We start from the raw sequence: 55492 nt of genomic DNA, 5'->3' as shown, positions 1-55492 counted from the left end.
GTTCGCTGACCGAACGATTGCTTCGACTTAATCTCAATCCCGAAATCGCCGCGATGCTGCGCGCCAAGGCCGACTGGTTCAACGGCCGTCAGGCGACCCAGATGCAGGCGGTGGCGCCCGTCACCCGCACCCCGTATTTCTGCTCGGGCTGCCCGCACAACACTTCGACCAAGGTGCCGGAAGGCAGCCGCGCCTTTGCCGGGATCGGCTGTCACTTCATGGCGCTGTGGATGGACCGCAACACCGAGACCTACACCCACATGGGAGGCGAGGGCGTGCCGTGGGTCGGTGTCGCACCCTTCACCAAGGAAGAGCATGTGTTCGCCAATCTCGGCGACGGCACCTACTTCCATTCGGGCAGCCTCGCGATCCGCCAGGCGATCGCCTCGGGCGCCAACATCACCTACAAGATCCTCTATAACGACGCGACCGCGATGACCGGCGGCCAGCATGTCGACGGCGAATTGTCGCCGCAGCAGATCACCTTCCAGCTTCATTCGGAAGGTATCCGCAACATCTATCTCGTCTCGGAAAACCCCGACGCTTATCCGGCCTCCGAGATCGCGGCCGGCGTCAAGACGGCGCATCGCGACGAGCTTCAGGACGTCATGAAGACCTGCCGCACGCTCAAGGGCACTTCGGCGATCGTGTTCGTGCAGACCTGCGCCGCCGAAAAGCGCCGTCGCCGCAAGCGCGGCCTGATGGAAGACCCGGCGCGCCGCGTCATCATCAATCCGGCGGTGTGCGAAGGCTGCGGCGATTGCTCGGTGCAGTCGAACTGCATTTCGGTCGAGCCGCTGGAAACCGAGATGGGCCGCAAGCGCATCATCAACCAGTCGACTTGCAACAAGGATTATTCCTGCCTCAAGGGCTTTTGCCCGTCCTTCGTCACCATCGACGGCGGCAAGCCGCGCCGCCGTGCCCCTGCAAGCCTTGGCGACATCGGCGATTTGCCGGAGCCGGCTTCATTCCCCTCGTTGGAGCGGCCCTACAACATCGCCGTCGGCGGCGTCGGCGGTACCGGCGTCTTGACCATCGGTGCGCTGCTCGGCATGGCCGCCCACATCGAAGGCAAGGCCAGCATGATCCTTGACATGTCCGGCCTGGCGCAGAAGGGCGGCGCGGTGCTCAGCCACGTTCGTCTTTCGGAACATACCGCCGACGTCACCTGTTCGCGCATCGTCACCGGCACCGCCGATCTGGTGATGGCCGCCGACGAGGTGGTGGCCGCCGCCAAGGACACCATTTCGCTCTGCGAAGCGAGCCGAACCGTCGGCGTCATCAATACCCACGTGATCCCGACCGCCGACTTCATCCTCAACCGCGACTTCAATTTCCAGAGCCGCAAGGTCAACCACGTGCTGGAGACCGAGCTGCGCAAGGATTCTTCGTTCTACGATTTTACCAAGCCGGCCGAAGCGCTGCTCGGCGATTCCATTGCCACCAACATCATGATGCTGGGCTATGCTTACCAGAAGGGCCTACTGCCGCTGTCGGCGAAGGCGATCGAGCAGGCCATCGAGGTCAACGGCGTCGCGATCAAGATGAACACGCAGGCCTTCCAGCTCGGCCGTCTCGCCGCGGCTGATCCGGCGCGGCTCGACGCCATGATGAAGGGCCAGGACGAGCCGGTGGTCGCGAAGACGCTGGACACGATGTCGCTCGACGAGATCATCGCCCACCGCAGCGCATTCCTGAGCGATTATCAAAATGCCGGGCTCGCCGAGCGCTATCGGAGCCTCGTGAAGCGCGTGCGCGATGCGGCGATCGATGGCGGTTATGGCGACACGCTGCCGCGGGCGGTCGCGGTTAATTACGCAAAACTGCTGGCCTACAAGGACGAGTACGAAGTCGCACGGCTGTTCACCGATGGCCGCTTCGAAAAGCAGCTCCGCGACCAGTTCGAAGGCGAGTTCAAGTTCAACTTCAATCTCGCGCCGCCGATCCTCGGCGGCGGCCTCGATGCGCTCGGCCGCCCGAAGAAGCGCGCGTTCGGCGCCTGGATGATGCCGGTGTTCCGGACATTGGCGAGCTTGCGATTCCTGCGCGGTACGCCTTTCGACATTTTCGGCTACAGCGCCGACCGCAAGCTCGAGCGCGAGCTGATTGCAGCTTACGAGAAGGATGTCGCCACCATACTCAGTGTGCTATCGCCGATCACGCACGACACCGCCGTCGAGCTCCTGTCCTTGCCGGACCGCATCCGCGGCTTCGGCCCGATCAAGGAAAAGGCGGTCGCAGACGCGAAAGCCCGCCACGCCCAACTCACCGCCGACCTCGCGAACCCGCCGCCCGCGCCAAGGCAACTCGCGGCGGAGTAAATCTCGTGTCCCGGACGCGGCGCAGCGCATCGCGGTGCGCCGCAGAGCCGGAACCCATCTCACCACATCGGCCCCGGCTCGCCAGCGCAGCACTGTCGCGCCGCGCTGCGTCCGGAGCATGCTGGCCGCGCAGGGTGGGGCAAAGGCGCAAGACGCCCTGCCCATCATCCATCAACATGGATAGTGCTTAACGGTGCGCACGCTTCGCTTAGCTTAGCCCACCTGCGCGCTTCGCTTTGCCTGCTCATGGTCCATTTGGCTGGTCGGAACTCATCAAATTCGCGATGATCAAATGCCCGTCTCGGTGCACACCATGGATTAAACCCACAGATTGCACGAGGTTGGCATGGCGCCAACGACCGCCGCTCGGGCTCTTTCGAGGGCATGGAAAGAGGGCTACACTTTCAGCCGGTGAGCTCCAACCCGACGTGCCGAAATCCTGCGAAGGGGGCGACGTCCGTGCCTGGCAGCAATCATTTCGCATTCATTCGAGACTAATTGCAGGCGCGCTTTGCCGCGCCTGGCCCGACACGCATGGCCGCAGTGCGCGCCTTGCGGGCACGGACGCAACAAACAGACACTGGAGAAATGAGGAGGGACGGGGAGGCATCTGATTTGGAGCCGCTTTGGATGATCACTCGTAGGGCTTAGAGGAGACTCACGATGAACGTGAAATCGGGACGAACCTTGTTTGCCGCCGGCCTGATTAGCGCAGCGCTCGCAAGCAGCGCGATCGGACAGCAAGACGAAAAGCTCGGTAAGGTAACTTTCCCTACCTCCTGTGATCCTAATGTGCAGGCCGAGTTCGACCGCGGCGTCGCCATGCTTCATTCGTACTGGTTTTTGATTGCCCGTCGAAAGTTCGAAGGGATTTTGCAGCAGGATCCCACTTGCGCCATGGCGCATTGGGGGGTGGCGATGGACTTCCTCGGCAACACCCTTGCAACCACACCGACGCGAACCGAGGCGCAGGCGGGTTCGGAAGCCATCGAAAAAGCGAGGGCTGCCGGGCCGAAGACTCAGCGTGAGCGCGACTGGATCGAGGCGCTGGGCACCTATTTCCGCGACCATGATAAGGTGCCTGTGAATACCCGGCTGACAGCCTACAGTGCTGCAATGGAGAGGATGGCTCAAAACTATCCTGACGACTACGAGGTGCAGGTCTTTTACGCGCTGGCGCTTCAATCGTCGGCACCGAAAGGCGACCTCACCTACGCCAATCAGATCAAGTCGGCGGCGCTTCTCGAAAAACTCTACGAGCAGAACCCGCAGCACCCAGGCGTGACGCATTACCTCATTCACGCCTATGATTTTGCGCCGCTTGCCGAAAAGGGAATCGCGTCAGCGCGACGCTACGCCGGCATCGCGCCGGCCGTGCCGCACGCGCGGCACATGCCATCGCACATCTATTCGATGGTTGGGCTTTGGGAAGAATCCATTGCCTCGAACGCGTCGGCGCTTGAGATTCAGCCGGACTACTATCATGCGTCCGATTTCACAGTCTACGCACATCTGCAGCTTGCGCAGGATGCCAAAGCGGAGGCGATGATCAAGAAGTCGCTCGCCACCGCCGACCGCGGCGATCGTCCGATCACCTTCGGCAATTTCACCGCCAAGGCTGCGATGCCGGCGCGTTACGTCGTGGAGCGCGCGGATTGGGCCGGCGCTGCCGCTTTGCCGGTGATCACGACCCAATATCCCATGGCGGACTCTTTGATCCGCTTCACGCGCGGACTGGGCATGGCCCGTACCGGCGACCTTGCCGGAGCGAAGCAGGAGATCGAAGCGATGAAGGCGTTGCGAGCGACACTGCAGCGCGCCGACCAATCTTACTGGGCGGACCGGACCGAGGAGCAGATGCTTGCCATTTCGGCGTGGATTGCACTGAAGGAAGGTGCGACCGATCAGGCGCTGCGATTTATGCGAGCCGCGGCTGATGGCGAAGACGGCAGCGTCAAGCATGTGGCGATGGAGAATCGTCTCTATCCGTTCCGCGAATTGCTGGCCGAATTACTCCTTGAGACGGAACAGCCCGCTGCTGCGCTGAACGAGTTCGAGACCGCACTCAAGCAGACGCCTAACCGCTTCCGTGCGCTCTGGGGAGCCGCCCGTGCTGCCGACGGCGCGGGTAACCGCCAAAAAGCATCCGAGTACTTCGGCAAGCTGGTGGACTTGGCCAGGAACGCCGATACGGAGCGGCCGGAAATCCGTGCGGCCAAAGCATATTCACAAGACACGATAGGTAGCGCACGAAATTGACTCTCGGCTGCGTGGGCCCAGCGCTTCGCAGCCATCAGGTCGAGAAGATGACGATGATCCGCGCAGTCGCATTGGCAATAATGCTCGGCGTGCTGGTGAGCGGCGTCGCCGCCCATATCGTCAGCTGGCCGGGCTGGCGGACCGCGACTGTACCGCCGTTCGGCGCGGCGGTAACGCCGGCTGAGCCGACCGCCACCACTGACGCCTGGCCGATTTGCACCACCATGGCATCCGTTGCATCGGACGCCGACTGGGCACAACTCGATCCCGATTTCAAGGCCGGCAAGAGGGCTCTAGGCTCAGGGAATTGGAACGGCGCAATCGCAGCGTTCGAGCTCGCTGCGCTGCGCGACCCGACGAATGCCGATATCCAGAACTACATCGGCTATGCCTATCGGCGGCTGCGTCAGATGGGTCCGGCGATTGGCCATTATCAGAAAGCATTGCTGCTAAATTCCCGCCACCGCAGCGCGCACGAACATCTGGGTGAGGCTTATCTGGTGCTGGGCGAGCCGGCAAAAGCACAGCAGCTGCTGGCGGCGCTGGAAAATCTCTGTCTGATTCCCTGCGAGGAGTACGACGACCTCAAGCGTGCCATTACCGCGTACAAGACACTAGCTGGGCATTGAGATCAATTTATCCGCCGCCCGCGCCGCATCAGGTCGTGGCCGAGTAAAGGGCTGAGTAGGGGTAGCGGATCCTCACACATCCTTTTTCCATGAGTCATGGGCAGAGTAGGGTGGGCAAAGGCGCGCTTGCGCGTGCCCACCATCTAGCACGATGGTGGGTACGCGGAGCCTGTCATCGGGCGCGCATTCGTGCGACCCGATGGCTTCGCCCACCCTATGCGCAATAGCGTTCGCGCGATCGCGTTTCCTTCAGCTCAGATCGGTTGGGAAGTCGCAGCTTGCCAGCGGACGTCATCAATCCTCAACCACGCCGTATTAACGACGAGACCATTTGCTCGCTCAAGCAACGTGAGCAACGACTAGCCTCTAGCTAGCAGTCGATGTATAATCGTTGCTATGGGTTGGGATGCGAAAGACGTAGCACTGCTCAAAAAACTCTGGGGCGATGGCCACAGTGCCGGCCAGATCGCAAGTCGATTGGGCTATAGCCGCAATGCCGTGAGCGCCAAGTTGAAGCGCATGGGGCAGAAGCGCGGTCGTAAGCCGCCAACCGCGAACCCCAGGATCGTGTCGGTGCCGAAGCGAAAGGCGGCGCTGTTGGCGGCCTGTGCCCGCCCGGCGGACAAGGTCGTGTCGCCGCGCAAACCGGCAGCAACGCAGCCCAAGGAATTCACCAAGCGCCAGCTTTACGCGATGCTGGTTGATGCGGTCAGGAATACGGGCTGACGCTTGCTGTTTTGCCCGTCGGCAAATCAGCGGGCGCCGATCGTGCAGTGCGCTCCAAAATCGCATAAACCCGCTGCGCCAAAACACGAATTTCACCAATCGATTCAACGTGATTTGGGTCGTCCCGATTGCGCGGCAAAAATATTCCGCTTCTCATTTTGCGCAAATCAGCTTCCTTTACGCGCCATCCCGCCTCATGAAGAGGGGCGTACGCGTCGTCACGATACGTGGAGTGCGGAGAGCGGTGGACGCGAGGGCGCTCGCGCGCGCGAGGCATTGCAGGGCGGCCTTGGGGCCGTGAGCGATCGATTGTCGCGCAGGACGAGCGGCGCATTTCGCGTACGGCAAAACCGTGTGGTCCTGGCACCCGTGGCTGGTGTCAAGCTGGCGGAGGTTGTTCGAATCCAACCGGGTTCGATCAGCCGCTAATCCGGCAGCGACGGAGGCAAAAGGAATTCGTCTCCGGGGAGAGCGCGGCATAAGCCGTCAAACCATTGCGCAGGGAAGGCCGGTTGTTTCGGCTGATACCTGTATGCTCGTGTGCGTATCTTTGCGGATCCTTGCACACGAGACCGCGGGTGCCAGCCAGCATCCGGCCTTCCCTGCCGCCCTCTCGACAAGGAGGGGCAAGCGATCAGGTACAGCTCGGGCGCGTCGCGCTGCGAGAACGCATGGGTGTGAAACGTGAAGCCCAACGGCGGAACGCACGCTCCGGCCCGATAAGATTTCCGCGGATAATCATCCCGACTTGAGTCCAGTCGCTACCCTCTCGCCCGGCGGAATATTTCCGCGCTTGCCAAGGGGGCGGCGACAGGCCAGAAAAACTTTCGGAAAGAAGAAACGCCAACGGAGAACGATTTGACCATCAAAGGCAAAGCCTACATTGCCGGGATCTACGAGCATCCCACCCGGCACGCACCTGATAAATCAACGGCACAGCTGCATGCCGAGGTCGCCAAGGGCGCGATCGAGGATGCGGGCCTCACCAAGGCCGATATCGATGGCTATTTCTGCGCCGGCGACGCTCCCGGCGGCGCTTGGCCGATGGTCGATTACCTCGGATTGAAGGTGCGCCACGTCGATTCCACCGAAACCGGCGGCTGTTCCTATTTGATTCATCTCGGGCACGCGGCGGAGGCCATCGCGGCGGGCAAATGCTCGATCGCGCTGGTCACGCTCGCCGGCAAGCCGCGCACCGGCCCGATGCCGCCGCGCGCCGCCGGAGCCGAGGCCGATTTCGAGGCAGCCTATGGCGCCACCACCCACAATGCCTACGGCATGTGTGCCATGCGCCATATGCACGACTACGGCACCACGAGCGAGCAGCTCGCCTGGATCAAGGTCGCGGCCTCGCATCATGCGCAGTACAACCCGCACGCGATGCTGAAGGAGGTCGTCACCGTCGAGGACGTCATCAACTCGCCGATGATCTCGGACCCGCTGCACCGGATGGACTGCTGCGTCGTCACCGACGGCGGCGGCGCGATGATCGTGACCACACCGGAAATCGCCAAAAGCCTGAAGAAGCCGCTGGTGCGCTTGATCGGCCATGGCGAGGCGATGAAAGGCCCGCGCGGTGGCAAGGATCTCGATCTCACTTATTCCGCCGGCATCTGGTCCGGCCCGCGCGCGTTCGAGGAAGCGGGCGTGACGCCGAAGGATATCAAATACGCCTCGATCTATGACAGCTTCACCATCACGGTGCTGATGCAGCTCGAAGACCTCGGCTTCTGCAAGAAGGGCGAGGGCGGCAAGTTCGTCGCCGACGGCAATCTGATCTCCGGTGTCGGCAAGCTGCCGTTCAACACCGATGGCGGCGGTCTCTGCAGCAATCACCCGGTGAATCGCGGCGGCATGACCAAAATCCTCGAAGCGGTCCGCCAATTGCGCGGCGAAGCGCATCCGAAGGTGCAGGTGCAAAATTGCGACCTCGCGATCGCCCATGGCACCGGCGGACTTCTCGGCGTGCGTCACGCCGCCTCAACCTGCATTCTGGAGCGCGTGTAATGGCTGAAGCAAAGAAATATCCGGCTCCTGTGACCAATCCGGAGACCGCACAATTCTGGGAAGCGGCCAAGGCCGGCAAGTTCATGATCAAGCGCTGCACGGCTTGCGGCGACCGGCATTACTTCCCGCGATCGATCTGCCCGTTCTGTTTCTCGGACAAGACGGTGTGGGAGGAAGCTTCCGGAGAGGCGACGATCTACACCTATAGCCTGATGCGCAAATCGCCGACCGGTCCCTATGCGATCGCCTATGTCACGTTGAAGGAAGGTCCCTCGCTGCAGACCAATATCGTCGATTGCGATCTGGAGAAATTGAAGATCGGCCAGAAGGTGAAGCTGGTATGGAAGCCGACCGACGGCGCCCCGCTGCCGTTCTTCACGGCGGCTTAGCCTACAAAGTACCTTCCCCCCTTGCGGGGAAGGTGGCAGCGAAGCTGCCGGAAGAGGGGTGTCTCTCCGCGCAAGAGATGAATCTGCGGAGGCAACCCTCTCCCAAGGGAGTCTGCGGCTGGTGCCGTCGCGGCCCTCTCCCACAAGGGCGAGGGCGCATCAATTGGCAGCGCCAAGGAACAAGAATTGAGGACGACGGCAATGCCGATTAACTACGAACAGCTCATGGCCCTCAAAAACCTCGGCCAGAAATACGCCTATACCGACCGCGAGGTGATGCTCTACGCCTATGGCATCGGCATGGGCGCCGATCCGATGGATGAGAACGAACTTGCTTTCGTCAATGAAGGCACCTTCACCCCGCGTCCCCTCAAGGTCGTGCCGACCTTCGCCTCGGTGGCGGCCTGGGGCTCAAGTCCAGGCGAGATGAACCTCAACCGCGTCATGGTGGTCGACGGCGAGCGTGACATCACCTTCTACAAGCCGCTGCCGAGCGCGGCGAAAATCACGGCCGACTCGACCGTGCTCGACGTCTTCGACAAGGGCAAGGACAAGGGCGCGGTGATCCGGCACCAGACCGTGCTGAAGGACGAGAACGGCGACAAGTTGGCGACGCTGGTGGCGTCGCGATTCGCGCGCGGCGACGGCGGCTTTGGCGGGCCTTCCGAAGGCCAGCCCGAACCGCACAAGGTGCCGAGCCGCGCGCCCGACAAGATCGTCGATATCACGACGCGGCCGGACCAGGCACTGGTCTACCGCCTGTGCGGCGACCGCAATCCGCTGCACAGCGATCCCGAGTTTGCGAGGAAGGCCGGCTTTCCGCGGCCGATCCTGCACGGCATGTGCACCTATGGCATCACCTGCCGCGGCGTGCTGCAGACCTACGCCGACTACGATCCGTCCGCCTTCAAGCAGCACGTCGCGCGGTTCTCCTCGCCGGTCTACCCTGGCGAGACCGTGACGATGGAATTGTGGAAGGACGGCAACATCATCTCGTTCGAGGCCAAGGTGAAGGCAAGGGGCGTCACCGTGATCAAGAGCGGCAAGACGGTGCTGGGTTAGCACCGCCGTCATTCCGGGATGGTCCGAAGGACCAGACCCGGAATCTCGAGATTCCGGGTTCGCTTCGCGCCCCGGAATGACGGCAAATAACAGGGAGAAAACACCATGGGATTACTCGACGGCAAAGTTGCCATCATCACCGGTGCAGGCGGCGGGCTCGGTGAGGCCTACGCCAAACTGTTCGCGCGCGAGGGCGCGGCGGTCGTGGTCAACGACCTCGGTGGTCCCCGCGATGGTTCCGGCGCCGACGTGTCGATGGCGCAGAAGGTGGTCAACGCCATCAAAGAAGAGGGCGGCCGTGCCGTCGCCAACGGCGCCGACATCTCGACCATGGCGGGCGGGCAATCGGTGTTCGAAGACGCCATCAAGAATTTCGGCCGCGCCGATATCCTGGTCAACAATGCCGGCATCCTGCTCGACGAGACTTTTGCCAAGGCCAAGGAGGCCAATTGGGACAAGGTGATCAAGGTGCACCTTAAAGGCACCTTCTGCTGCACCCAGCCGGTGTTCAAATGGATGCGCGAGAACGGCGGCGGCGTCATCGTCAACACCTCCTCGACCTCGGGCCTGATCGGCAATTTCGGCCAGACCAACTATGGCGCCGCCAAGGGCGGTATCTGGGGACTGTCAAACGTGCTCGCCATTGAAGGCCGCAAGTACAACATCCGGATCTGGACGCTGGCGCCGGGCGCGCTAACCCGCATGACCGCAGACCTGCCGCGCTATAAGGAGAACCCCGGCGCGGCGCTCGGTCCTGATGGCATCGCGCCGGCCGTGCTATACATGGTCAGCGATCTGTCGGGCGACCAGACCGGCAAGGTGCTCGGCGTCTCCGGCCCGCGTGGGGTTCGGGAGATGCGGATGATGGAAATGGAAGGCTGGAAGCCGCCGTTCACGGGGTGGAAGGCCGAGGATATCGTGACCCATGCCAAGGAGATCTTCTTCTCCGAGGAGCAGATCAAGATGGGCGCACGAAGGTTTTAGTGGTTGTCATTCCGGGGCGATGCGAAGCATCGAACCCGGAATCTGGAGATTCCGGGGTCTGGTGCTGGCGCACCATCCCGGAATGACGAAAGAGGATGGATGTACAAATGACAAAGCTCACCGCCCAGGCCGCCGGCACCTTTGCGATTGCGCCGACGCCCTTTCACGACGACGGACGCATCGACGAGAAGTCCATCGACCGGCTGACCGACTTCTACGCCGAAGTCGGCTGCGACGGCGTCACCGTCCTCGGTATCTTGGGCGAAGCGCCGAAGCTCGACGCGGCCGAGGCGGAGCAGGTGGCGGTTCGCTTCGTCAAGCGCGCCAAGAACATGCAGATCATCGTCGGCGTCTCGGCGCCGGGCTTTGCCTCGATGCGCTCGCTGGCCAAGGCATCGATGGATGCCGGCGCCGCCGGCGTGATGATCGCGCCGCCGCCGCATTTGCGCACCGACGACCAGATCACGGTCTATTTCAAGCAGGCGCAGGAAGCGATCGGCAACGATATTCCCTGGGTGCTGCAGGATTATCCGCTGACGCTCAACGTCATCTTCACGCCGGCCGTGATCCGCAAAATCGTGATGGATTCGCCATCCTGCGTGATGCTCAAGCACGAGGACTGGCCGGGTTTGGAGAAGATCTCGACGCTGCGAAACTTCCAGAAGGATGGCTCGCTGCGGCCGCTCTCCATTCTGGTCGGTAATGGTGGCCTGTTCCTCGATTTCGAGATGGAGCGCGGCGCCGACGGCGCCATGACCGGCTACGCTTTCCCGGAACTCTTGATCGACGTCGTCAAACTGTCGAAAGCCGGCAAGCGCGACGCTGCGCACGATCTGTTCGATGCGCATTTGCCGCTGATCCGCTACGAGCAGCAGCCCGGCGCGGGCCTAGCGGTGCGCAAATACGTGCTGCAGAAGCGCGGCATCATTTCCTTCAGCGCGCAGCGCAAGCCGGGTGCGACGATCACGGCCACTGCGAAGGCCGAAGTCGATTATCTGCTGTCGCGCGTTGCGCGCGTCGATCGCCGCGCCAACCTGCAACCGCAATCAAGTGCTGCGGGGTGAGAATCCCTCATGGTGAGGAGGCGCGAAGCGCCGTCTCGAACCATGAGGCCCCGATCGTGCCAAACATCCTTCGAGACGCCGCCCAAAGGGCCGCTCCTCAGGGATGAGGTCTTGAGGAGTTGAAGTGTTATGGCCGAAGTCGTCGCCCCGCGTCCCGCATCCACCATCCTGCTGCTGCGCGACAGCGCTGACACAAAGGAAATCGAAGTATTCATGATGGTTCGCCATTATGAGATCGACTTCAATTCCGGCGCGCTGGTGTTTCCCGGCGGCAGCGTCGACAAGGGCGACAAGGAGATCATCGCGCGCCCCGAACTCTATTCGGGCGGAGAGGGGCTCGACGAAGCGACGCTGAGTTTCCGGATCGCTGCGATCCGCGAAACCTTTGAGGAAAGCGGTATCCTGCTGGCGCGGCCCAAGGGTTCAAAGAGGCTGGTCGATGCCAAGCGCGCCAGTGGAATCGAGGCGGCACATCGCGCCGACCTGTGCGACAGCAAGATCAGCTTCCTCCAGGTTCTGACCGATAACGGCATGGTGCTGGCGCTCGACGAACTCGTCCCCTATGCGCACTGGATTACGCCGGAGGGCATGCCCAAGCGGTTTGACACCTGGTTCTTCCTCGCCGCCGCGCCACCCGAACAGGTCGGCGCCCATGACGGCAGGGAATCCACTGACTCGATCTGGGTCTCGCCGCGCGAAGCGCTGGAGGGCGGCGAGACCGGGCGCTTCAAGCTGCCGTTCCCGACCACGCGCAACCTGATCAAGCTCGGCAAGCAGGCCAGTGTGCAGGCGGCGCTCGACGACAGCCGCGGCAAGTCCATCGTCACCGTGACGCCGGTCATGACCAGGAATAATGGCGGTCGCCAGCTCCGCATTCCCCTGGAAGCCGGCTATGACGGTGACGTGTTCGAGGTCGGTTCGGTCGGCTGATGCGTCCGACGCTTGTCGGGCATCATGGAAGCGGCATTCACACTTCGGCGTATGCCGAAGTATCGCTGGGCTCTCGGCCTGTAATGTCCGTCTCGGAATTCATCGAGCCGGGAATCACGGACATGGGCGAGAGCCATCCTCAGCGTGTCAGCATCGCGATCGAACTGGCCCTATTGCTCGCGCTCGCGACGCTCTGGGGAGCGTCCTACACCTTCATCCGGATCGGCGTCGCGACCATCCCGCCGATTACCCTGATCGCGGGCCGCACGCTGATTGCCGGGCTGCTCCTGCTCATCATCATGCGTTGGCGCGGCGTGCGAATGCCAGCGGATGCCGTCACCTGGCGGCGATTCTTGTTTCAGGCTTGCCTCAACAGCGTCATTCCGTGGACGATGGTCGCCTGGGGCGAGCGGGCGCTGGATGCAGGCCTCGCAACCATCCTCAACTCCACCGCGCCGATATTCACATTTTTCCTGACAATCGCAATCACGCGCCATGAGGCCGTGACGTCGCGGAAATTGCTCGGCGTCATCGCCGGGATGGCCGGTATCTGCCTGATCGTCGGGGTGCAGGCCCTCTCAGGCTTCGGCGAGGAGCTGACGGCCCAGATCGTGATGGTGCTTGCGGCCATCGCTTACGCGGGTGCGGCCATCTTCGGCCGGAGCTTCAGGGATCTCGATCCGATGGTGCCCGCGGCGGGGTCGTTGTTGTCTGGCGCGGCCCTCCTGATCCCGATGAGCCTGATCGCAGAGCGGCCGTGGACGCTGCAGCCATCAGCCAGTTCGGTGCTGGCGCTGTTCGCGCTCGCGCTGTTTTCCACGGCGCTCGCCTTCGTGATCTATTTTCGCCTGATTCAGACCGTGGGATCGGTCGGCACCACCGCCCAAGCTTATCTACGGGTGCCGATCGGCGTCGCGCTGGGCGTTATCTTCCTTGGCGAGCAATTGAGCGCAACGGCATGGATCGGGCTTGCCTGTGTCGTCGTCGGCGTCGCCGCGATGACCATCCCAGCGCGGAAGTCGTCTGGCCCGGCCGCGTGAACACGCGCCGAGGCGGGGAGGCGGCGTTTGCCGGGGCCTACCGGAATAATAGATAGCGGCGGCAGCCGGCGCGCCGATACGATGCCGGGACCGGATTTGGACGGACTTTACCATCGTTCCCGGCATGTTCCCAACGGCCCGAAATCCATCGTATATACTAGGCTGACTGGAGCACGGCCCCGACCCACATGACCGCTGAAACGCCGCCGAATTCGCCGCCGCCGCGATCGTTCTCGCTTTCGATCGGCCAACTGACATTCGGCAGTTTCATGCTGGTGCTGGCGGTGATCATCATCACCTCGACCGCCAGCGTCATCGCCATCCGTCACATCGATTCGACCTTTGCCGAGCTGCAGCGGCTGCAGAGCGTCGGCGATCTGGCCGAGGACATCGACCGCCGCATGAACGAGTTGCGGCTGGCGGCGCGGGATTTCGTCACCGATCCCGGCAGCCAGTCGCTCCAGGTCGGCGAAGCCGCCAGCGCACTCGGCGAGGTCCTGAAGAAGACGCGGCTGGAGCTCGCGCCCGAGCAGCAGGACATGATCGACGGTGTCACCGAGCGCCTGTCGACCTATCGAAGCGGCATCGAGCGGATTTCCGCGCTGATCAACCGCCGTGCCGAAATGATCGTCGCATTGCCGCCGTTGCGCGAAAAATTCGACGCGGCGGTCGCTGAGGCGTCGGATCCCCAGATCACGTCGACCTTGTCGCAGACCCAGAGCCGGATCGCCTCGGCATTGCTGGCGCACAATCCGTCGGCTGCCGAGCAGGCCGCGCAAAGCATGCGCTCGATGACGATCGAGGATCCAAAACTGCGTGCTGCCGTCAATGCCTATGCAGAGGCTATCATCGGCATCTCGATCCGCGAACGGCAGATCTCCGACATCGACAAGGAAGTGCTCGGTGCGGAGGGCCGCCTCATTCAGCGCGTCACCGAATTGTTGCGCGACGTCAGTGAGCGGCGGGGGCGCGTCCTCTCACGCGATTTTGCCAGAACCCTGACGGAAGCGAAATGGCAGAGCATCGTTCTCGGCAGTGCCGGCGTCCTGATCGGGCTGTTCGCCTCGCTGCTGGTGGTTCGCCGCACCGTCCGTCCGCTTGCCGCGATCGCAGCCTCCATCCGCGCGGTGGCCGGCGGCGAGAAGAGCACCTCGATCCCGGCGACCGACGTCGATAACGAGATAGGCGACATTGCCCGCGCCGCCGAAGTATTCCGGCAGACGTTGGTCGATGCCGACGCCGCACGCGAGGCGGCGGTGCGTGCGCTCGCCGAACAGCGGCTTGCGGAGGAAAGTTACCGCAAGCTGTTCGAGTCCTCGGTCGACGGAATTTACGTCACGACGCCTGGCGGCGCGCTGCTCAATGCCAACCCGGCGCTGGCGCGGATGATGGGCTACGCGACGCCGCAGGATCTGATCAACGGTATCGGCGATATTGCGGATACGGTATACATTCACCCCGAGGCGCGGGCGGAATATGAGCGGCTGATGCAGCGCGACGGCATGGTGCGTGAATACGAATACCAGGTTCGCACGCGTAACGGTTCGGTGCTGTGGCTCTCCGACAGCGCGAGCGCCGTGCACAACGAGGCCGGCATTGTCGTCCGCTACGAAGGAACGGTGCGCGATATCACAGACCAGAAGCGGGCCGAGGATGCGATCGCCGAAGGCCGCCGCCTGCTGCAGATGGTGATCGACACCGTGCCCGCGGTCATCAACGTCAAGGACAAGCAGCTCCGCTACGTCCTGATGAACCGCTATATGGCCGGCATTTTCGGGGTCGAGCCGGGAGATGCGATCGGCCGCACCACGGCCGAACTGATGTCGCGCTACGGCGCGGGAAAGACCGACGAGCCCGACAAGCGGGTGCTGGCGGCCGGCAAGGAGCTCGGCTTTTACGAGGAAGAATACAGGGATGCGTCCGGCCATATGCGGCAATGGCTGGTCAATAAGCTGCCGATCCTGGATGCGGCCGGCGAAATCGAGAACATCGTGACGGTTGCGCTCGATATCGGCGAGCGCAAGCGCGTCGAATCCGAGATGCGCAAGGCCAAGGACGCGGCGGAGGGAGCGTTACGGAACCTGCGTGAGACGCAGAATTCGCTGATCGAGGCGGAAAAGCTTGCCGCGTTGGGGCGGCTGGTGGCCGGCGTAGCCCACGAGGTCAACAATCCCGTCGGCATCAGCCTGACGGTCGCGTCCGCACTGGAGCGCAAAACGTCGAACTTTGCAGCGGAAGTCGCCCGCGGCGAGTTGCGGCGCTCCAGCCTCAACGATTTTCTCGAAACCAGTCGCACGGCGTCGTCGCAGCTCGTCGCCAACCTCAACCGTGCTGCCGAGCTGATCCAGTCGTTCAAGCAGGTTGCCGCCGACCGCAATTATTCGGACCAGCGCACCTTCGATCTCGGCGATCTCACCGAGCAAGTGGTGATGTCCTTGCGGCCTGGCTTGCGCAAGCACAATCTGACGCTCAACGTCGAGTGTCAGCCCAACCTGATGATGAACAGCTATCCCGGGCCGTACGGACAGGTGCTTACCAACCTGTTCCTCAATTCGGTGGCGCATGCGTTCCCGGACGGCAAGCCGGGCACGGTCGACATCAAGGTGCGGGAGTCCGGCAAGAACAATGTCGAGATCATCTTTTCCGATAACGGCATCGGCATGAGCCTCGACGTCCGCCGCCGCGCCTTCGATCCGTTCTTCACCACGCGGCGCGATCAGGGCGGCACCGGGCTCGGCCTGCACATCGTCTACAGCATCGTCACCACCCGCCTCGGCGGGCGGCTGGACCTCGATTCGGAGCCGGGCGGCGGGACGCGTATCCAGATCATCCTGCCGCGCACAGCACCGCTGGAGCAGGCAGCGGAATAGGCGGACGTTCGGAATCGGCTAGTTGATGTCGGCGAGCTTATGCAGGGTCGCGCCGAAGATTTGGCTCGCTTTGCCGACGAGCGCGGTTCCATTCATGGTCCCACGGGTATCGGTGAAGGTTCCGGATACGCCGATGCCGACGGGGTTAGGCCCACCAAACAGTGGATTGTCGTTGTCGCGCGGGGTAGTGTGACGCTGGACCAGGACCTCGCCCTTGAAGGTGTCGCCCTTGACGGTGTAGCTGCCGGTATAAAACAGATAGGCGTCGCCGCCGAGAATCTGGCCGTCCCGGAACAGAATAACGCCGCTGCCCTTGCCGATGCGCCCATCCAGCAGGGTGACGTGGATCGAATACAGCCCGTTCTTCATGACGTCCCAATGCCGGCCGCCGCGCCCACGGAGGCCGGTCAAGGAGTTATGCCAAAGCGTAGCCCGCAGCGTCAACGCGTCAGGTTGCCTGCGAATTCTCGTTAAGGAAGCAAGTTTCGATGATGCGACTACAACGTGATATAACGATGACACCTGTCAGAGGCCCGAATCAAGTTGGCCCGTGAAATGCATAGCTCGGTTTGGCACCGGCCGGCGGGTGCTGGAGCAAGAGAAACAGGTGACCAACTGGATGAGTTCAGGCGGCCACGTGCCGCACCGATACGCAGAGAATAGCAATCGTGAAAAGACCACCGGCCGCCATCGTGCGGGCCGCTGGAAAGAGCCGCTGATCATCGGCAGCATGTTGCTGATATTGCCGCTGGCCTCCGCTCCCGGCGAGGCCCGCGATCCTGACGGCCGTTATGCCAACTCACCGCTGAAGCAATGGTTCGACAGTCTGAGAAGCGGAAAGGGACCATGCTGTTCCGACGCTGACGGCAGCGCCGTCAGTGACGTCGATTGGGAATCGAAAGGCGGGCACTACCGCGTTCGCATCGACGGCGAGTGGTATGACGTGCCGGAAGACGCCGTGATCACCGAGCCGAACCGGGCAGGGCGAACCATGGTCTGGCCGGTCCGCGGCTATCAGGGATTGAGCATTCGCTGCTTCATGCCAGGATCGATGACGTAACACGCGAGCGCTGGCCTGACCCACGACTGTCATACTCCGCGAAGGCGGAGTATCCAGTAGGCTGCGGCCCCTCGGTTTTGTCTGATGCCCTGGAATACTGGATCCGCCTTCGCTCGTTGAGCTACGGCGGACAAGTCACCCGCTTTCGCGGGTGACGACAATTCAGAACGAGATACTCACCGGCGCGTCACGTGTATTTCTTGTCGCGCTCGAGCAACTCGATCGAGATGCCCTGCGGCCCACGGATGAAGCAGATTCGAACGCCGGGCCGGATGGTGGTCGGCTCCTTCGTGAACTCGACGCCCTTGGCCTTGATTTCGCCGGCGACCGCGTCGATGTCTTTCACCGTCAGCCCAAAATGGTCGAGCCCCTGATAGGGCGTCACTGGCGGCGCTTTGACGCCGTCGCCGGCGGTAACCGGTGCGATGAACACATTGGCGCCGCCGAGTTTGACGTCGATCCGTCCCGGGGCACGGACGATCTCGCCGCCCAGAATGTCTTCCAGCCAGGCTGCAGTCGCTTCGGGATCGGGGCTGCGCAAGTGCACATGGTCCCAGGTAACGGTCGGCATCTCGATCGGTCTCCCCATTATTGTTGTTATGGCGTTTTGTTATGGCGATTGTTGTTATGGCACTGAAGGCCGGTTGCGGCGCTGCGGCCAATGTAGCCGCCAGCCATCCACAACTCCATCCTGCGAGCCTTATCCTGCAAGCCTTGCACCGCCGCCGCAATATTGTCGAGGTGGCATGAAACCATTTCTGCTCTGGATGATTGTTGACGGGCGGCGGGATCCGTGCAGCGGCGGTCGTGACAAAAGCCGTACGGGAAAACGCCCGTATGGCTTTATTCATGCGCGGCTCGGCAAGCGCCGACGCTGCCGGGTGAGGGCGAGGCTATGAGGATCGCCGGGTGGTCGTTCGGAAAATCTGAAGCGCGCCTTGTCGTGCTGCCGGCCATCGCTATCGCTGGATGCGCCATATGGTTGATGCTCCCGCAAGTGAGCGATGCCGAAAGCCATTCAGCGGCGACGCCGTCTGAAGCCACCGGCATTACGCAGGATATATCCCGCACGGATGATACGTCCGCGACTCAGGCGACGCTATCGAGCCCAGGGGCGTCAGCAGTTTCTACCGACCTCAATCCGGCGGTTGGCGCCGCGGTACCTCCGGACATCGCGCCGGCAGAGACGGTTGCCCCTGCCAAGTCGCCGCTCGACGGCCTGAAAATCGTCTCGCAGTCATGGCGAAGGGGCGGGTTGGGCTCGAAAGCGCTGGTGACCTTCACGCTTCGCAATACCAATGACTACGCCGTGAGGGATTTCGAGATCGCCTGCAGCTTCATCCGCCGGGACGGCAGCCATCTGACCGACCGCCGGCGGGTCATTTCCGATACCGTGAACATGAAGAGCCGGAAGCGCTACGCCGGCGTGCTGGTCGGGTTTGTCAACGTCAATGCAAATAAGGCGAAATGTTCACTGGTGACGGCCAGCCGCATTTAACCCTGTGCGGCCGAACTCACATCGCTTGCCCGAAAATGTGAGCTGCGTCTTTGAACCTTGCGGGTTGACCAGGAACTAATCGCTATATCGCCCGTTGTGCGATTGAACCGCGCGTTACTGGCGCGGGGGAGCGAATTCAATGCCCGTGGCGCGTTATTTCCTGTTTGTCGGCGGAGTGCTGCTCGCGCTGTTGCTGGCGATTGATGCGTTCGTCCCACAACAGGCGGTCGTGGCTACCCAGGCCGCCCCCTCGGTCGACAAGACCGTGGTGCGCATTCGTTCCGACCAGAAGCTGCCGGAGCGGGTGGTCTACGACACCAGCCTTCCGACCATTGTTCCGCCGCCGGCCATGACCGCCCAAGCCGTTGCGCCACCCGTGCCTGCCGTGGCCCCTGCCTCGGCCGACGCCGCCCAGGCCCGTGCGCGGGAGACGTATGCCCAGTTCGTTCCGGGCGAGGCGAGGAAGCCCGAGCCGCAGGTTCAGCGCAAGCGCAAGGTGGCAAAAGGCCGTCCGGCGCCGCCGATGCAGTTCGCGCAGCCGCCGCAAATGCGGGTCGCGCAGCAGTCACACTTCGGCTTCTTCGGCGGCCCGAGCTGGAACACCTGGTAAGGCACGCCCGCTGGTTTAGCGCGGTAGCTTCGGAAGCTTATCCGCAAAACCGTTGAAGCAGGTCAGCCTTTCGTCTTCCTCCTTGACATAGCGGCAGTCACTAACGCTTTTCGCCGCGGGCGCCTTCGGTTTGGGCTGTGGCGCATAAATGGCGTCGTAACAATTCAGGCGCTCCTTGGTCGCATCGTCGATGTCCTGGCAGGCCTGCAACTTCTGGGCGGCCGACAGGGGTTTTGCCGGCGCTTCCTTCTTGCCCGTAGCAGACTTCTTGGATCCGACTTGAACCAAGGGCTTGCCGCCGACCGTCGGAGGAGCGGCGGAGGGGTCTGGCGCGGTCGTTGTTTGCGCAAAGGCTGCGGCCGGATACAGCACCGCCAGCGCGAGGATGATCTTTTTCATATCAAATTTCCGAATAGCCGTGAGCGACGTGCGCGCGCCTCGGAGAGACCAGAGCTCCCGACCTTCGGAATCGAAATCCCGCTGCGCGCCAGCGATCTCTATCACCATCCCAGAGCGTCTGTCTAACCCCTTGATTTAATGGCTATTCGAATAAGCCGGCGAAGGACGGGAGCGTGTCGACGGGGTATTGCGTGACCTTCGGCGGTACAAGCGTGGCGGCCGGAGGAGTTAATCCGCCGACGTCAAACCTGTGCTCTACTGAGTGCAGCTTGGCGCTCTCTTGCAGTCGCGCCTAAGGAAACAGCGTTCCGGACCCGACGCTCGCGAGCAAGGATCTGCCCACCGTCAAATTCGCGCTGGAGAAGCGGGACGGCAAGGTCATCGGCAACAGCTACGGCAAGGAGGCAACCGCAACTGCCGATCGCCGGCGTCTCGACGTGGCTTGAGTCTGGCTCAATGCGGCGAGCTACACTGGCACCCCACGGCGGCCGAGCGGGCATTCGTCATTGAAGCGTGGGTCCGCACCACCATCGTTGATCATGGCGGCTTTGCCGAAGCCAATGATTTCGACCGGTGCGCCCTGATCCGATTTAATGCGGGCATACTGAGACGATCGACCTATCGCAAAGCATCGCGGCAAATCCGAAGGGACGTGCCCACGACGAATTTCGGCCAGCCGGCAGAAACTTTCACAAAATTTAGGGATCGCGACGTGTTGATCGCCGGCAACGATGGGGCTCGTTTAGGAGAGGGCCGCCGGCCGCACACTAAAATATCGACTGATCTCGGGGTGCATCAGCTGCGCCGATCTAGCGCAGGCGATAGGCGTCAAATGCGTGGGCCAGGAATATGCCGATGCTGACGAAGACGAGGAGTGCCGTCACGACCTCGGTCATAGCCTTGCTCCCTGTATTGCCATGCCGGAAAGGGCACGCTTGAGAAATTCGCGGTAGATGAGGTTGAGGACCGATACCAACATGATCTTACCCCGTTTGTTCCGATTGGCGGGACTGTAGCGGCTCTCTGTTTCCGGAGCGCTTCGCGGCGGAGTAGAATGGTTTCGTCGCGCCTGCTCGCGATCACAGAAACGCGACGGAACCGGAACGATCCAAAACAAGCTGTGTCAGCGATCGGCCCGCCCTTTTCTCGCCATCCTAATTCAGGAGACGTGCGGGGCCGGTGCTACAGGGCATGTTCCCAAAGGTCCTACGTGATCGTCCGACATTTGCAGCAAAACGAGACGTTTAGGTCGCGCCGCGCGTTCCTGCGCGGAATTGTGTCTTCGGCCAGCGCGCTTGCGCTCGGCGGATGCGCCAGCCTGGGCGCGACGGGCGCGCGTTACGATGCTTCGTCGCTCTCGGTCGATCCGACATTGCTCGTGGCAACCACGCGCAAGCCGGTGAGCGGCGGCCGGGCCAAACCCTGGTTCGGGCCGGAGCGGGCTTCGAAGATGACCGTTGCACGTGCGAAGCTGGTGCCGCCCGACGAGAGCCGCTTCTCTCTCGCGGCAGCCGGACTTGGCGATTGGCGTCTCGATACGGTCGAGCCGGTGTCGGGAGAGGTCGGTGACCTTCTCGGACAAGCCAGCGGCGGGTCAGACGTGCTGATCTACGTGCACGGCTTCAAGCAAACGTTCGAGACGGCGGCGCTCGATGCCGCGCACCTCGCCGATGGCATCAGATTCCGCGGCCAGACGATGGTATTCTCCTGGCCGTCCAAGGCGGGACTGTTCGACTATGCCTATGATCGCGACAGTGCGATGTACTCCCGCGATGCCTTCGAGCGCGTGCTGTATTCCCTCGCCACCGCCCCGAGCGTTGGCCGCGTTCACATCGTCGCGCACAGCATGGGCACCATGCTGACGCTCGAAAGCCTGCGTCAGCTCTATGCGCGATATGGCGACAGCGTTGCCGGCAAGGTCGGGGCCGTGGTGTTCGCCTCACCGGACATCGATATGGATGTGTTCTCTTCGGCGACCCAGAATATCGGACCACTCACCCGCAAGATCACCGTCGTCACCGCGACGAATGATCGCGCGCTTGCGTTGTCGGGACGATTAGCCGGCGGGATGACGCGGGTCGGCGCCGCCGAGAAGGCTGCCCTCGAGCAGCTCGGGGTACGCGTGATCGATGCGTCCGAGGCCGGCTGGGGCGTTATCAACCACGACCTATTCCTGTCTAACGCAGAGGTACGGAAGGTGATCCGCCGCTCGATTGATACCTCGACCGCGTGAGCTCGCCTTCGCAACGGCATCGCACGGCAACATGATGGCGCCCGTCCATCGCCGGCAAGCGGCCATCACAACGTCACCGTGTCGTCACCCATAATCTCGCCAAATTGACGGAACAATTATTCGTGGCCGGCACGGTGGTGCCCGGTCTCGCCTCGAACTGCTCAACGCTTGAATTGCTCAACGTCCGCAACGCCGACCGGTTGTCGGCGCGCGACGCTTTGCGCTTCAATTGGGCGGACGTAGTGAGCAGGCGTTTGTCGGCGATCTAAATTATTCAGTTGATACAGAGGAATGAGAGTCATGCGTCAAGCAACATCGAAGGCCAAGGCAGGTTCGAGCACGAACCGCCGACAGGTGCTATCACTCGCGGCGGGCGTCGCCTTGCTCGCGGGCGTCACCGCGGCTCACGCGCAAAGCACAGGAATCGCCTCCTGCGACGACTTCCTGACTAAATATGACGCCTGCGTCGTCTCCAAGGTCCCCGAGGCGCAGCGCGCGATGTACAAGACGCAGATCGACCAGACGCGCAAGGCGTGGGTCGACATGGCCAAGAATCCGTCGGCGAAAGCGACCATGGAAGCGACTTGCAAGCAGACGTTGGACGCGACGAAGGCCTCGCTCACAGCCTACGGCTGCTCGTTCTGACCGGCGCCTGCGTTGCTGAAAAGGAATGGCGCCGCTCAGGTGCCATTCCTTGACGGCGGCCAGGCAGGGCGGGTGCGGCCGACCATGTCGGCGACGCGCTCTTCCGGAACTTTGGCCGAAACGACGTGCGTAGCGCTGGCACGCGATCCACGATCAGGCGGCGCGCCTTCAAGGCGCGGTCCGCAAACTTCTCCTTATCTCGATTAACCTGTTGTTAACCATAACGCCCCAGCATTGCCTCTCCAAAGAGAGTCGCCACGGACGGTAGTCCGAAGGCGCGATTGATCGTTCATCTTGGGGGCGAGCAGAGGCTCGCGGGGCTCCAAGGAGAAACGTCATGTCGTCATCTGGCGTACGCCTGCTGTCCGAATTCGTCCCGGCGATTTTCGGCGCACTTGGTTTGGGCATCCCGATTGCGGTCGCGATTATCTGGATTTGCTCCTGATCGCGGTATGCCGCTTGCCTTCGAGGCTGGGCTATGCGCGAGCGTGCCCCGGGTCCGGCTTGAATGCCGCGGTCGGTGAAGGTGGGCACTATTGCTTCGCTGCGGCGCCAGGACGCCGCGGCCCGCCACGCGCGCCAACCGGCAGATCTCGGAGTGCCTGCGATGTTGCGCTACGCTTGCAAATAGTCTTCGGCTGGCCACATCAAGGGGAACGCAGGTTTACCAGCCGCCATGGCCCACACGGCAGATACCGCCGACGTCATTGTCCGGCCGCCGATCGCGTGGGCGCTCGCGGTGCTTGCCGGGCTCGCGCTCGACTGGCTCATGCCCTTGCCGTTGTTGCCTGGCGCGGTATCTGCAGGCTGGCTCGGCGCGACAGTGTTTGCCCTTGCGCTGGCGCTGTTCGCGTGGGCGATCTCTACCATGATTAGGGCCGGCTCAAGCGTTCCCACCAACCAGCCGACCACGACCATCGTGGAGACTGGGCCCTACCGCTTCACGCGCAACCCGATCTATCTCGGCATGGTGCTGGGGCTCATCGGCTTGGCTATTGTCTTCAACAGTCTCTGGCTGTTGATCACGCTGGTGCCCTTCGCGCTTGTCATCCACTACGGTGTGATCACCCGCGAGGAAGCCTATCTCGAGCGCAAGTTCGGGGACGTCTATCGCCGCTACCGCGCGCGGGTACGGCGCTGGTTATAGGGCTCGTCGGCCGAGATGGGGTCGGGGAACCCGTGCCCCGCCATTCCGGCGATGCGAAACGGCATAGGCGCGGGTCGCCGGAAGGCGTATAATCGTGTGGTCCTTCGCGCAAATGATCAAGCTCACGTGGAGGTGGCCATGAAATATGTGCTGCTTGGTAATCTGAGCCCGGAGTGGGCTAGCAAGCAATCGGAGCGGATCGGCAAGGCCAAGGCAAAGCTCGACAAGCTGGGCATCAAGGTCGAGTCGATCCACTACACGCAGGGCTACTACGATTTCGTCGACATCGTCGATGCTCCGAATGAGGGGGCGATGCTCGCGTTCTCCGTCTGGTACGCGACCCAGGGTCTGGGGCGGGTCCAAAGTATGCCGGCCTTCGACACAAAGAGTTTCGAAGCCGCGACCAAGGACGCAGCCGACTAGCGCGGCGGTGTTATTGCGGTGACAGTGCACTCAACTTGACGGATTCAATCGAAGAACGGCCGATTTTGGCTGCGATAGCGGATTCCGAAATGGCGCGCTCGGAGAGATTCGAACTCCCGACCCTCGGAATCGAAATCCGATGCTCTATCCAGCTGAGCTACGAGCGCTTGCGCTGGCTCGTATCAGACTTGGCCTGATAGAGCCAGCTGCAGAAGCTAGTAGCAGGGATGCCGCCGGCGGTCCTGGCCGATATAGGCAGCGGCGCCCTGGCGGCAGAGCACGGTGGAGGGGCCGTCGTAATAGGCGAAGGTGCCTGGTTGCAGGCCGGGTCCGTAATTGTGCAGGAAACTGATCGGGTAGGGCAGGCCCCAATTGTGCAGGTGGTGCCGATTATGGCGGGCGTCTGCCAGATTTGGGGCCAAGGCCGCGGTAGAGACGAGGGCGGCAGCAACTAAAAACTTCGCTTTGGTCATTTCGATTCTCCGAAGGTCTCACTGAAACGGTAGCGATTCGAGCTGAGCGGACAGACGTTCGTGCGAAGAAAGCGCATCAAAACAACAGGATAGAAGCTTAAGCTGTGATTCGACTGAAGCCGTACCTCCTGACATTTTGGCCGATCCGATTCCCTATTCTAGGAGAAGTGGGCAGAAAAGCTGCGGAAAAGCACCGTAACGCGCCCATTTTTGGCCTCAAGGGATGCTTAACGAATTCCCAACACAGTCCGGCCAGAGTTCTGTCCGGTCCGGACTTAAAGGGCCGACCTATTCCCGTCTGACAAGGGCTAGCCGATTCCCGATCGACCCATGCGCATCACGTCTCTTGCCTTGCTGTCCCTCTTGGTGCTGGTCGCGAGCCCGGCACGCGCCGACCTGCATATCACGCGCGATCACGGCGGGTATGTCGAGGAGTACAAGGCCAAGTACAAGCGCATCCGTGACCGCAAGGAGCGCGTCATTATCGACGGCATCTGCAACTCGGCCTGCACGCTGGTGTTCGGCATCGTGCCGATGAACAAGGTCTGCGTCACGCCGAAGGCAAGCCTCGGCTTCCACCAGGCCTATTACGACAAGGCCTTTACCTTCGGCATCAAGGTCACAAGTGCGGAGGGGACGTCGGATCTGATGTCCTATTATCCTGATACGGTGAAGGACTGGATCCGCAGAAATGGCGGGCTCACCACCGAGATGAAGAAGATCAGGAACGGCCGCGAGCTCTGGAAGATCGTCGATCCCTGCCCGGAAGAGTGGTAAGACCAAGCGGGTTCTGTCTTCCGTCAATCTTTCCGGTTGGATTCTCCGTCCGCGACCGGCAACACCGACACCTTGGATCTGCCGAGGACCGCGGCACGATGATGCCAAAGTTCAGTGCTCTCCCTGGATCCGGTCGACACCCAATACTGCGGGGTCGGCTCCGCTCGTCTCGATTTCCTGAAGGATAGCTTCTTCAGGGGCCGCATTTGCACGCAAGCTTGTGCTCACATCCACATCATAACGGCTGGCTGCCGCCGCGGCTTCCTTCAAGATGCTTTCCTCGTTGGCGAGAGACATGCTGGCGCGCTTGCGTCGCGCGCCTTTCTCGCGGGTTGTAGAAACGTAAACGACCTTCAGTGGATGGCTGCTTAGGCGCGCCAATGCGACTGCCACTTCCGTGCCTCGTCGGGATACGGCGCTTCCGGAAACCGGGACCGGCTTTCCTGACGACGGACTCGTGGCTTTCTTCATCTTCGCGCTTTCTCTCCTGCTGTTTCGTACGGGCGCTCACGTGGAGAACGGAGATTGGCAGTCCACGTGCTCCTGCGAGCAGGCCAGCGACATGAGAGGCGAATTTCGCATTGCCGTCCACGGCGAGCAGCAGGCGCTCGAGATTTGCGACAAAGCCGCTTTGCTCGAACTCCTCGCGCTCAAGCCGCGCTTTCTCGTCATCTCCGAACGGTAGGCGGGAAAGCGCGGCACGAAGCATAGGCGGCATTGCCATCGTCGTGAGGATTGCCATCGTCACGATCATAGAGAACAGATTTTGGCTGAGGACACCTAATGGAAAGACCAATGATCGCAATGATGACTTCGGTTGAGCCGCGCGCATTCATGCCGCTTGCGAGCGCGTAGGATTCCCTTCGGGTAAGGCCGCCAAGAGCGCCGCCACGGCCGATCCTGCGGACAAGATTGAGGTCCGTTTCCATGCCGGTCAGGATGCCGAACTGCGCGATGTCCCTCGATCAGCGCCTTTTGTTCGGGCGAGGGTGCAAAGAGCGCGGTGTGCGCGGCGGGCCAGAGCCATCCGAACAGGGAAGGGCCGAGCAATTGCCCGCCCAACAAATCCCCCATGACTGACGGCTGGCCGATCCGTTGCATCAGTTCGCCGAGCCCGCGGCCTACCGCTATCAGGAGCGCGATCTGGGCGAGCAACAGGAATTCGGACGGGCGGGCTGATTTCTCGCCCGCGGCGCCGGCGAGGGTGGTCATCAGCAGGAATGCGGCGAGCGCCAACAACACCAGTTGCAGCCGCCGTCCCGCCGCCATCGCTTGATCCCAGAGCGTCGATCGCGCAACTTCATCCGGTTCCGAACCCTCCGGGGTCGATTGCGTTCTTTCCGATTGGTTTCACCAGCTAACAGGCTTTGGCCTTCCGCGCTTTCGACGGTTGCGAATTTCATCAACGGTGATTCGGCAAGAATTCCGCGTCCACCGCAGTCGAAGTCCAAAGGCCCGGCGCGGCGCGCATCGACGCGCGAATATTCATGAGATTCCTCGTTCCAGATTTTCGATATGTGAGGCTTCGATATGTGAAATCGTGCCGGTGGCCCGGCGCGATCGGTTCTTGTCGGATAACATGTGAATCGGGCAAACAGGGGCAGGCAAATGATGGGCGATTTCGAAACGACTGCCGCGCGCGCGGCGCCGGCGATCTTCGTCGTGCTCTGGAGCACGGGCTTCATCGGCACCAAATATGTGCTGAACAGCGCCGAACCGCTGACCTATCTCGCAATCCGCATGGCGTGCGTGGTGGGACTGATGGCGATCATCGTCGCGGTCGCGCGGCCGCGCTGGCCGGATCGCATCGGCATCGCGCACAGCGCCATAGCCGGTATTCTCGTGCACGGCATCTATCTCGGCGGCACGGCGATCGCGATCGCGCATTCGATTCCGGCTGGGCTCTCGGCCTTGATTCCGGGCTTGCAGCCGATCCTCACCTCGACGATTGCAAGCCGCTGGCTCGGCGAGCGCGTCACGCTGCTGCAATGGAGCGGATTGCTGCTCGGGCTCGCCGGCGTCGTCCTGATCCTGCACGACAGGCCGATGAGCGGCGAGGCGGGATGGGGATGGCTCGCCTCGGCCATCTCGCTGGTAAGCATCACGCTCGGCACGCTGTACCAGCGGCGCTACTGCAGCGCCATCGACTGGCGCTCCGGCAATCTCATGCAATACGTCGCGGTGACGATATTCTTTGGGCTCGGCGCGTGGCTGTTCGAGACCAACGAGGTGCATTGGACTACCGAGTTCATCCTGGCGCTGGCCTGGCTTGCGGTCGTCCTGTCGATCGGATCGATCGGGCTGCTCTATTGGCTGATCCGACGCTCGGCCGCGACGTCGGTAGCCAGCCTGTTCTATCTGGTCCCGGCGGTGACGTCGCTGATGGCCTACGTGCTGTTCGGCGAGCGCCTGGACGTGGTCTCGCTCGCGGGCATAGCCGCCTGCGCCGCAGCGGTGCTGGTGGTCAACCGCCGCTCAGTTTGAAGTAGAGCGTTCGGCTCTCTTGCACGTATAAATTTCGTGAGGCTTATCAATATTTTGCCTGGGTTGTGGCCATTAAGGCGATCGTAAGCAAAACGGGTCAGATTGGGCCCGATTTTGGGGGATTTCTCGTTATGGCCACGCAATCCATTGGAAGGTTCCTGCCGGCGCTCAAGCTGCGCCTCGGTACAAAGGCCGTCATCTCTGCGATCCTTCTGATCGCGGTGAATACCGCGCTGATGGTGGGCGCAGCCCATTGGTCGCTGACCTCCGAATTCGGCGACCGGGCGCTGCGCGACATCGAGGTCAACCTGCGTACGCTGGGCCTGGCGTTTGCCGAGACTTACAGCGACGCCAAAATCACCATTAAGGACGGGGTGGTCGCCCGGGCCGAAATTCCGAAGATGCCCGAGTTCAAGGACCACGCGATCGTCGATCGCGCAGTGGGCTATGCCGGCGGCAACGCGACGCTTTTCGTCTATGACGACGCCAGCAACCAGTTCGTCCGCCGCACTACCAATGTGAAGAAGGAGAACGGCGACCGCGCCGTCGGCACCCAACTCGCGGCCGACCATCCCGGGCAGGCGGTGGTGCGCCGCGGCGAGGCCTACCGTGGCCCGGCGACGCTGTTCGGCAAGACGTTCATGACGGCCTACTACCCGATCGTGAATCCGGCCGGCAAGGTGATCGGGCTGCTGTATGTGGGCATTCCCATGGCTCACTACGAGAGCATGCTATCGCATGCCATTCAGAACATGGCCATCGCAGCGGGTGTCGCAGCGCTCCTGGTGATGATGCTGACCATGCTGATCGTGCGTCGGGTAACCAAGCCGCTGACGTCGGTCACGGCCTCGCTCACCGCAATCGCCAACGGCAGGGCCGACGTCGAGATCGACTGCGAGGAGCGGATGGACGAGATCGGCGAGATTGCGCGTACCCTCGCAGTCTTCAAGAACAACTCGGTCGAGCGCCGGCGACTTCGCGACGAGCAGACCGCGGCGGCCGCTGCCGCGGCCGAGCAGCGCAAGTCCGAACTGCGCGGCTTCGTCGACGAGTTCCAGGCCAGCGTTGGCGGCATCCTCGACAAGGTGCTGAATTCATCCAGCGAGTTCGAGCGCGTCGCGCGGCAACTCACCGATGCCGCACGGACCACCGCAAGCCTGTCCGGCAAGTCGGCCGGCGCTTCCGAAACCGCCTCGGAGCATGTCCGTACCGCGGCGGCCGCGTCCGACGAGCTCTCCAGCTCGATCGCCGAAATCACCCGCCGGGTACAGGAATCGAACGGCATCGCGGCCGACGCCGTCAAGCAGGCTGCCGCCACCGACCAGCGCATCAACGAATTGTCGGAAGCCGGCGCCCGAATCGGCGATGTGGTGAAGCTGATCACCTCGATTGCCGAGCAGACCAATCTGCTGGCGCTTAACGCCACCATCGAGGCGGCGCGGGCAGGCGACGCCGGCCGCGGCTTTGCCGTGGTGGCGCAGGAGGTCAAGAGCCTCGCCGGCCAGACCGCGAAGGCGACCGAGGAGATCTCCAGCCAGATCGGCAGCATGCAGCTTGCGACCGAAGAGTCGGTCAGCGCGATCAAGGCGATCGGCCAGACCATCGAACGCATCAGCGATATCGCCACCTCGATCTCGGCAGCGGTCGAGCAGCAGCGCGGTGCGACCCAGAACATCGCGCAGAGCGTGCGAGCAGCGGCGAGCGGCACGGCCGATGTTGCCGCGAATATCCGCAACGCGGCGCAGGGCGCCGACGAGACCGGCGAGACGTCGAGCCGGATGTTTGCCTCCGCACAGAATCTGTCGAGCGAAAGCCTGCACCTGAAGGCGGAGGTCGAAAAATTTCTCGATCGCGTCCGCGCGGCCTGATCGGGGCGTCACGGCGGCGAACTACTTGCCTCACTCTTTATGGTAGGCGCGGCGCAACTGCGCCTTGCCCACCATACGATCTATTGCCGAATTTAGCTCGTTATTCCGGGGTGGTGCGTAGCACCGAACTCTGGTGCGCAATTGCGCACCAGAGAATCTCGAGATCCCGGGTCTGGTGCTTGCGTACCCGGGATGACCGCTGCGCGGTCACTTCGGCTGGGGCACGATCCGGATATACGGCTTCGGCGCCTTCCAGCCGGCCGGATAGATCGTCTTCGCCTCGTCGTCGGACACCGAGCCCGCGATGATGACGTCCTCGCCCTGTTTCCAGTCGGCCGGAGTGGCGACGCGATGCTTGGCCGTCATCTGCAGGGAATCGATCGCGCGCAGGATTTCCTGGAAATTGCGGCCCGTGGTCATCGGATAGACCAGCACCAGCTTGATCTTCTTGTCCGGTCCGATGACGAACACGTTGCGGACGGTCTGGTTGTCGGCGGGCGTGCGCGCGAGCGGATCGCCCGACGTTGAAGCCGGCAGCATGTCGTAGAGCTTGGAAACGTTGAAATCGGTGTCGCCGATCATCGGATAATTCGGCGCCGCGCCCTGCGTCTCCTTGATGTCCTCGGACCATTTCGAATGCCGGTCGACGGGATCGACGCTCAAGCCCATCAGCTTGACGCCGCGCTTGTCGAATTCCGGCTTCAACTTCGCGAGAGCGCCGAGTTCGGTGGTGCAAACCGGCGTGAAATCCTTCGGGTGCGAGAACAAAAGCGCCCAGCTATTGCCGATCCAGTCGTGGAATTTGATTTTTCCTTCCGTGGTCTCAGCTTCGAAATCGGGGGCGGTTGTGCCAATCTGGAGTGCCATGGTTTTACCTCATGTTATTCAAGTTACAGGGGAATTTGTCTTTGATATTATACGAGTCTGAAGCAGTTAAGTGAACCGGTTAGCGCAAAAGGTGAGATCCTTCTACGCAACCCCGGAACTCCTAACATCTTCTTTTGATCCGCGCCTCTGCCACGGAAAGAATCCGTCCTCTCCTGCATTCGGCGCGAGAAAGTAGGTTTGCGACCCATCCTCTTGTTTGATCGCGGTCTTTTCATAGCCGTTCCACTTTTTTGCCGCCGCTGCCCCGATATTGCCTTTTATGGCCCGCATCACGCCGGGCCGTTTTGCACCGGGGAGTGCATTTGTCTGAACCGTGACCGACCTCACAGCGACCAATTGGCAACCATGTAAAAATCTCGGAATGCGGGTTTCGAATCGTTAACCGGTCGTTCATGCCCCGCATGGAAATGCTGGACTGGAATTGAAATTGAGAAGTGCAACTATGCCTGCCCCGAATGCCGTGCCTGCTGAAACATCCCTTCAACCATCCTGCCGCAAGACCGCCGCTCATGCACTCACAATTGTGCGCGACGGCGTAATCACCGGCGAGGGCCCCACCACCAAGGGCCGTATCCATTTCTCCCGCGCGCTCGATGCCGATGACGCCGCCTGGTGCGCGCGCATTCTCACCGTGAGCGCTGTCGAGCATGAGCCGGTGAGCCGCGCCGAAATCGAAGCATTGTTCGAAATCAGCGATGCCGCTGCGGAACGCACCGACGACGGCCGTTTCGACGATTTGCTGGCCAAGGCGGTCGCCCACCACGCAGCCTCTGAGTCCGGCCTGCCTGTGCCGCCGCGCACGGTGGCGCTGTCGCCGGATACGCCGATCGAGAGCTGGGCGCCGGTGAAGGCCGCCTACATCGACAGCAAGGTGCTGGAATGGATCGCCGGCCAGATGCGCGGCAAGCGCCACAGCAACCATCGCCTTGCGGCGCTGGTCGCCACCCTGGTCGGCGCCGCCGCACTGCCGCTCGCCCAACTGCCGGGCATGCTGGATATGGGATTGTTGTAGGTCCACTCGGCGATGATTGGTTTCGGGACGGCGGGGTAGAGCCCCGCCGTTTTTGTTTAGGTGTCTTGATCCGCGCATGCGAGGTATCCAGCATGCTGCGCTCCATCAGCGTCATTGCGAGCGAAGCGAAGCAGTCCATCGGCCAAGCTCAGTAATCCCACCAGCGACGCGGCGGCCGTTGCCGCGATTTTCAAATCAGACACCGGGCTAAAAAACGTGCTGGAACACTGATAGGGCGAATCAGGGGTTTAAATCTCACCCCGGCATCCCCATATGGGCACTCATGGCACAATGGAAATCATCGACCACGCGGCAACCACCGATGACGAAGGATGAGTTGCGCCTGATGCTGGCCGAGGCGGTCCGCAACACGCAGCCGATCGCGGATCACGGGCCGAAAGACTCCCCAAAGGCCGACGACGATCAGCCCTAGCTGGCCGCCAGCGGCTCGCCGCTCATTCGCAATAACCAACAAACGGACCAAGGCGCGGCGGCTGATGCCCGATCCCGACAGCTTGGCCCAATCAGACGTTCACAAAGGATAGCGGATGCGGATAGCTGCCAAGCCCACCGAACAAGAGATCACCGAAGGGCCGCAAGCGGTGTCCTTTCAGATCGCGAACGGGAATGCGCGGCAGCGCTGCATTCTGCAAACCGAGCTGCCGACGAAGGCGCTGGCCCAAAAGTATCTTCTCGCAAATTGGCCTGTTATCGAAAAGATGGCCCGCGACGCGCTCGCAGCGGGAAATCTTGAAGACGGCCAGATCAAACTCGTCATCGCCTGAGCAGTTCATCATGAACGCCAGTTTTGGATTGCAGGACCAGTCATGCTGAAAGATCGCGAGAATATCCTGAATGCGCTCCGCGAGAAGCCGCTCAAGGCCTATCAAGTCATGAGGCGGGCCAATCTCCCGAATGAGGAAGCCTGCCAATCCCTGCTTCTGAAAATGCGCGACGAAGGTCTGGTGAAGTTCGACATCCACAAGGGGCATTGGCTCATCGGATAGCCAGATACAAGCGGCGGGGTTATTTCCCGGCCGTTTTCTGTTTTCCGCCGTTCACTTCCAGCCCAAGCGTGCGGCCCGGAAAGCCCGCCGCGTCGAAATAGCGCTGCGAGCCGACGCGCTGGAAGTTCAGCACGGTGCGCAGGCCGTTCGCCGACGGTTTTGACGTCACGGTGCCGGCATAGGCCTTGGGCGTTGCGCCATTGGGCATCGCTTCGGTCATGACGCGGCCGATCAGTTTGCCCTTGGACTTTTGCGTGAGTCCCAGGAGCTTTGCCGCAGTGGCGCCGACGTCCGCGTTGCTGACGGGGAGGGGATCGACATAGCTCGATTTGAAGTCGGGCCCGATCGCCGCTGTGAAATTCAAGGTGTCGCCGCGGCTGAAGCTGCCATGCATGCCCTGGCCCTGACGCAGCACGGTATCAGCAATCTGGACCGAGCAGTTGGTCGGCTCGTCGCAACCTGACGACCAGGAGCGGAAGTTGACTACGATCGACGGGTGCGGCACGACGGCCTTGCCTTTGAGGCCGAGCTGCGACATCGGCAGCGTGCCTGGGAAATTTCCGAGCTCGTCATCGACAAAGAGGCCGCTGACGTAGTCCTGTTCCAGCAGCGCCTTGATGACGCGGTCCGCGAGCTTGCGCTCCTTGGCCGGGATATAGATCAGGTCCGATCCGCCGTTGGTCGCGACCACAACGTCGGGCTTCGCCGGATCCTTCCCGATCAAGCCGTTGCCCGCCCGGGGATGAGCGTTGTCGGCCACGCGGGCGTTCTTGTCGTTGGGGTCGAACAGCGGCAGGTTCAACGCCTTCGCCAGATCGATGGCAACGAAGCCCATCGGCAGGAAATCCTTCGGCGTGTCTTCGTAGGAGATCTTTGCCGCGGGGCTGGTCTTGCTTTCCTTCGAGATCGTCGAGAAGCCGTGATCGGAGGAGACGATGATGTTGGTCGACGCGGCGAGGCCGAGCTCGTCCAGCGCCTTGCGGAGCTGGGCGAGATTGTTGTCGGCGTTTCTGATGCCGGCCATCGAGGTCGGCCCGTTGATGCCGGGCGTGATGGTGTTGAGGCTGTCGCCGGTGTTGTGCTGGCTGCCGTCCGGGTCGCGCGACCAGAATACCAGCACGAACGGCTTGTTGCGCGCCTTGAACATCGGCAGCACGACCTTGGCTGCGACGTCGGCCATGTAAGCTTGTTGCGCAACGTTCGCTATCGTCGTGCCCGGCGTCTTGGCGTCGCCGGCCTTGCCGTTCTCGCCGCGTGAGGGCGTCGCCAGCGGCAGGTTGGCCTTGGTCAAAGCCTCCTTCATTTCGTCGGAAAGGGGGACGCCGTTCTTGCTGCCCGTAGCGTCGTCGATGATGATCGAATGCAGGCCGGCCGCACCGACCTTGTCCGTATGGTCGAAGATGAAGGTGGGACCGTGCTTGCCGATGGCCGCGGTGCTGTAACCCCTCTCGCGCGCCATCTTCAGAAGCGTCTCTTCGTTCAAATAGTCGCCGCCGAAATGCTCGTCGACCTCGAGAAGCACGGGGTTGACTTCGAGGAATGGCGTGACGGTGTTGTTGGAGTGGGCGATCGGACGGCCGGTGTAGATCGTGTTGCTGAAGGTGCCGGTATCGCCAAGGTAATGGCCGCTCGCCATCGCCGAGCCGTTCGCCATGGTGAAGGTCGGAAACAGCGAATGCGAGTTCTGGAAGTTGGCACCCTTGTCGCGCAGTTCGGCCATCGCGGGCGCGGTCTGCGGCGTCACGATGCGTCCGCGCAAACCGTCCGGCACGAACAGGATCAGGTTGCGCGGCGTGGCGTTTTGCGCGGACGCTGAACCGGCGACAAGCGCGATCAGGCCGGCGGACAGCAACACGATGGTGCGGCGCATCAGGTTCTCCCCCACAGGAAAGCGGTTCGGCGGTTCGCCGTCGCTCCCGTTTAGTTTTGCTCTGCGACGGGATTGTTACATTTGTGCGGAACCGGTCTCAAGAGCGGGAAACACTGGCGCGGCCCAGCAAAAGTCCTGTTTGGAAACACATGGAAACATTGCAGCCTGACGTCGTTCTTCGATGGAAGGAGGCCCGCCATGAGCAAGTTCCATGAGAAGGCTGAGGCTCAGACCAAACAGATCATCGGGCAAATGCTCGGCGACGAACTGCTGGTCCGGGAAGGCAAGGAGCAGCAGCGGCAAGCGACAGAGCCCGAATCGACTGATCCCGGATCGTCCGATGGTAGCGATGATCAGGGCATCGTCCGCGATCAACGAGGACAGGAGCAGCCCAAGGACAAGGACCGCGCCCAGCGCGTGAGCCGGGTCGACCGCGGCGGCGATCCGCCTGGAAAGAAGAAGGCTTCAGGCAATCGCTAGATATTCGGGCAATCGCCTTACAAAAGAGAAGAGGCGGTGTTGGACCGCCTCTTCTTAAATACCCGTTACGTTAGCTACTGGCAGATATGACGCCGGCCGTCCTCACCGATGAACGTCGTTCCGGGCTGACAGACGAAGCCATTATTGTAGCCGCCATAGTAGCGACGCCCGTAGTAGCCATCATTGTAAGCGTAGACGTCGTTTCGGAATGGCGCCGTCGCAATTGCGCCGGCCGTGCCGATCGCGCCGCCAACCACGCCAGCGGCTATTTCACCCGGCCAGAATCCGCTGTGCCGATGATAGACACGGTCCTGGGTTTGCGGTTGGCGGATGGCATCCGATCGTCCGTGAGGATCCTGCGCCAGTGCCGGCGCTGCGACTGCAGTGGAAAGAACCGCGGCTGCAGTTAGGAGCTTCAAGTTCATGAGTTGCCTCCGTTGTAGTGACATCGGGCCAACCGGTGGCGCCAACGACGGTTCCGATATCGTGATCGGCTCGTTTCAAACGGATGTGAGGTTTCAGTTCCAGCTTCTGTTCCGCCAAAGGCGCTCAATTCGCAAAGCGCATCAGTATTGCGTAGCCGGCCAGTCAGGTTTCGCGCGCTGAGAATCCATCGATGCGTAGAGCATTTTTCAGGCGCATCCAACCGCTTGAATGGGACTCATCTTCATGGCCGGCTTCGTCCAGGCCTTCCACGTTCTTCTTGACTCTATTGCAACAAAGGACGCGGATGCATGGCGGCAAGGCTGGGTATAACGAGAGCGAGAGTCTCGGGAGAATATACGCAAGACATGTTCAGCGCGAACAACTCCCGCACCAGCTTTCAAGCAATACGTTGCGGCAGTTGCACGGGCGTCTGCCGCTTCCGGAGACATTGGGCAAAAAATCGGAACGGTGTCAGCCCATCCGTCGTTTCTGGTTCGTCGTCTTTCCCTCCCGGAGACGACAATTCTTAATGGCCCCGGCGCGCCGATTGCGTCGGGGCCCTTTTTCCAGCCTGCAACGATCGAGGTTTGGCGCCTCGCGGTTGAGCGTGGAGGGCTAGCAATGTCGGGTGCCGGACAGACGCCACTCCCGCGAAAAGGATAGCGTTCGATATCAACGGTACCCTCCGGCAGCCGCGTGACTGAGAGACAGAAAGTGCTCCCGCCATTCCGGGAGCCCTCATGCAATCATTTTCGAGCAATCTGCTGCTGTCGTCGTTTGACCCGCCGGACCTGGAGGTACTGCGGCCTCACCTCAGGCCGGTCGCACTGGAGTCCACCAAAATACTGCACGAGGCCGGGGAGAAGATTAGCGGGGTTTACTTTCCATTTGACGCGGTGGTCTCCCTCGTGGTGCTGCTCGAGAGCGGAGAAACCGTTGAAGCCGCTATGGTTGGCCGCGACGGTGTCGTCGGCGCTTCGGCAGCCTTGGACGGCAAGCTGGCCTTAAATCGCGCGATCGTTCAAATCGGCGGACATGGGGTGCTCTGTGAGCCCGACACATTCAAGCGCGTGATGCTTGACCGCCCCGGCATGCTTTCGACGGTCATCAGTCACGAGCAGACGGTTTATGCCCAGGCGCAGCAATCCGCCGCCTGCAACATCCTTCACGATTCGACGGCACGGTTGTGCCGATGGCTGCTGCGGGCGCGCGACCTGTCGGGAAGCGATACGCTCCCCTTCACACAGGAGTTTCTCGCGGAGATGCTGGGTGTCCGGCGAACGACCGTTTCGCCGGTGGCGCATATGCTGCAAGCGGCTGGAATGATCCGATACCGGCGGGGCAAGATCGAGATCACCGACGTGGAAGCGCTGCGAGAAAGCGCCTGCGAGTGCTATGAGACGGTTCGTGACAATTACGATCGGTTGCTGGGGCGCAAACGCAATAGCGGCTCTGATCACGCACCTCAGAAGGATTGAAATTACAATCCGCTTGCGAAATGGTCGTCAATCTAGTCAGGTGATCGCGACGCGCTTTTGGTCGAAGTCACGGCGTCTGGCTTGATGGGATCAGCGTCCAACGTTCTTATCTCGGAATGATGGCATGTTCTGCATTCGAATGTGCGGTGCTCCAGCCCGTCCGAACCAATGGAGACGGCAACAGCGGTCATTCTCGCTGCGCAGTTTGGACAGCGCGGAGATGGAAGAGGGAGCAGCTCCGGATCGGGCCTGGCCATGAAAAAAAATTGCGCGTGGACCGATCTCAGGTCTATCCAGTTGCCGACATAGCCGGGTCGATATCTCACAATAGGCTCGGTCGCCGAGCCGGCCAAGCGGTCAACGCATCCAAGTGCGTTCTCAAGCTGCCGCTTCGTCATTTTTGATCGTTCTTCGATATGGCGTCGCCTTGCCCTGACGTAGAGTTCCTGACGCGTATGCCCGTCCGACTTCCGCGCACGGCCGATCGCGGCTTTTCCGCCTCTCGCGGTCGGACTTCCGCGCTTTTTTCCTCATCGCCGGATTCCCAATCTCCACGCGGCGAGCCGAGAGATTAAACCGGGTTCGCGCGTCGCGTCCTGAACTGAACGCGGTGCCAGGCGGGATAGACCAGCCAGAATCCGAGCAAGGCAACAAGCGCAGCCGCGCCGGCGCTCAACGCAATGGCCGTATCGTGCGTTGTCTTGAAGAACACCACGGCGACATCGGAGGATATGCCAATGGCCAGCGGTATCGATGCGGCAATCACGAGGCGTGAGCCGATCTTGAAAAATTCCGGATCGTCTTCTCCGTCAAAGGCGAGGCGATGCACGGCCGCGGGCGTCATCAGAAGGACGACGGCGAGTGCGACGGCGCATAGTCCGGCACAGTGAATATACTTGAAAAGGGCGGGCAGTTCGCCGAACGCTTTTGTCAGCGTCGCGACCAGTTGAAACCCGAGGAGGGCCTGGCCGCCGGGAATGATGACCCGCGCTTCCGTCAGCATCTGCTCGATCTTGGATTTCAGCGAAGTCTTGTTGGAGGTTTCTGGCATTTGCTTCTTCCGATTCCGTTTCAATGCGAAGCCGAGGCCATAGAGAAACCCAAGCCCGATTGCGGTAAACGATAGGCCTACGGCCCCACCCGTCATGCGTCCGAACAGGAATTCGAACGTCACGAAGGCCGATATGCCCAGCCCAACCGTCAAGGGCAGCAGACTGGCACCGGCTAGCATCGTCGCAGTTGCTATGGCTTCGGGCCGGCTCTCTCCCTGGAAGATAATTTGGTGAAACAGCGAAGGAGCAATCAGGAGGCTGATGCTGATCAACATCAGCACGAGCCCCGCGCTATGAATCAAGCGGCTTGCCTCGGAGATGTCCGAAAAGCGCTCCTGGAACACAGCCTCGAACTGAAATCCGAACAGGACCTGGGCGCCGAGGATCAGAAGCCTCGATTCATCGAGCGCGGTCTTCAATCGGCTTTCGACTTCCATTGCAATCTCCGTCTAATGAACTTTTCGGGGAACAGCGAGTTCCAGCGCCGGCCCGCCTTTCGGTCCAAAGGCGCCGAAGTCGGCTCGTCGGGAACGATGCTCTGCAGTGCCGATTGACGGGGACAGCTCAATCTCAGGGAGCGCCCCATGGATCTCGGCGGAAAGAAAATCGCTATTCTGGCAACGCATGGTTTTGAACAGTCGGAACTCGAATTGCCGCGTGATCGGCTCAAGAAAGCCGGCGCAGTCGTCGACGTGATCTCGCCGGCATCAGGCGAAATCAGGGGATGGGACAAGAAGGACTGGGGACGGCCGGTCGGGGTCGACAAGACGCTCGATCAGGCTTCACCTGCGGACTATGACGCCGTTGTGCTGCCTGGCGGGCAGATCAATCCCGACCTGCTTCGGGTGGAACAGAAAGCGCTCAAGTTCATCCGGGATATTTTCGACGCCGGGAAAATCGTCGCTGCCGTATGCCATGCGCCGTGGCTCCTGATCGAAACCGGTATCGCCAGGGGACGAAAGATGACCTCCTACAAGTCGATCAAGACCGATGTCGCCAACGCCGGTGCCAAATGGGAGGACTCGGAGGTCGTGGTCGACCAGGGCGTGATTACGTCCCGCAACCCCGGTGATCTCGAAGCGTTCAGTGCGAAGATCGTCGAGGAGGTGAGGGAAGGCCGCCACATCAGGCGCAGTGCAGCCTGACCGCAAATTGCGAGGTAGCCATGAAGAGCAAACGTATCGGCGCCGATGACGAGGCGCACGTTCACGTGGTCATTCTGGACACGGGCGAGGAGGCGTTTGCCGCGCTCACCCGGTTCGCCGCCGAATCCGGGATTTCGGCGGCCTCACTGACCGCGATCGGCGCCTTCGAACGGGCAACCGTCGGCTGGTTCGATGTCGCCGCGAAGAGCTACCGGAAGATCGAGGTCGACGAGCAGTGCGAAGTCCTCAGCGCGATCGGCGACGTTGCCGCCGGCGACGATGGCAAGCCCAGCTTGCACGTTCACGTCGTGCTCGGCCTTGCTGATGGCTCGACGCGCGGCGGTCATCTGCTGGCAGCAACCGTCAGGCCGACGCTCGAAGCGATCTTGACCGAAGCGCCGGCAGCGCTTCGACGCAAGAAGAGGCCCGACCTCGGAATTGCCCTGATCGATCTTGAGGTCGGGGGCGGATAGCATCCGATGAACGGCCTAGGAACCATTTCATTCGGTCCCATGTTGTCAGCGCACCATCAATGGAGGAAGTCATGCCTGACAAAGACCTGAATGAATTATTCCTGGATACTCTCAAGGATATCTACTACGCCGAGAAGCAGATCCTGAAGGCGCTGCCGAAAATGGCGAAGGCCGCCACCTCGGACAAGCTGCGGGCCGCCTTCGAAAAGCACCACGAGGAGACCGAGGAGCAGGTTGAAAGGCTGGAAGAGATATTCGAGTTGCTCGGCAAGGCCGCGCGCGGCAAGAAGTGCGAGGCGATCGAAGGCATCATCGATGAAGGCAAGGACATCATGGAGCAGTATGCCGACACGCCCGCGCTCGATGCCGGCCTGTTGGCCGCCGCCCAGGCGGTCGAGCATTACGAGATTTCACGCTACGGCACCCTGAAAGCCTGGGCCGCCAAGCTCAACAATCCGCAAGCGGTGAAATTGATTGATCAGACCCTGGCCGAAGAGAAGAAGACCGACGAAACCCTGACCAAGATCGCGGAAACCGCAGTCAATTACGAGGCCGCGGCTTAAAGCGATCGCGGGCGCGGTGCGGGTCTTGCCGGCTGTGGCGCGAACTGCCCCGCGCCCGCAGGGGCTTTGGGATGCAATGCGTTGGGATGCGACTCTTTGGGATGCGAGACTGCCGCGGTTGGCGGCGCCTCTCCGGGCAATCCAAAGCCGGTCCAGCGCCTGAGCAGCCGTTCGGTCGCTACTCCGATCGCTAGTCCCGCGACCACGTCGCTGGTCCAATGCGCCAGCAGAACGATCCGTGCCAGGACTAGCCCTGTGCCGATCGACCAGGCCAGATTTCGCTTGCGAGGCGGCAGCACGGAAGCCGCCGATGCGAGCGCGCCGACGTGGACGGCATGGCCAGAGGGAAAGGCGTCGAGAGGTTTTCCCGAAAATGGCACGCCATGGAGGTGTCCGAGGATTGTCTGGCGGTCCGGGCGCTTCTGATCGAAAATTGTCTTCAGAACGTGCGGCAACAATGTAACCGCTATTGTCGTCAGCAGGACATGGCTGCTGTCGCGCCGGGCGCGCCGGCTTCCGCTTCGGCAGTAGAGCCAAAAGCCGGCCGCGAGCGCGCAAAGAATGTGCTCGTCAGCTCCCCAACTCACGATCTGCGCAGCCGTTTCGGCCTTGGCATTGGTGTTTCGCGAAATTGCATCTGCAATTTCGATGTCGGCTTGGGTTGGTCGAACCCGGAAAAGCGCCATCGTTCGCCTTCTTCAACGGAGAAAACTCTACCATAGCCCCGTCGTCCGTGATCTCCGGCGGGGCTGCAGTTCGACGTCACGGGCAAACGCCGATACACGAAAACCCGGAGGTTTGTTGATGGTTCCAGCTGCAGGAACCATCGATGGCGGCCGGACCTCTGCTGAGTTCGCTGTCGTACATTCCGCAAGTGAGAGAAGTCCGCACCGGTCAATCGACGGAAGATCTTTCGCGTCGCACCTTGATCGCCCTGACCGCCGGTCTCGCGCTCTGGGTATTGTACGGCGCCCATCAGGGCCCGACTGGGTCATCGTTGCAGCCAATCTGGTCGGCGCCGGCCTCACCGGATTTGTGCTCTATCGCAAGCTGCAGGAGGGCGGCGGCCGAGCGCGTCGCCCGACCACGGCTGATGCCGCGCCGGCAAGTATCGCCCGAAGGTGCCGGCTCGAGCAGTCAATTCGAGCCCATGCCGAATAGGCTAAATATTTGACCGGCCGGGCGCCAGCGTAAGCAAACGTTTAGCCGCTGCCAGTAAAATACCGGCATCAACTTCTGCATTAACCTCTGGTTAGTCATGCGCCTTCTGCCGATGAAAGAGCCGGACAGGTCCTGGCGGTCGATCAAGGGCCAATGGAAGAAGGACGCCGAAAGCGTCGGCGAGGACTTTTCGACCTTTTCGATGGGCAGCTTCACGGCGTTTGACGCGCTGACCAAGGAAGGCGATCACCCGAGCCTGTACTGCCTGTCCGACGGCGAGCGGATTCACGCGGCCTGCCAGGTCAGCCGCCTGATGATGAGCAAGTTTCCGGATCCGATCCTTCGCGCGCGCCTCATCGTGATGTCGCCGATTTACGAACTCGGCATCGCCGATGCCGGCCAATACGCCCAGATGATGGTGGCGCTGTTCTCGGGCATCGTATGGCTGTCGAGGGATACTATGTCGGCGAGCCACATCCGGTTTTTCCTGCGCAGTCCCGGAGATTCGCAGTTCTTCGCGGCGCTGCAGGCTTCGACGCCGGGATCGCTGTTTTCGAAGTTCACGATCGACGGCGCCCTGATCGAGTGCAGTCTCGAGGAAGACGAGCTGGCAGAAACAGCCTGATTGCGCGGCCGCCTTAACCTCGCGATAACTGGATTTGCTAACCCGCTTTTGGCTTGTGGTCCCTACAACAAGCGCCTGTGGGGACGGCGAAAATGCTGAACAATTCATCGGAAGACTTCGTCGCGGCGAGCCAGCCGCTGTTCGGTCGCGGCATGCCGTGGCGGATCAGGCTGGCGGCGATCCAGTGGCTGATCCTGAGTGCGGCGGTGCTCGTGATCGCGATCATGCTCGGCACCGGCTATTTCGCCATGCAGTACCGCGAGCGGGCGCTGGAAGTTGCCGAGCGCGAACTCAACAACAGCGCGCTGTTGCTGTCGCGACATTTCGACCAGCAACTGTTGGACCTCCAGCATGTCCAGGAAGACGTCGTAACCGGCCTGCGGGCGGACGGGGTCTACACCGCCGACGAGTTCGAAAAGAAGATGTCGACCTTGAGCGCGCACGAGATGCTGCGCATGAAGCTCTCGGTGTTGCCGCATGTCGGTGCGCTCAATCTCTGGAGCGCCAAGGGCTGGCTGATCAATTCGTCCGAGATGTGGCCGGTGGCGGACTCGACCATTACGGACCGGCGCTACTTCCAGGAGTTCATGTCGGGCAGGCCGACGCCCGACGTGATTGTCGAGCCGGTCGTGAGCAGGGTGACCAAGGTCTGGACCACCATTTTCGCGCGGAAGATCAGCGGCCGTGAGGGCGAGATCATCGGCTTTGCCGTGCGCGGCATCGAGCCTTCCCACTTCGAGGACTTCGTCGCATCGCTGGCGCTGGATAGCGACACCGCGATTTCGATGATTCACCGCGACGGCACCATCATTGCCCGTTATCCCGAGGACGACAAGCTGATCGGTATGAACGTCGCCAATACCGACGCGTTTCAGCGCGCACTGACGCTGGACGGCAACGTTTCGGGGCGCTTCACCAGCGCGAGGTTGTCGGAAGACAAGGTCGGCGCGGTCAAATCGCTGATGCACTTTCCAATCCTCATCGTCGCGACTACCAGGACGGAGACCGCACTCGCCGACTGGCGGGCGCAGACGAGGCTGCAATTTTTTGCGGCAGCGCTGGCAATCGTCGTCGTGATCGGAATGGTTTTTCTGGTCGTGCGCCAGCTACACCGCCAGCACGCCGCCGCGCAGCGCAAGCTATCGGAGAAGAGCCGGCATCTCGACACCGCGATCAATAACATGACGCAAGGCCTGCTGCTGTTCGATTCCTCCGGCCGCCTCGTGATCTGCAACCGGCGCTATATCGACATGTTCGGGCTCTCGCCGGAGATCGTCAAACCGGGCTGCCATCTGCGCGACTTGGTCCGCCACCGTCAGGAGCGCGGCTCCTTCGTCGGCGATGTCGACGCCTATTGCGCGCGCTTTCTCGATCCCAACGGCAGCCCGGTTCAGGACACGGTGACCTCGACGCCGGACGGGCGCACGATCCGGCTGATCTTCAAGCGGTCGGCGGACGGCGGCTGGGCCACGACGCTGGAAGACGTCACCGAAGGGCGGCGCGACCAGGCCAGGATCGAGCATCTCGCCCATTACGACGCCTTGACCAATTTGCCGAACCGCACGCTGTTCCAACGCCATGCGGAAGGATTGCTGCTGGAAACCGAGCGGCGGGAGTTCGCGATCCTCTATATCGACATCGACGAGTTCAAGCGTATCAACGACACGCTGGGACATCTGATCGGCGACGAGTTTCTGAAGTGCGTGGCGGAGCGCTTGCGCCAGTCGGTCGGCTCTGAAGATTTCATCGCCCGGCTCGGCGGCGATGAATTCGCTATCCTCCAAGACGGCATCGCGAGCGCCGAGGACGTTCACGCGTTGGTCGCGCGGATCTATCATGCATTGCGCACCCCGTTCGATTGCCATGGCCATCAGCTTGCCAGCGACGCCAGCATCGGCATCGCGATCGCCCCGCGCGACGGCTCGGACCTGCTCGATCTCCTGAAGAACGCCGATCTTGCGATGTATGCCGCGAAGGCCGCCGGCCGCAGGACCTATCGCTTCTTCTATCCCGAGATGGAGCAGCAGGCCAATCACCGCCGCGAGCTGGAGGCCGACTTGCGCGAGGCGCTGCTGCAGGGCGGGTTCGAACTGCACTATCAGCCGCAGGTCGATCTGCGCGGCGACGGCGTCACCGGCTGCGAGGCGCTGTTGCGATGGCGGCATCCGGTGCGCGGCATGATTTCGCCCGCCGACTTCGTGCCGGTCGCCGAGGAAACCGGCCTGATCGAAGAGATCGGGCAGTGGGTGTTGCGCACCGCCTGTACCGAAGCGGCGATCTGGCCGTCCCATATCCGCATCGCCGTAAACGTCTCGCCGATCCAGTTCCGGTCAGAAACGCTGTCGATGAAAGTCGCCGCCGTTCTTGCCGAGACCGGGCTCGACCCGCGCCGGCTCGAGCTCGAGATCACGGAAGCCGTCCTGATCGCTGACGATGACGCCGCGCTGGCGACGCTGAACCAGCTCCGCGCGCTCGGCATCCACATCGCACTCGACGATTTCGGCACCGGCTATTCCTCGTTGCAATATCTGCAGCGCTTCCCGTTCGACAAGATCAAGATCGACCGTTCCTTCGTCAAGGAAGTGACGTGCAATTCCTCGTCGGCCTCGATCATCCGCGCGGTGGTCAGCATCGCCGCCGATCGCAACATGATCACGACGGCCGAAGGCGTCGAGACGCTGCAGCAGCGCGAGACCGTGCAGAATCTCGGATGTACGCAGATGCAGGGCTATCTGTTCAGCGCCGCGCGCCCGGCGCAGGAAATCCGCGCGCTCTTGGCATCAGGGGAGGCCGGCGTTGAGGCCGTGGCGTGAGCTGTCCTAGCGGCGCGCCTCGGAAATCGCCTTCCTGAGAATCCGCGACAGCAGCTCCACCGAATAGGGTTTCTGAATCAGCTCGAAGCCGCGGTGGGCGCTCTCCGCCAGCACGTTGCTGTAGCCGCTGGTCAGGACCACAGGCAGGCCGGGATAGCGCTCGCGCACGATGCCAGCGAGCTCGACGCCGTTCATGCCGGGCATGATGACGTCGGAAAACACCAGATCGGCGGAAAACTCATCCTCTGCCAGGATTGCCAGCGCGGCATCCGCGCTGGCGACGCGGCGTACGGTGTAGCCGAGATCTTCCAATAGCTCGGTGGAGAACTGGCCGACGTCGTCATTGTCCTCGACCACGAGGACGCGGTAGCCGCGGCCGCGAGCGGCGGGCTCGCTGCCGGTCGCGGCGGCCTCGACGGCATCGGCCGGCACCGGAGCCTGCGGCAGGTAGATCGTGAACGTCGCGCCCTGGCCAGGCTTGCTCGTAACCGCGATGTCACCGTCGGACTGCTTGGCGAAGCCGAACGCCTGGCTGAGGCCGAGGCCGGTGCCCTTGCCGACTTCCTTGGTGGTGAAGAACGGCTCGAAAATCGTCTCGAGCAGGGCAGGGGCGATGCCGCAGCCGGTATCGGTCACGGTGATGGCGACGAAATCGCCGCTACGGGCAGGCTGGGCACGCAGTGGCGGAATGGCATCCACCTTGCGGACCTGGATGGTCAGCCGACCCTCGCTGTCCATGGCATCGCGGCTGTTGACGGCGAGATTCATCAGCGCGGTTTCGAATTGCGCGATATCGGCGATCGCGTAACAATTGAGATCGGCGATGTCGACGTCGATCCTGATCCGGGCGCCGACCAGGGGACGGATCAACTGTGCGACGGATTCAACCTGGGTGCCGACGTTGAAGACCTGCGGCTTCAGTGGCTGCCTGCGGGCGAACGCCAGCAATTGTCCGGTCAGCTTGGAGGCCCGCTCCACGGTCTCGGCGATCGCGTCGATGTAGCGCCGGCGCCGCTCTTCCGGCAACTCGCGGCGGCGCAGAAAATCTGTCGCGGAGCGGATGATGGTCAAGAGATTGTTGAAATCGTGCGCCACACCACCGGTCAACTGTCCCACCGCTTCCATCTTCTGCGACTGCCGCAGCGCTTCCTCCCCCTGGCGGCGCTCGGTGACGTCGATGGCTTCCGGCACCGCACCGATCACCGCGCCGTACTGGTCGTGCAGCGGACGCATCGCGAAATCGAAATAGCGGTCGCCGATCGGCAGGTGCAGCAGCATCTCGATCTTGACTTCTTCGCCTCTCATCACGGTGATGAAGGCGTCGCGGACGGCATCGCGCATGCCGGAGGTCGCGGCAAACCACGGCGTTTCCCAGAACGGCTGGCCGACCACAGCGCCGGCATCGGCGCCGATTCCGGCCAGCGCGGTCCCGTTGGCATAGAGCACGTCACCGTGCCGGTTGAGCAGCGCCTGATACTGGTGGCTGGTCTCGAAGATCGCCCGCATCTGCGCTTCGCTGGATTCGAGCTGCGCGGTCCGCTCTGTGATCTTCAATTCCAGGATTTCGTTCAGCCGGCGCAAATCGTGTTCAGCCTGCTTGGCCGATGTGACGTCGTGGGCAACGCCGATGAAGCCGATGTGCTTGCCGGTCGGATCCCAGCGCGGCTGGGATTCCGAGCGCAACCACCGCCATTCGCCGTCGGCACGCTGGTAGCGGGCCTCCAGCACGAACGGTTTCAGCGAGGCCTCGCCTGCGATGGATTCCTGCACGATGCGCAGCGCATCGTCCGGATGCAGCCGCTTGCGCCAATCGAACACGATGGCTTCCTCGAACGGCAGTCCGAGGAAATCGACATAGGCCTGGTTGGCGAAGGAACGCGTGCGGTCGAGCTTGGTGACCCAGATCGGGACCGGCGCGCTGTTGGCGATCAGGCGGAACCGCTCCTCGCTTTCGCGCAAGGTGGCCTGCGCTAGCATTTGATCGGTGACGTCGCAATCGGCGCCGACGAGGCGAAGCGCGCGGCCGTCGCGGTCGCGCTCGATCTTGGCGACGACGCGGATCCATCGGATCGCGCCGTCGTTTGGCCGCACGATGCGGTATTCGGCCGAATAGTCTTCGCTCTGGCTCTTCAATACGCCGAACAGGTCCTGGACCGTTCGTTCGCGATCCTCGGGATGGATTCGACTGACCCATTCCTCGTAGGTCTCGTTGGCCGCCTCGGGCGGCAGCCCGTGAACCAGAAGGTATTCGGGGGAGCGGCGGTTCTTGACGCCATCACGGAAGTCGATTTCGAGCCCGCCGACGCCAGCGATGCGCTGGATCCGCGCCAGCTCCGCTTCGCGCTCCTGCAACGCACGATGGGCTCTGTCGCGTTCGCTTGCGATTTCCTGGAGATGTTGCCGCAAGCGCTCGGCAGCGGCAGCTTCAGGCAGGACGTTCGTGGTGTCGGAAGATGTCATGCGTGCCGGCAACCTCTGCCGGCACTTTCACACAATAGCCGGCGCGTTTGCCAGCCTCATTTGCTCTTGGTGGTTGACCGGCAGTTATAGGCCCTGCGGAACCCGGCGGCTTGCGCATCTTCCTCGGAACAGAACCAGCGATCCGGCTTCAATCCTGGATAGGAGCGGCACATCTGCAGGTGGTAGATGCCGAGGTTCCCGGTGACGCGTGCGCGGATGGCGCGCTTGCCTTTGATGTTGCAGCCCGCCGGCATGACGAGCTCCTCGGGGAACAGGGCCTCGCGGATTTCGCGGTCGCGGTCGGCGCGGCACGAGGCACCGAGCAGGGCGCCGTCCTCCTTCCCGGCGCGGAACTCGCGCGGCGCAACGAAGCAGCCTTTCCAGAGACCTTGGCGGTCGTCCCTGGCGCGCGCCTCATCCACCTGGAAGCGCCCGCTGGCGGAGGCTTCGACATTCAGAGCAAAGCCGTTGCGGACTAACAATTGGCTGAGACTTGTGGTGTCGCCCTCGATCTTGCATACGCCGATGTGCCGTTTCTTGTAGGCGGGATCGGGGCCAAGATCGTCGCAGCGGACCTGTTTGCCGCCGATCAACTTGCTCAGTTGATCGCGCGCCTCGACACCGCAGGTCCAGCTATCGGCGTGTTCGTCGATGCAGAGTTGATCGGCGGTCGGGACATCGATGCCATCGAGCCGGTAGGTCAAATTGCCGAGCTGAAGCGTGCTGCCGTCCCGGACGACGGCGGTGGCAGCCAAACTCTGGCTGGCCGGAAGGACGATCGACAGCAACGTTGCAACAAGAAAAATTCGAGACCGCATCTGTTTCATTTCAAATCAATTCCACAACCGCCGCTGCCTTCTAGCACAAGGTGATGTGATTGAACCAAGGCGATGACGCGATGACGCTAATGGCGCGCGGAAGCAGGTTGGGGAAAACGGCGAGGGCAGGCGGCCGAGGCCGAGCGGTCCCATTGACTTCATGAGAACAAAATAGGTACATAGCGCCGTCGCTCAAAACGGAATATTGCCATGTCGTCCTCTTCACAGCCGAAATCCGAAGAGGGGGATGAACTGGAAAGCGCGGTGGATCAGGCGATTTCCGCCTGCGGCGGCGATATGCGGGCGACGATCCGCGCGCTGATTGTCGCCAACGAATATCTGGAATCCGAAGTCGGCGAGCTGATGAAAGCGGTATCCCACGCCTACGCGCGGGGCCGGTTCAACTCCTATTCCGGGTGAGTAACTGCCGGGCTGGGCAGCCGCGCGCTACGAGACCGTTGCCTCCATCGATTTTTGCTGTACGACGGGTGTGTTACCCGCGTCCCGCATGTCTCATTGCGGGGAGGATCCCGCCCAAAGCTCAAGCAAGAAGAACATGTTCAAGAGAATTCTGATCGCAAATCGCGGCGAGATCGCCTGCCGGGTCATCAAGACTGCGCGCCGCATGGGGATCGAGACGATAGCGGTATATTCCGAGGCCGATCGCGATGCGCTGCACGTCGAAATGGCCGATGACGCGGTGCTGATTGGTCCGCCGGCGGCGGCCGAGAGCTATCTGCTGATCGACCGGATCATCGACGCCTGCCGCAAGACCGGCGCGGAGGCCGTGCATCCCGGCTACGGCTTCCTGTCCGAACGCGAGGCGTTTCCGCGCGAGCTCGCCAAGGCCAGCATCGTCTTCATCGGCCCCAATCCGGGCGCGATCGCCGCGATGGGCGACAAGATCGAATCCAAGAAGGCCGCCGCAAAAGCAAAAGTCTCGACCGTCCCTGGGCATCTCGGCGTGATCGAGGACGAAAAGCACGCGGTGAAGATCGCCGACGAGATTGGCTATCCCGTGATGATCAAGGCCTCCGCCGGCGGCGGCGGCAAGGGCATGCGGATCGCGCATTCGAAGAAGGAAGTCGCCGAGGGTTTCAATCTCGCCAAGGCTGAGGCCAAATCCTCGTTCGGCGACGACCGCGTCTTCATTGAAAAGTTCATCGTCGATCCCCGCCACATCGAGATACAGGTGCTCGGCGACAAGCATGGTAACGTGATCCATCTCGGCGAGCGCGAATGCTCGATCCAGCGCCGTAACCAGAAGGTCATCGAGGAAGCGCCGTCGCCGCTGCTCGACGAGACCACCCGTCGCAAGATGGGCGAGCAGGCGGTCGCGCTCGCCAAGGCCGTGAACTACGATTCCGCCGGCACCGTCGAATTCGTCGCCGGCCAGGACAAGAGTTTTTACTTCCTGGAGATGAACACCCGCCTGCAGGTCGAGCATCCCGTCACCGAATTGATTACCGGCATCGATCTCGTCGAGCAGATGATCCGGGTTGCCGCCGGCGAGAAGCTTTCGATCGCGCAGAAGGATGTTACGCTGACCGGCTGGGCCGTGGAGTCCCGTGTCTATGCCGAGGATCCGTTCCGCAATTTCCTGCCGTCGATCGGCCGGCTGGTGAAATACCGGCCACCGGCGGAAGCGAGCCAGGACGGCGTCACCATCCGCAACGATACCGGCGTGCAGGAAGGCGGCGAGATCTCGATCCATTACGATCCGATGATTGCCAAACTCGTCACGCACGCGCCGTCGCGGGCCGCTGCGATCGAGGCGCAGGCCACCGCGCTTGACGCGTTCTACGTCGATGGCATCAGGCACAACATTCCGTTTCTGTCGGCACTGATGAACCATCCGCGCTGGCGCGAGGGCAAGCTTTCGACCGGCTTCATCGCGGAAGAATTCCCGAAGGGATTTTCGGCGCGTTCGCCGGAAGGCGAGATCGCGCGGCGGCTGGCCGCCGTGGGCGCCGCAATCGATCACGTGCTCGGCGAGCGCAAGCGCCAGATTTCGGGCCAGATGAGCGGCCGGCTGGTGCAACGCGAGCGCCGCCGCGCGGTGTGGCTCGACCGCGACGAAATCGCGCTCGACGTGGCACGCGAGGCCGAGGGCATCGCGGTGCGCTTGATCGGCGCGGACGGCCTGCCCGGCAATCCGCACAATCTGGTTTCGGCGTGGACGCCGGGCGAACCGGTCTGGCAGGGCACCATCGACGGCCATTTCGTGGCGATGCAGGTGCGCGCGATCCCGAACGGCTTCCGCCTCGCGCATCAGGGCTTTGAAGTTGCAGTCAACGTCTTCACCGAAAGCGAGGCCGCGGCCGCGCGGCTGATGCCGGTAACTTCCGCGGCCGACACCGGCAAGAAGCTGTTGTGCCCGATGCCCGGGCTCGTGGTGTCGATTGCGGTCGCCGAAGGCCAGGAGGTCAAGTCCGGCGAGACGCTGGCCGTGGTGGAAGCCATGAAGATGCAGAACGTGCTGCGCGCCGAACGCGACGGAACTGTGAAGAAGATTCACGCCGCGGCCGGCGCGACGCTGGCGGTGGATGCGCTGATCCTGGAGTTTGCGTAACGCTTCCCGTTCCGTCATTGCCTGCGACAAACGCGAAGCGTTTGTGCAAGGGAGCGTCACGACGAAGCAATCCATGGTTCGGCTTGTGGCGCTATGGATTGCTTAGCTGCGCTCGCAATGACGGTAGATAGAACTGAGGGCAACCATGGCTTACCGTCAGCGCCGCGAGAGATTGCGTTCCATTCTCAACGGCCGCGCCTGCATTCGGCCCGGATCGGTCTATGACGCGACCTCGATCCGCATTGCCGAAGACCTCGGTTTCGAGCTCGGCATGTTCGGCGGCTCGGTGGCCTCGCTGGTCGTGCTCGGCGATCCCGATGTTGCGCTGATCACGTTGACGGAGCTGGCCGAGCAGATGCGCCGGATGTCGCGCGCCTCGACTTTGCCGGTGCTGGTCGACGCCGACCATGGCTATGGCAACGCGCTCAATGTCCGCCGCACCGTGCAGGAACTCGAGGCTGCCGGCGCCGCCGGCCTGACCATCGAGGATACGCTGCTGCCGCAGGCGTTCGGGCAGTCGGGGACGCAACTGATCCCGCTGGAGGAGGGCGTCGGCAAGATGAAGGCTGCCCTCGATGGGCGCGGCGATCCCTCGCTGGTCGTCATGGGCCGCACTGGCGCGGTATCCGTTAGCGGTCTCGACGACGCCATCGCGCGCGCGAAGGCGTATGAAGCCACCGGCGTCGATGCGCTGTTCTTCACCGGCATCAGGAATCGCGAGGAACTGGAGGCCATTTCCGCGGCAACGAGCCTGCCGATCGTGCTCGGCGGTGTGCCCGAGGAGATGATCGCGCTCGATTATCTCGCTGGTCAGCGCGTGCGGATCGCGCTGCAGGGCCACGCGCCGTTCGCCGCCGCGACGCAGGCCGTCTACGAGACGCTGAAGGCCCTGCGTGAGGGAACCTCGCCGAAGAATCTGAAGAGGCTGGCGTCGTCCGAACTGACGGGCCGGGCAATGCGTGATATCGACATGAACGCACGCGCGAGCGAATTCCTCGGGTTGAAGAAACCATGAGCGACGCCATCCGCCATGTCACGATCAGGGGCCGGGTGCAGGGCGTCGGCTACCGCGCCTTTGTCGACCACGCGGCGCGGTCGCGCGATCTCGAAGGCTGGGTGCGCAATCGCCGGGACGGCAGCGTCGAGGCGTTGTTCGCAGGCCCTGCGGCGGCCGTGACCGCCGTGATTGCGGCATGCCGGCGTGGACCGTCATCGGCGCGGGTCGATGCCGTGCAGGATGACGCCGGCAATCCCGATATGCTGAACCTGCGGGAGGCAGGGGAGCGGTTCTCGGTGCTGCCGACGATCTGACCGGCGTCGTATGGCCGACGGGCACTCGCGAGGTGAATTGAATGAAGCAGCAACACCCTGGACAACTCGACTGGCGACGGATCCATCACTCGCCGATATTCTGGATCGGGGTCGTGATGTGCCTGGCCGCGATTTCGATCTATGTGCTGTCTGATGACCTCTCGTGGCGGCCCGGCGCGCGCTAGGACGGGGAGGCGTCAGGACATGTACTCATAAATTCGGGGTGATGCGCCCCGACCCTTCTAACGGCGCCCCGAAGCGATTGAGCACGCAGCATTCGCGACGTGCGAAGAAGATCTGCAAATTGTTTTCGATACAGATGGTAATCACACCAATTCCTTCAGCCCCGAAATGATGTCGGCTCTGGAGCAGATGTTTCAGCGCAAGTTACCACAGATAGTCGTCAAGAGCCACGCGCTGCCGAGCAGCGCGATGAAATCGCGCCGTTGGAATTGATTGAACAACATTCGGTCTCTGCTGGCAGGCCGGAATGCAGGATATCAAATGGCCAGGGAATCGGTCAGGGAGAACCCGAGACTCTTCACAACCCGCTGCTCGCTGGCCGATCCTCAGAGTTCGTTTTGGGGTCAAACGGCGACATGGACCGGCGTCGGAGCCATGTCGCGTTCACTCCTGAAAACGGACATCGCTCCGGGCGTTCCGCAGGTCTGCTTTGGGGCCACAACCGAACCAAGGTCCGGCGCCGAAGCTACTTCGGATTGCGCGGGAATGGGATGAACCCGTCCTGGTTCGGCATTCTCACGTTGGGCAGCGAGTGCGCGTCGAGCACGTCGGTTGCCCCGATTATCCCGTTGAGATGGAGGATGTAGGCCGATACGGCATACAGTTCGTCCGCGGTGAGCGATTTCGACTCCTGGAAGGGCATAGCTCGACGGATATAGTCGAACAGTGTTGTCGCATAAGGCCAGAAACTTCCCACAGTCTTTACCGGTATCTTGTCCGGCGCAAGTGTGCCGATGCCGCCGACAAGCGCACCAGCGAGCGCGTTACTTGGCCCGATTCCCTTCTCGCCGTGGCAGGCCTGACAGTACGCGACATAGATGGCCTCACCCTCGATTGCGGTGCCACGCCCGGGCGGCAGGCCTACGCCATCCGGTCCGATGCTGATGTCCCACGGGGCGATATCGGCCGGCGCGATCGGTTGCCCAAACTGCGGGGCTTGGGCCAGAGCTGCCGACGCGACCGTCAGCATGGACAGGCAGCCGGCGATGCGTTTAGGCGTAGACATTGTTGACCTCCCCCATTTCGTCGATGCGCCAGCTTGCGATGGCATTGTAGTGGTAGACCCCACGCAGGCCACGCTCGGCCGCGAACTGCGCGCGCGTCGGCTGGACCATGCCGGTATCGTCAGTAGCGCGGCTCTGCAGCACGGCGGGACCGCCGTTCCATTGCCACGCTGCGCGGAAGCGCACGGGCGCCTTTGGCAGGATCGGCCCCTGCAAAGCCGCCGGCGCCCAGCTTTGTCCGCCGTCGGCCGAGACTTCGACCTGCCGGATGCTGCCGTTGCCCGACCACGCCAGGCCGGAAATTTCGTAGAACCCGGGTCCCCGCAGCGCGAGTCCCGGCGATGGACGTGCAATGAAGGACTTCACCTCCATCGGGAACACAAACTGCCAGGCCTTCTCATCCTTGAGCAGGATCGTGTATTTCGAGGTTTCGTCTTTGCTCATGGCCGGGCCGGCAGTCAGCTTGAGCCGGCGCAACCACTTCACATTCATGTTGCCTTCGAAGCCAGGCAGCAGCAGCCGCACTGGATAGCCGTTCGACGGCCGCACTCGCTCGCCGTTCTGATAGAAGCAGACGAGCGCATCATCCATCGCCTTGGCGATGGGGATGCTGCGGCTCATGGCGGCGGCATCGGCGCCTTCGGCGATCACCCAGCGCGCCGCGGGTTCGACGCCGGCTTCATCGAGCAGTGTCGAGACCGGCACGCCGGTCCATTCCGAACAACCCACCAGGCCGTGGATAGCCGTCGCATTGAGCGGCTGCGCCTGCGGCGCGTTGAGCACCTGACTGTTGCCGCCACACTCGATGAAGGCGATACGCGATTGCATCGGATAGCGCGACAGGGCTTCAACCGTAAACACGAGCGGGCGCTTCACCAGCCCATGGATCACCAGCCGGTGTTGATCGGGATCGATGTCCGGGATGCCGGAATGGCTGCGCTCGAAATGCAGTCCGGATGGCGTAATCATTCCCTCGAGCAGATGCAGCGGCGTGCGCGACGCGCCGACGCCCGGCGTGGCGGGGGACGGCAGAAAGGCCTTGACGACCTTGCTCTCGAAGGGTGAGGGCTGGCCATAGCCTACAAATCCCGAACCCGGCGTCTTCATCCACGGCTGCACCGCAAGCGGTTCTGCTGATGCGCAGGACAGGCCGGTGCCAGTCGCACCGACAGCGAGCGTACCTTCAAGAAAGATACGGCGGCTTAGAATTCCGTTGCCCGCAGCCGGCTCGACGGGATCCCGATTTATTTTTCTGATCATGTGCGTTCTCCCTTTGACGTGAAGCCGCCAACCGAAGAAGACCCTCGCTCGTGAGATCCGAGAAAACGAGAAGGTCCGATCTTTGAAGATGCGGGTGAGCTATGATTGACCTCCGACGCGTGCAGCCTGCACGAAGGCTCGAAGTGCATGCGGCCGAGTTCTTGCATCAGGTCGCTGTGGCAAATGTGCCCGTTAACAGAGTTGTGACGAACATCCGCAATGTTGGTTTTCATGGCGATGCCCCGCTGCGGTCAAAACAAGCAAAACCATCGCCGTGCGTTCGTGCGCACGGCGAGCGCTCCTTGAGAGACCGGCACAGGTGGACTGTTTGTTTTTGTTGAGCGTGCGATGGACGCCGACGGCTCGCGCTGCCCATTCGCCGCGAACGGATACATCGCACGTCCGGTCTCGAAGAGCTGCTTCCAAGAAAGCTAACCGATCTCAATTGTATCCAAAAGAGGCCTGATGTCGGCGAGGGCGCGGCACAATGTCCGCCTGGGCACGCGAATGCTGAAGCCGTTCGAGTTCGGCCTCGGAGGACCTCTCGGCTCAGGCCGGCAGTGGATGTCATGGATCGAGCGCGACGATCTGATCCAGCTGATCGCTCATGTGATCGCGCGTCCGGAAATCTCAGCTCCGGTCAACGCGACGGCGCCGATCCCGGTCACCAATTTGAAATTTACCGAAGAGCTTGGCCGGAGGCTGCGCCGGCCTGCGATGTTCCGCATCTCCGACGCGCTGCTGCGCCGTGTCGGCGGCGATTTCGCCAACGAATTTGCTGCTGGGCGGCCAGCGCGTGTTGCCGAACAAGGCGCTAAGCAACGGATTCGTATTCCAGCACGAAACACTACGCAGCGCGTTCGAGGCGATTTTGTGAGAAACGCAGTGCGTGCCCTCAGCCAGGCGTCACCGCGGCAGTTTCGCGATCGCCTG

General features: G+C 62.2%; 56 protein-coding genes, 1 tRNA gene and 1 pseudogene (2 of these 58 cut by a window edge). 41 read left to right on the top strand and 17 right to left on the bottom strand.

All coding sequences use genetic code 11. The features are described from left to right. The 12 genes from HCN58_RS25730 to HCN58_RS25675 all read left to right on the top strand — a co-directional run. On the top strand, positions 1-2321 hold the 3' portion of the coding sequence (locus HCN58_RS25730; RefSeq protein ID WP_171582159.1) for an indolepyruvate ferredoxin oxidoreductase family protein. It extends 1171 nt beyond the left edge of the window; 2321 of the gene's 3492 nt are visible here — the last part of the coding sequence; the start codon falls outside the window, past its left edge; it ends in the stop codon at positions 2319-2321. A 687-nt stretch (positions 2322-3008) separates the two neighbouring features. Beyond that, positions 3009-4580: a hypothetical protein gene (locus tag HCN58_RS25725; protein ID WP_235983869.1), complete on the top strand. Its 1572-nt coding sequence runs from the start codon at positions 3009-3011 to the stop codon at positions 4578-4580. Positions 4581-4627: 47 nt separating this feature from the next. Continuing rightward, complete coding sequence (locus HCN58_RS25720) at positions 4628-5209, top strand: tetratricopeptide repeat protein (RefSeq protein ID WP_171582157.1); 582 nt, start codon at positions 4628-4630, stop codon at positions 5207-5209. Between the two features lie 396 nt (positions 5210-5605). Continuing rightward, the gene (locus HCN58_RS25715; protein ID WP_171582156.1) at positions 5606-5935 is read left to right on the top strand and encodes a GcrA family cell cycle regulator; all 330 of its coding nucleotides are present in this window, start codon (positions 5606-5608) and stop codon (positions 5933-5935) included. Between the two features lie 858 nt (positions 5936-6793). Next, positions 6794-7942, top strand: a complete 1149-nt coding sequence (locus HCN58_RS25710; protein WP_171582155.1) for a thiolase family protein — start codon at positions 6794-6796, stop codon at positions 7940-7942. Beyond that, the gene (locus HCN58_RS25705) at positions 7942-8331 is read left to right on the top strand and encodes a Zn-ribbon domain-containing OB-fold protein (RefSeq protein WP_171582154.1); all 390 of its coding nucleotides are present in this window, start codon (positions 7942-7944) and stop codon (positions 8329-8331) included. Before HCN58_RS25710 ends, HCN58_RS25705 begins: the two co-directional genes overlap by 1 nt. A 201-nt stretch (positions 8332-8532) precedes the next feature. Further along, entirely contained in the window at positions 8533-9393 is an 861-nt protein-coding gene (locus HCN58_RS25700) for a MaoC/PaaZ C-terminal domain-containing protein (protein WP_171582153.1), read from the top strand. A gap of 105 nt (positions 9394-9498) precedes the next feature. Next, the gene (locus HCN58_RS25695) at positions 9499-10377 is read left to right on the top strand and encodes an SDR family oxidoreductase (RefSeq protein WP_171582152.1); all 879 of its coding nucleotides are present in this window, start codon (positions 9499-9501) and stop codon (positions 10375-10377) included. A 107-nt stretch (positions 10378-10484) separates the two neighbouring features. Continuing rightward, the gene (locus HCN58_RS25690) at positions 10485-11441 is read left to right on the top strand and encodes a dihydrodipicolinate synthase family protein (protein WP_171582151.1); all 957 of its coding nucleotides are present in this window, start codon (positions 10485-10487) and stop codon (positions 11439-11441) included. A 129-nt stretch (positions 11442-11570) separates the two neighbouring features. Further along, positions 11571-12371 carry an NUDIX hydrolase gene (locus tag HCN58_RS25685; RefSeq protein WP_171582150.1) on the top strand — a complete coding sequence of 267 codons (801 nt, stop codon included), beginning with the start codon at positions 11571-11573 and terminating at the stop codon, positions 12369-12371. Between the two features lie 122 nt (positions 12372-12493). Continuing rightward, on the top strand, positions 12494-13411 hold the full coding sequence (locus HCN58_RS25680) for a DMT family transporter (protein WP_171582201.1): 918 nt from the start codon (positions 12494-12496) through the stop codon (positions 13409-13411). Between the two features lie 188 nt (positions 13412-13599). Next, positions 13600-16281 carry a PAS domain S-box protein gene (locus HCN58_RS25675; RefSeq protein ID WP_171582149.1) on the top strand — a complete coding sequence of 894 codons (2682 nt, stop codon included), beginning with the start codon at positions 13600-13602 and terminating at the stop codon, positions 16279-16281. An 18-nt stretch (positions 16282-16299) separates the two neighbouring features. Here HCN58_RS25675 and HCN58_RS25670 read toward each other — a convergent pair whose 3' ends face one another. Continuing rightward, the gene (locus HCN58_RS25670) at positions 16300-16650 is read right to left on the bottom strand and encodes a GrlR family regulatory protein (RefSeq protein WP_057850234.1); all 351 of its coding nucleotides are present in this window, start codon (positions 16648-16650) and stop codon (positions 16300-16302) included. Between the two features lie 238 nt (positions 16651-16888). Here HCN58_RS25670 and HCN58_RS25665 point away from each other — a divergent pair, with 238 nt between their 5' ends. Then, a complete protein-coding gene (locus HCN58_RS25665; RefSeq protein ID WP_311966867.1) occupies positions 16889-17341 on the top strand; it encodes a hypothetical protein in 453 nt (150 codons plus the stop codon). Between the two features lie 187 nt (positions 17342-17528). Here the strand turns inward: HCN58_RS25665 and HCN58_RS25660 are convergent, their stop codons facing one another. Next, positions 17529-17912, bottom strand: coding sequence for a VOC family protein (locus HCN58_RS25660; protein ID WP_171582148.1), 384 nt, complete (start codon positions 17910-17912; stop codon positions 17529-17531). 41 nt (positions 17913-17953) lie between these two features. On the opposite strand from HCN58_RS25660, the gene HCN58_RS25655 reads away from it, so the two are divergent. The 3 genes from HCN58_RS25655 to HCN58_RS25645 all read left to right on the top strand — a co-directional run bounded on the left by HCN58_RS25655 (position 17954) and on the right by HCN58_RS25645 (position 19449). Further along, positions 17954-18091: a hypothetical protein gene (locus tag HCN58_RS25655; RefSeq protein ID WP_171582147.1), complete on the top strand. Its 138-nt coding sequence runs from the start codon at positions 17954-17956 to the stop codon at positions 18089-18091. A gap of 235 nt (positions 18092-18326) precedes the next feature. After that, positions 18327-18839 (top strand): hypothetical protein, encoded by a 513-nt coding sequence (locus HCN58_RS35350; protein ID WP_210266137.1) that lies wholly within the window; start codon positions 18327-18329, stop codon positions 18837-18839. 139 nt (positions 18840-18978) lie between these two features. Beyond that, positions 18979-19449: a hypothetical protein gene (locus HCN58_RS25645; protein WP_171582146.1), complete on the top strand. Its 471-nt coding sequence runs from the start codon at positions 18979-18981 to the stop codon at positions 19447-19449. Between the two features lie 15 nt (positions 19450-19464). Here the strand turns inward: HCN58_RS25645 and HCN58_RS25640 are convergent, their stop codons facing one another. Further along, positions 19465-19956 (bottom strand): hypothetical protein, encoded by a 492-nt coding sequence (locus HCN58_RS25640; protein ID WP_311966866.1) that lies wholly within the window; start codon positions 19954-19956, stop codon positions 19465-19467. Between the two features lie 1117 nt (positions 19957-21073). On the opposite strand from HCN58_RS25640, the gene HCN58_RS25635 reads away from it, so the two are divergent. The 4 genes from HCN58_RS25635 (at position 21074) to HCN58_RS25620 (ending at position 24296) form a co-directional block, all read left to right on the top strand. Then, complete coding sequence (locus HCN58_RS25635; protein WP_210266153.1) at positions 21074-22081, top strand: alpha/beta hydrolase; 1008 nt, start codon at positions 21074-21076, stop codon at positions 22079-22081. Positions 22082-22381: 300 nt separating this feature from the next. Further along, the gene (locus HCN58_RS25630; protein ID WP_171582144.1) at positions 22382-22726 is read left to right on the top strand and encodes a hypothetical protein; all 345 of its coding nucleotides are present in this window, start codon (positions 22382-22384) and stop codon (positions 22724-22726) included. A 676-nt stretch (positions 22727-23402) separates the two neighbouring features. After that, positions 23403-23873 carry a methyltransferase family protein gene (locus HCN58_RS25625; protein ID WP_171582143.1) on the top strand — a complete coding sequence of 157 codons (471 nt, stop codon included), beginning with the start codon at positions 23403-23405 and terminating at the stop codon, positions 23871-23873. A 138-nt stretch (positions 23874-24011) separates the two neighbouring features. Next, positions 24012-24296: a GYD domain-containing protein gene (locus HCN58_RS25620; protein WP_171582142.1), complete on the top strand. Its 285-nt coding sequence runs from the start codon at positions 24012-24014 to the stop codon at positions 24294-24296. Positions 24297-24386: 90 nt separating this feature from the next. Here HCN58_RS25620 and HCN58_RS25615 read toward each other — a convergent pair. Further along, positions 24387-24463 (bottom strand) — tRNA-Arg (locus HCN58_RS25615). A 48-nt stretch (positions 24464-24511) separates the two neighbouring features. Next, a complete protein-coding gene (locus HCN58_RS25610) occupies positions 24512-24769 on the bottom strand; it encodes a hypothetical protein (RefSeq protein WP_171582141.1) in 258 nt (85 codons plus the stop codon). 330 nt (positions 24770-25099) lie between these two features. Between HCN58_RS25610 and HCN58_RS25605 the strand changes: the two genes are divergently transcribed. Then, a complete protein-coding gene (locus HCN58_RS25605) occupies positions 25100-25546 on the top strand; it encodes a hypothetical protein (RefSeq protein ID WP_171582140.1) in 447 nt (148 codons plus the stop codon). A gap of 111 nt (positions 25547-25657) precedes the next feature. Here the strand turns inward: HCN58_RS25605 and HCN58_RS37190 are convergent, their stop codons facing one another. Next, complete coding sequence (locus HCN58_RS37190) at positions 25658-25939, bottom strand: putative universal stress family protein (RefSeq protein ID WP_311966865.1); 282 nt, start codon at positions 25937-25939, stop codon at positions 25658-25660. A 64-nt stretch (positions 25940-26003) separates the two neighbouring features. On the opposite strand from HCN58_RS37190, the gene HCN58_RS37185 reads away from it, so the two are divergent. Beyond that, positions 26004-26231 (top strand): hypothetical protein, encoded by a 228-nt coding sequence (locus HCN58_RS37185; protein ID WP_311966864.1) that lies wholly within the window; start codon positions 26004-26006, stop codon positions 26229-26231. Between the two features lie 95 nt (positions 26232-26326). Here HCN58_RS37185 and HCN58_RS37180 read toward each other — a convergent pair whose 3' ends face one another. Beyond that, positions 26327-26815 (bottom strand): hypothetical protein, encoded by a 489-nt coding sequence (locus HCN58_RS37180; RefSeq protein ID WP_311966863.1) that lies wholly within the window; start codon positions 26813-26815, stop codon positions 26327-26329. A 339-nt stretch (positions 26816-27154) separates the two neighbouring features. Here HCN58_RS37180 and HCN58_RS25595 point away from each other — a divergent pair, with 339 nt between their 5' ends. Together HCN58_RS25595 and HCN58_RS25590 are read left to right on the top strand one after the other, a co-directional pair. Next, a complete protein-coding gene (locus tag HCN58_RS25595; protein WP_171582139.1) occupies positions 27155-28030 on the top strand; it encodes a DMT family transporter in 876 nt (291 codons plus the stop codon). A gap of 131 nt (positions 28031-28161) precedes the next feature. Continuing rightward, complete coding sequence (locus HCN58_RS25590) at positions 28162-29898, top strand: methyl-accepting chemotaxis protein (RefSeq protein WP_171582138.1); 1737 nt, start codon at positions 28162-28164, stop codon at positions 29896-29898. Between the two features lie 207 nt (positions 29899-30105). Here the strand turns inward: HCN58_RS25590 and HCN58_RS25585 are convergent, their stop codons facing one another. Beyond that, positions 30106-30765, bottom strand: a complete 660-nt coding sequence (locus HCN58_RS25585) for a peroxiredoxin (protein WP_171582137.1) — start codon at positions 30763-30765, stop codon at positions 30106-30108. A 463-nt stretch (positions 30766-31228) separates the two neighbouring features. Here HCN58_RS25585 and HCN58_RS25580 point away from each other — a divergent pair, with 463 nt between their 5' ends. From HCN58_RS25580 to HCN58_RS25570, 3 genes are all read left to right on the top strand, one after another. Then, positions 31229-31798, top strand: coding sequence for a hypothetical protein (locus HCN58_RS25580; protein WP_171582136.1), 570 nt, complete (start codon positions 31229-31231; stop codon positions 31796-31798). A 548-nt stretch (positions 31799-32346) separates the two neighbouring features. Further along, positions 32347-32583: a hypothetical protein gene (locus HCN58_RS25575; RefSeq protein WP_171582135.1), complete on the top strand. Its 237-nt coding sequence runs from the start codon at positions 32347-32349 to the stop codon at positions 32581-32583. A gap of 42 nt (positions 32584-32625) precedes the next feature. Then, positions 32626-32805 (top strand): hypothetical protein, encoded by a 180-nt coding sequence (locus tag HCN58_RS25570; protein ID WP_171581866.1) that lies wholly within the window; start codon positions 32626-32628, stop codon positions 32803-32805. 19 nt (positions 32806-32824) lie between these two features. Here the strand turns inward: HCN58_RS25570 and HCN58_RS25565 are convergent, their stop codons facing one another. Continuing rightward, positions 32825-34675, bottom strand: coding sequence for an alkaline phosphatase family protein (locus HCN58_RS25565; protein WP_171582134.1), 1851 nt, complete (start codon positions 34673-34675; stop codon positions 32825-32827). Between the two features lie 198 nt (positions 34676-34873). Here HCN58_RS25565 and HCN58_RS25560 point away from each other — a divergent pair, with 198 nt between their 5' ends. Continuing rightward, entirely contained in the window at positions 34874-35155 is a 282-nt protein-coding gene (locus HCN58_RS25560) for a hypothetical protein (protein ID WP_171582133.1), read from the top strand. Positions 35156-35229: 74 nt separating this feature from the next. On the opposite strand, the gene HCN58_RS25555 is transcribed toward HCN58_RS25560, so the two are convergent. After that, positions 35230-35580 (bottom strand): hypothetical protein, encoded by a 351-nt coding sequence (locus HCN58_RS25555; protein WP_171582132.1) that lies wholly within the window; start codon positions 35578-35580, stop codon positions 35230-35232. Positions 35581-36321: 741 nt separating this feature from the next. Between HCN58_RS25555 and HCN58_RS25550 the strand changes: the two genes are divergently transcribed. Continuing rightward, positions 36322-37059, top strand: coding sequence for a Crp/Fnr family transcriptional regulator (locus HCN58_RS25550; protein WP_171582131.1), 738 nt, complete (start codon positions 36322-36324; stop codon positions 37057-37059). Between the two features lie 571 nt (positions 37060-37630). Here the strand turns inward: HCN58_RS25550 and HCN58_RS25545 are convergent. Further along, positions 37631-38548 (bottom strand): DUF6328 family protein, encoded by a 918-nt coding sequence (locus tag HCN58_RS25545; RefSeq protein WP_235983867.1) that lies wholly within the window; start codon positions 38546-38548, stop codon positions 37631-37633. 147 nt (positions 38549-38695) lie between these two features. On the opposite strand from HCN58_RS25545, the gene HCN58_RS25540 reads away from it, so the two are divergent. From HCN58_RS25540 to HCN58_RS25530, 3 genes are all read left to right on the top strand, one after another. Continuing rightward, the gene (locus HCN58_RS25540; RefSeq protein WP_171582129.1) at positions 38696-39256 is read left to right on the top strand and encodes a type 1 glutamine amidotransferase domain-containing protein; all 561 of its coding nucleotides are present in this window, start codon (positions 38696-38698) and stop codon (positions 39254-39256) included. Positions 39257-39276: 20 nt separating this feature from the next. Further along, the gene (locus tag HCN58_RS25535; protein ID WP_171582128.1) at positions 39277-39729 is read left to right on the top strand and encodes a PPC domain-containing DNA-binding protein; all 453 of its coding nucleotides are present in this window, start codon (positions 39277-39279) and stop codon (positions 39727-39729) included. A 71-nt stretch (positions 39730-39800) separates the two neighbouring features. Next, positions 39801-40292, top strand: a complete 492-nt coding sequence (locus HCN58_RS25530; protein WP_171582127.1) for a YciE/YciF ferroxidase family protein — start codon at positions 39801-39803, stop codon at positions 40290-40292. On the opposite strand, the gene HCN58_RS25525 is transcribed toward HCN58_RS25530, so the two are convergent. Further along, positions 40289-40978, bottom strand: a complete 690-nt coding sequence (locus HCN58_RS25525; RefSeq protein ID WP_171582126.1) for a phosphatase PAP2 family protein — start codon at positions 40976-40978, stop codon at positions 40289-40291. The genes HCN58_RS25530 and HCN58_RS25525 overlap by 4 nt on opposite strands. 143 nt (positions 40979-41121) lie before the next feature. Here HCN58_RS25525 and HCN58_RS25520 point away from each other — a divergent pair, with 143 nt between their 5' ends. The 3 genes from HCN58_RS25520 to HCN58_RS25510 all read left to right on the top strand — a co-directional run bounded on the left by HCN58_RS25520 (position 41122) and on the right by HCN58_RS25510 (position 44891). Continuing rightward, on the top strand, positions 41122-41466 hold the full coding sequence (locus tag HCN58_RS25520) for a PQ-loop domain-containing transporter (RefSeq protein WP_235983865.1): 345 nt from the start codon (positions 41122-41124) through the stop codon (positions 41464-41466). A gap of 84 nt (positions 41467-41550) precedes the next feature. Beyond that, complete coding sequence (locus HCN58_RS25515; RefSeq protein ID WP_171582125.1) at positions 41551-42078, top strand: hypothetical protein; 528 nt, start codon at positions 41551-41553, stop codon at positions 42076-42078. 152 nt (positions 42079-42230) lie between these two features. Continuing rightward, the gene (locus tag HCN58_RS25510; RefSeq protein WP_171582198.1) at positions 42231-44891 is read left to right on the top strand and encodes a bifunctional diguanylate cyclase/phosphodiesterase; all 2661 of its coding nucleotides are present in this window, start codon (positions 42231-42233) and stop codon (positions 44889-44891) included. Positions 44892-44897: 6 nt separating this feature from the next. Here the strand turns inward: HCN58_RS25510 and HCN58_RS25505 are convergent, their stop codons facing one another. Both HCN58_RS25505 and HCN58_RS25500 read right to left on the bottom strand, forming a co-directional pair. Further along, positions 44898-47351 carry a hybrid sensor histidine kinase/response regulator gene (locus tag HCN58_RS25505; RefSeq protein ID WP_235983861.1) on the bottom strand — a complete coding sequence of 818 codons (2454 nt, stop codon included), beginning with the start codon at positions 47349-47351 and terminating at the stop codon, positions 44898-44900. Positions 47352-47407: 56 nt separating this feature from the next. Continuing rightward, entirely contained in the window at positions 47408-48169 is a 762-nt protein-coding gene (locus HCN58_RS25500) for a thermonuclease family protein (protein WP_171582197.1), read from the bottom strand. Positions 48170-48379: 210 nt separating this feature from the next. Between HCN58_RS25500 and HCN58_RS25495 the strand changes: the two genes are divergently transcribed. From HCN58_RS25495 to HCN58_RS25475, 5 genes are all read left to right on the top strand, one after another. Next, a complete protein-coding gene (locus HCN58_RS25495; protein WP_171582123.1) occupies positions 48380-48589 on the top strand; it encodes a hypothetical protein in 210 nt (69 codons plus the stop codon). 136 nt (positions 48590-48725) lie between these two features. Beyond that, entirely contained in the window at positions 48726-50741 is a 2016-nt protein-coding gene (locus HCN58_RS25490; RefSeq protein WP_171582122.1) for an acetyl-CoA carboxylase biotin carboxylase subunit, read from the top strand. A 145-nt stretch (positions 50742-50886) separates the two neighbouring features. Next, on the top strand, positions 50887-51756 hold the full coding sequence (locus HCN58_RS25485; RefSeq protein ID WP_171582121.1) for an isocitrate lyase/PEP mutase family protein: 870 nt from the start codon (positions 50887-50889) through the stop codon (positions 51754-51756). Then, a complete protein-coding gene (locus tag HCN58_RS25480) occupies positions 51753-52052 on the top strand; it encodes an acylphosphatase (protein ID WP_171582120.1) in 300 nt (99 codons plus the stop codon). Before HCN58_RS25485 ends, HCN58_RS25480 begins: the two co-directional genes overlap by 4 nt. Positions 52053-52093: 41 nt before the next feature. Continuing rightward, complete coding sequence (locus tag HCN58_RS25475) at positions 52094-52237, top strand: hypothetical protein (RefSeq protein ID WP_171582119.1); 144 nt, start codon at positions 52094-52096, stop codon at positions 52235-52237. Positions 52238-52761: 524 nt separating this feature from the next. On the opposite strand, the gene HCN58_RS25470 is transcribed toward HCN58_RS25475, so the two are convergent. Beyond that, positions 52762-53301: a c-type cytochrome gene (locus HCN58_RS25470; RefSeq protein ID WP_171582118.1), complete on the bottom strand. Its 540-nt coding sequence runs from the start codon at positions 53299-53301 to the stop codon at positions 52762-52764. Next, entirely contained in the window at positions 53288-54559 is a 1272-nt protein-coding gene (soxC, locus tag HCN58_RS25465; protein ID WP_171582117.1) for a sulfite dehydrogenase, read from the bottom strand. Before soxC ends, HCN58_RS25470 begins: the two co-directional genes overlap by 14 nt. A gap of 501 nt (positions 54560-55060) precedes the next feature. Between soxC and HCN58_RS25460 the strand changes: the two are divergent. Next, positions 55061-55436, top strand: a pseudogene (locus tag HCN58_RS25460) (DUF1731 domain-containing protein); the annotation flags it as partial. Between the two features lie 29 nt (positions 55437-55465). Here the strand turns inward: HCN58_RS25460 and HCN58_RS25455 are convergent. Then, positions 55466-55492, bottom strand: the 3' portion of a protein-coding gene (locus HCN58_RS25455) for a PAS domain-containing hybrid sensor histidine kinase/response regulator family protein (protein ID WP_171582116.1). Its footprint extends 1497 nt past the window's final position; the window shows 27 of its 1524 coding nt (coding positions 1498-1524); the start codon falls outside the window, past its right edge; it ends in the stop codon at positions 55466-55468.

Origin of the sequence: Bradyrhizobium australiense (assembly GCF_013114825.1) — a bacterium.
Classification (GTDB): domain Bacteria; phylum Pseudomonadota; class Alphaproteobacteria; order Rhizobiales; family Xanthobacteraceae; genus Bradyrhizobium; species Bradyrhizobium australiense.
This window is presented reverse-complemented; position numbering and strand designations above follow the sequence as displayed.

Coding starts and splice junctions, on each gene's coding strand:
- HCN58_RS25470 (WP_171582118.1), bottom strand. CDS start 53,301: ATGTCTACGCCTAAACGCATCGCCGGCTGCCTGTCCATGCTGACGGTC.
- HCN58_RS25580 (WP_171582136.1), top strand. CDS start 31,229: ATGCCTGCCCCGAATGCCGTGCCTGCTGAAACATCCCTTCAACCATCC.
- HCN58_RS25670 (WP_057850234.1), bottom strand. CDS start 16,650: ATGAAGAACGGGCTGTATTCGATCCACGTCACCCTGCTGGATGGGCGC.
- HCN58_RS25655 (WP_171582147.1), top strand. CDS start 17,954: ATGGCGATTGTTGTTATGGCACTGAAGGCCGGTTGCGGCGCTGCGGCC.
- HCN58_RS25630 (WP_171582144.1), top strand. CDS start 22,382: ATGCGTCAAGCAACATCGAAGGCCAAGGCAGGTTCGAGCACGAACCGC.
- HCN58_RS25700 (WP_171582153.1), top strand. CDS start 8,533: ATGCCGATTAACTACGAACAGCTCATGGCCCTCAAAAACCTCGGCCAG.
- HCN58_RS25550 (WP_171582131.1), top strand. CDS start 36,322: ATGCAATCATTTTCGAGCAATCTGCTGCTGTCGTCGTTTGACCCGCCG.
- HCN58_RS25560 (WP_171582133.1), top strand. CDS start 34,874: ATGAGCAAGTTCCATGAGAAGGCTGAGGCTCAGACCAAACAGATCATC.
- HCN58_RS25645 (WP_171582146.1), top strand. CDS start 18,979: ATGCCCGTGGCGCGTTATTTCCTGTTTGTCGGCGGAGTGCTGCTCGCG.
- HCN58_RS25485 (WP_171582121.1), top strand. CDS start 50,887: ATGGCTTACCGTCAGCGCCGCGAGAGATTGCGTTCCATTCTCAACGGC.
- soxC (WP_171582117.1), bottom strand. CDS start 54,559: ATGATCAGAAAAATAAATCGGGATCCCGTCGAGCCGGCTGCGGGCAAC.
- HCN58_RS35350 (WP_210266137.1), top strand. CDS start 18,327: ATGCTCCCGCAAGTGAGCGATGCCGAAAGCCATTCAGCGGCGACGCCG.
- HCN58_RS25575 (WP_171582135.1), top strand. CDS start 32,347: ATGCGGATAGCTGCCAAGCCCACCGAACAAGAGATCACCGAAGGGCCG.
- HCN58_RS25570 (WP_171581866.1), top strand. CDS start 32,626: ATGCTGAAAGATCGCGAGAATATCCTGAATGCGCTCCGCGAGAAGCCG.
- HCN58_RS25605 (WP_171582140.1), top strand. CDS start 25,100: ATGCGCATCACGTCTCTTGCCTTGCTGTCCCTCTTGGTGCTGGTCGCG.
- HCN58_RS25545 (WP_235983867.1), bottom strand. CDS start 38,548: ATGGAAGTCGAAAGCCGATTGAAGACCGCGCTCGATGAATCGAGGCTT.
- HCN58_RS25685 (WP_171582150.1), top strand. CDS start 11,571: ATGGCCGAAGTCGTCGCCCCGCGTCCCGCATCCACCATCCTGCTGCTG.
- HCN58_RS25720 (WP_171582157.1), top strand. CDS start 4,628: ATGACGATGATCCGCGCAGTCGCATTGGCAATAATGCTCGGCGTGCTG.
- HCN58_RS25640 (WP_311966866.1), bottom strand. CDS start 19,956: ATGGTGATAGAGATCGCTGGCGCGCAGCGGGATTTCGATTCCGAAGGT.
- HCN58_RS25555 (WP_171582132.1), bottom strand. CDS start 35,580: ATGAACTTGAAGCTCCTAACTGCAGCCGCGGTTCTTTCCACTGCAGTC.
- HCN58_RS25695 (WP_171582152.1), top strand. CDS start 9,499: ATGGGATTACTCGACGGCAAAGTTGCCATCATCACCGGTGCAGGCGGC.
- HCN58_RS25585 (WP_171582137.1), bottom strand. CDS start 30,765: ATGGCACTCCAGATTGGCACAACCGCCCCCGATTTCGAAGCTGAGACC.
- HCN58_RS25625 (WP_171582143.1), top strand. CDS start 23,403: ATGGCCCACACGGCAGATACCGCCGACGTCATTGTCCGGCCGCCGATC.
- HCN58_RS25690 (WP_171582151.1), top strand. CDS start 10,485: ATGACAAAGCTCACCGCCCAGGCCGCCGGCACCTTTGCGATTGCGCCG.
- HCN58_RS25510 (WP_171582198.1), top strand. CDS start 42,231: ATGCCGTGGCGGATCAGGCTGGCGGCGATCCAGTGGCTGATCCTGAGT.
- HCN58_RS25525 (WP_171582126.1), bottom strand. CDS start 40,978: ATGGCGCTTTTCCGGGTTCGACCAACCCAAGCCGACATCGAAATTGCA.
- HCN58_RS37180 (WP_311966863.1), bottom strand. CDS start 26,815: ATGGCGGCGGGACGGCGGCTGCAACTGGTGTTGTTGGCGCTCGCCGCA.
- HCN58_RS25660 (WP_171582148.1), bottom strand. CDS start 17,912: ATGCCGACCGTTACCTGGGACCATGTGCACTTGCGCAGCCCCGATCCC.
- HCN58_RS25565 (WP_171582134.1), bottom strand. CDS start 34,675: ATGCGCCGCACCATCGTGTTGCTGTCCGCCGGCCTGATCGCGCTTGTC.
- HCN58_RS25705 (WP_171582154.1), top strand. CDS start 7,942: ATGGCTGAAGCAAAGAAATATCCGGCTCCTGTGACCAATCCGGAGACC.
- HCN58_RS25620 (WP_171582142.1), top strand. CDS start 24,012: ATGAAATATGTGCTGCTTGGTAATCTGAGCCCGGAGTGGGCTAGCAAG.
- HCN58_RS25535 (WP_171582128.1), top strand. CDS start 39,277: ATGAAGAGCAAACGTATCGGCGCCGATGACGAGGCGCACGTTCACGTG.
- HCN58_RS25610 (WP_171582141.1), bottom strand. CDS start 24,769: ATGACCAAAGCGAAGTTTTTAGTTGCTGCCGCCCTCGTCTCTACCGCG.
- HCN58_RS25480 (WP_171582120.1), top strand. CDS start 51,753: ATGAGCGACGCCATCCGCCATGTCACGATCAGGGGCCGGGTGCAGGGC.
- HCN58_RS25540 (WP_171582129.1), top strand. CDS start 38,696: ATGGATCTCGGCGGAAAGAAAATCGCTATTCTGGCAACGCATGGTTTT.
- HCN58_RS25495 (WP_171582123.1), top strand. CDS start 48,380: ATGTCGTCCTCTTCACAGCCGAAATCCGAAGAGGGGGATGAACTGGAA.
- HCN58_RS25595 (WP_171582139.1), top strand. CDS start 27,155: ATGATGGGCGATTTCGAAACGACTGCCGCGCGCGCGGCGCCGGCGATC.
- HCN58_RS25505 (WP_235983861.1), bottom strand. CDS start 47,351: ATGACATCTTCCGACACCACGAACGTCCTGCCTGAAGCTGCCGCTGCC.
- HCN58_RS25475 (WP_171582119.1), top strand. CDS start 52,094: ATGAAGCAGCAACACCCTGGACAACTCGACTGGCGACGGATCCATCAC.
- HCN58_RS25680 (WP_171582201.1), top strand. CDS start 12,494: ATGGGCGAGAGCCATCCTCAGCGTGTCAGCATCGCGATCGAACTGGCC.
- HCN58_RS25715 (WP_171582156.1), top strand. CDS start 5,606: ATGGGTTGGGATGCGAAAGACGTAGCACTGCTCAAAAAACTCTGGGGC.
- HCN58_RS25500 (WP_171582197.1), bottom strand. CDS start 48,169: ATGCGGTCTCGAATTTTTCTTGTTGCAACGTTGCTGTCGATCGTCCTT.
- HCN58_RS25590 (WP_171582138.1), top strand. CDS start 28,162: ATGGCCACGCAATCCATTGGAAGGTTCCTGCCGGCGCTCAAGCTGCGC.
- HCN58_RS25530 (WP_171582127.1), top strand. CDS start 39,801: ATGCCTGACAAAGACCTGAATGAATTATTCCTGGATACTCTCAAGGAT.
- HCN58_RS25490 (WP_171582122.1), top strand. CDS start 48,726: ATGTTCAAGAGAATTCTGATCGCAAATCGCGGCGAGATCGCCTGCCGG.
- HCN58_RS25675 (WP_171582149.1), top strand. CDS start 13,600: ATGACCGCTGAAACGCCGCCGAATTCGCCGCCGCCGCGATCGTTCTCG.
- HCN58_RS25515 (WP_171582125.1), top strand. CDS start 41,551: ATGCGCCTTCTGCCGATGAAAGAGCCGGACAGGTCCTGGCGGTCGATC.
- HCN58_RS25520 (WP_235983865.1), top strand. CDS start 41,122: ATGGCGGCCGGACCTCTGCTGAGTTCGCTGTCGTACATTCCGCAAGTG.